This is a genomic window from Synechococcus sp. H55.7 (assembly GCF_047462395.1).
Classification (GTDB): domain Bacteria; phylum Cyanobacteriota; class Cyanobacteriia; order Thermostichales; family Thermostichaceae; genus Thermostichus.
The window spans coordinates 113,924-169,911 of record NZ_JANSJD010000002.1; the positions used below are offsets into that span (position 1 = coordinate 113,924).

Genomic DNA, 55,988 nt, shown 5'->3' on the forward strand with positions numbered 1-55,988 from the left:
GCGACTGGCTGGATCTGCGCGGGCGGGTCTGGCAGGTGGTGGCTTCGGGGCTGGTGGCTCCCCTCATCTACATCGTTGCTTTTGGGGTGGGGCTGGGCGGATCCCTGCGGGCCGAGGCCCTGGCTGACGTAGGCGGATCGACGGCGGCAGGTTCCTATTTACGCTTTATTTTGCCGGGGATGGTGGCTCTTTCGGCCATGACGATTAGCTTTGCCGGCACTACTTTCTCCATTTGTGGATCGCGGCTGTTTACCAAGAGCTTTGAGGAGCTGCTGCTCTTGCCGGTGCATCCGCTGGCGCTGCATTTGGGCAAGGTGTTGGCGGGCATTGCCCGCGGCCTGCTCACGGCCTTGGGAGTGTTGGCGGTGGGGGTGCTGGGGACAGGAGCCTGGGGCCTCCTCCATCCCCTGGCGCTGTTGGTGCTGCTTTTGGATTGCGCCGTTTTTGCCGGCATCGGGGTAATCGCCGGCTTAAAGGTGCCCAGCTTGGAGAGTGTGGGCGTGCTCACCAACTTTTTGATTACGCCCATGTCCTTTCTGGGGGCCACTTTTTTTGATCCCAGCCAGTTGCCAGGCTACCTACAGGTGCTGGTCTATTGCCTGCCCCTTTCCTACGCCAGCATCGGCATGCGGGCAGCCGCCTACCAGCCCCCTGCCCAGTTCCCCTGGTACACAGTGGCGGTGCTGGCGGGGTTGGCAACCCTTCTGGCCCTGGTGGGTGCCTACCTGTTTTCCCACCAGCAGGATTAGTTGCCCTTGCCAAACACCTCTGGGTAGCGGGCCAGTTGCTCCTGCAGGTCTTGGTCGTAGCGCAGGGCAATTACCCGGTAGCCCTGTCCCAAAAGCTGGGAGCGCACTTGGCGATCCTGGGCAGCCTGGTCGGGCTCGTCATGCACTGCGCCATCGCAAAAAACACAGACGTTGGGCTCGTAGAAGAAGTCGACCACGCAGCGGGGATCAGGGATGGCCTTCTGGGCGTCGTCGGGAAGGCGGTAGCCTTCTTCGGCCAGCAACTCCAGAAAGCGGCGCTCCAGGTGCGAGCGAGGGTCGATGAGCTGGCGCAGCCACTCCAGTTGCTCTTGGCGGGAGCGGCCCAGGGGACGCAGCTCGGTGCGGCTGTGGGCCAGCTCTCCCAGAAGATCCCGGATCTGGTGGCGGTCCAGCTGCAGCGCCTCCCGTTGGTTGGCGTAGCTGAGCAGGCACTCGTAGCAGGCGGCGCGGCACTCAGGCCGCAGGTCTTGGATCCCGGCTTCTGAGAGCTGGAAGTGGCAGATCTCCAGGGCTGCTCGCGCCACCTCCGCCATGGCCTCCGGCTCCTCCACCAACCGCTGCAGGACGCCGGCTCCCCCTTCTGCCGTCTCGTAAAACAGCAGGGCCCGATGGGATCCCTGGCCAATGGACTCGGCGGCCAGCTCCGTCTCTTCTAGCTCAAAGGCCTCTTCGATCCCCCGCTTGAGGGCGTAGCGCAGGCTGGTTTCTAAAGGTTGGGGATCCCCTAAACCGGGCTGCGCCAGGCGCACCAGTAGCAGGTTGTGGGTACTGCGCACCGCCAGGCGGATGGACTGCAAGGAGGCTCGGTTGGACAAGCCCGCCCTGCTCCGCTCAAGCTGAGCTCGCGAGGGGACTTCCCCATTTTCAAAGTTGACCGAGAACCCCCGCCCTCCACTTCCCCGCCAGCCGTGGTTGATGCGCAGCAGGGTGGCCGCCGGGGCATAGCGCAACTGCAGCAGGGGGGTTTGTCCGCTCAGCACATCAGCTTCTTGGACGCGGTAGCCAGAGCTTTCGGAAGCAAACTGGAAGAAGGTCTGCAGCTCGTAGCCTTGTCGCCGCCGCTCCTCTTCGTCAGCCGTGATGCGATCCCGTCGCCGCATGCGCACATTGGGCATTTCCAGAAGCTGGGTCAAGAGGCTATTTTGCCCATCGAACGGGGTGCCGCAGACCGGACAGCGATCTAGGTAGGGATCCGCAAAGGCCCCACAGCTAAAACAGAGCTTGTGGCTACTTTTGCGCTCCTCCAGACCGCCGGGCGGCGCCTGGAACGCCACCGCTTCCCACTGGCAGCCTTCGTGGTAGAGGAAGTTGTGGGGAGCAAACTCGCGGATGGCCAAAAAGCGGGGCCGGGCGATGAACTCCCCCTCGCCGCCGCGGGGCACCCAGGCCCGCACGGGCAAGGCCGGAAAGTTGTAGCCGGGCAGGAAGCCTTCGCTGGCCAAGTAGCGGTAGGGGTAGAAGTCGCTTTCCTCCCGCTGGGTGTCGATTTGGAGCAGCAGATTCCGCTGGCGCAGGGCTTCCTGCTGGCGGCGCTCGGCTTCCTGCTGGTCTTTCTTTTCGCGAGTCGTCTGGAGCTGGCGGTTAGCGGCTTCCAACTGCTGGGTGGCAGCCCGATAGAGTTCTCGCCAGCGGTCGAAAGCTCGGTCAAAAGCCTGGGGCGCCTCTTCGATGACCTGCTGGAGCCAGCGGCGGCTAAACCAGCCGCTCTGATCCAGAACCTCTCGATCGGCGGCCAAGAGCGCCTCCACTCGCTCCATCACCTCTTGCCGGGCCGCTTCCCCTAGCTGGATTTGGGCAGCCACCTCTTCCCGCAGGGGCAGCCCCTCGCGATCCAAATCGAGAACTCTTTCCATGGAGTTACCCAGGGGCAGGCGTACCTGGGCCAGCCAAACGGCGTGGATGTGAGCCCGCAGTAGCGCCTCGTTGGTTAAGTCCAGGCGGGGAGGGCGGACACGACCGGCCACCATCTCGGCGCGGCGGCGGAAGTAGTACTGGTCGTGGCTGTTGAAGGCGCCGCAGTAGCTGAGGATTAGCCCCGCCTGCCCCTGGCGACCTGCCCGACCGCTGCGCTGGGCGTAGTTGGCCGGAGTGGGCGGCACGTTGCGCAGATGCACCAGATCCAAATCGGCAATATCGACCCCCAGCTCCAGGGTTGGCGAGCAGACCAAGTAGGGAAGGCGGCGAGCTTGGTCTTCCCCGCGAAAGCGCTTTTCTCGCCACTCCCGCTCTCCCGCTCGAACCACCTGGGCCGTGTGCTCTCTGGCCTCCAGGGATCCCAGCCCTGCTGCCCCGCTCCGATACAGGCGCTGGAAGAAGAGATTGACGGGGCGAGGGGCGGAAGCGTAGCCCTCCTGCTGAGCGCGGCGGGAGTACAAGGGATCCGCAGGCGGCGGCGAGCCATCGCCCAGGCACCAGCGCAGACAGCCAGCGTTGAGCTGGTAGGCTTCCTGGCCATTCTCCCGCCGCAGCAGGTCGTAGCTGACTAGAAGAGAAAGCAGGGATCCCAAAAGCTGGTCGTAGGTTTCCCGGGTTAGCTCAAGGCGCTTGGCAAGAAAGCGTCCGATGGCGCTGCGGGGGCCTAGGCTGAAAGTTGTCCCGTCTTGTCCGTTGCGGCTTTGGCGGACAAAGCAGGTAGCCGTCCGCAGCTCGTCGTACTCTTCTAGGCCCCAAAACTCGTTGAGGTGTTGCTCGGCGCGTCGGCGCAAGTTTCTCTGGAACTCGGTTCTGAGCACAGGCACATCGATGGCCAGTTTGCGCCGAAACTGATCCAGCAGAGCCCGCAGCAGGCGTTCCCGCTCCTCGACGCTGGCCTGGACAAACCAGGGATTGAGGGGGGCCAGGGCCGAGCTCTGGCAAAGCTCCTTGAGGCCGCGGTATTCAATTTTCAACAAGCCCACCTGTTCTAGGTTGGGGTGGGTAACCCGCCAGCCGCGCCGCAGATCCTCGTAGAGGCGGTATTCGGTTAGCTCCGTAAAAGTCCGCCAGACCTCTTGGGCAGCCGGCGACTGGGGATCCAGCAAGGGGTTTTGGGCAATGGCGGCAAGGGTGAGGCCGGCAGCCTGCACCACCTCTGGGGCCACTTCTGCAAAGCCCAGCTCTTGCTTTTTAAGAAGGGCAGCGTAGAGCGAGGCCCGCAAGAGGGCCACGTGGACAAAGTCGTTGAAGTGGCCGGCCTGCAGGGAGGCATCCTGACGGTTGTCGGTAAAGGTAAGCAGCTTGTCCTGGGCTGCCCCCGTTTGAGCAGCATGGCGCAGCAGAGAAGTGGCCAGAATGGTGGTGGCGCTGGAGCGGCCTTCGCTAGAAAGGGAAGCCAGCTTGGCAAACTCCCGCTCCCGTCCACTGTAGTACTCGCCGCAAGCTAGGCAGAGAGAAAAGGGCTGGGGCTGCCACCACAGCTTCTGGGCTCCTGCCTGGGGCACCTCGGAAAAGGAGCCGTCCGGGCGGACCCAGACCGCTTGGGGGACGCGCCTTCTCCAATGGGGCTTGAGCCGGCCTTCAGGGGTGTACCAATCTTCCGGGATCTGTTCCTGCGACCACTCCCCCTCCAGGGGATCCAGACTCAGGTAGCCAGCTTGCTGCTCTTCGCTTTCCTCCACCTCTTCCCCGAGGGGATAGGGCACAAAGCGATCCCCGGACTTGAGGACATGGTAGTAGTCCTGCCCGCACTGGCGGCAGAACTTGACAGGGAAAAAGAGCTTGCCCTCACCGGCCTGCATCTGCCCCTCCAGGGAAAATTGCCGCTTTTCCCGGCTCTCCAGAGTGGCGTAGAGGGTGCGGCCCTGGGAGATAAATTGGTGCAACTTGAAGGCCACCCCCCTGTTGCCGTCTTTGAGGTTGCTGGCGTGGGCGAGGAACTGGCGCAGAGACTCAGCGCAGAACTGGGGATCCCTGTCAACCTGCTTGGCCAGTTGGGCGGCGACCTCAGAAAGCTCCCTGGGCAGGCGGCGCCTGAAGCCGCCATCGGGCGTGGGCTCCAGGCCCAGTTCGTACTCCAGCCAGCGCGTCAGGGGGTGGCGGCGCAGGGTGGCCAGGTCGGCGGGAGGGGGAGAGTCGAGGGCGCTTTTTAGCTCCGCTGCACTAGGAGAGTCACCCTCACTAAAGGGATCCAGGGTTTCCTCGATAACGTGCTCCGCTCTGAAGGGATAGCCAAAGAAGCGGCTGGCAAAGTCGGCCACAATCTGGCGGCGCTCCTGGGCGGTGGCTTCTGGCCGGGAGATCATGGTGGCGCTGGTGCCGATGTGGACAAGGTTTTGGGCGGCGCAGCGCTCCTTGAGGCGTCGCACCAGCATGGCCACATCCGCCCCCTGTCGACCGCGGTAGGTGTGTAGCTCGTCAAAGACCAAAAAGCGCAGTCCACCAGGACTTAAGAAGCGCTGATCCTCAGGGCGAACCAACAGCAGCTCCGCCATCATGTAGTTGGTAAGCAGAATCTGGGGCGGCTTCCGCCGCAGCTCTTCCCGATCGCTTTCGGCAGTTTCCCCGGTGTATTTGGCAAAGCGCAGGGGGAAAGGGCGACCATAGCGGCGCTCGTAGCGTTCGCGCAGGTCTTGCAAGGACTGGTATTGGGAGTTCACCAGGGCATTCATGGGATAGACCACCAGGGCCGTCACCTGGTGCTCGGATCCCTTCTGGCGGATCCAGTTGTCGAGGATGGGCAGGAAGTAGCAGAGGCTCTTGCCGGAGCCGGTGCCACTGGTTACCACGAAACTTTCTCCGGCTAGGGCCTTGGTGATGGCCTCCTCCTGGTGGCGGTAGAGGCGAAAGGGCCTGCCATCCTCAAAGCGGAAGATGTGGGCTGTTTCTTGGGCAATCCGTCCGGCTGCAGCCAACTCGTTAACGGTTGAGCCGTCCTTGTAAGAGGGGCTGAGCTGGACAAGCGGCTCTGGCCAGAGGTGGATCCCTTCTTCTAGCGCTTGGTCTACAAAGGCTTGCGCCCGTGGGTCGGCAACCAGAAAAAACGAGCGGACAAAATCGCGATAGTCGGCCAGGACAGCGGCGTGGAGATCAAAGATCGTGGACATCAAAGCTACTCCACAGGGCCCTCCTAGCCAACCTAAACCCAGTCTGGAAGTGCAGCAAGTATTTTCCTCACCTCCACTCCCTCTGGGGGAGAGACTTCTGCTGGAGTCAAGTCGCCATCAAGATGAGAGCTTGATCCAGAGCGCAATCTAGAGATAGTCATTGGCACACAAGTGTTGCTCGTGCAAATCTCCCTCCCATTTCAACTTGCTTGCCGCGTAAGTTGCGGATCCCAGCCTGCTTGTGGAGTTGAGCTAGGGTGCGCAGCGCTTTGTGAATCACCTCGCGCTTGGTCTTGAGGCCGGTTACCTGGCGGGCCCACTCGATGAGTTCATCGTCCAGAGCGACTTGGTGCGTATGGGGATCCGCTTGTGTATAAGAACGCAGTCTTATGCGGATCCTATGCCTAGATTTAGCGGTGCGCCAGCCGCTTCCATGCCTCCAGCACCAAGCGGCGGGTGCGGTATTCGCCAAATTGCCGCATTTCTTTTTCCTTGAGCACGCGGAAGGTCTCGCCGGGGAAGGTGCTGGCAGCCACACGTCTGGCATACCCCGCCGGATCGAGAGGATCTTCCACCTCTTCCCAGGGATCGAGGATGTTTTCTAGCTCACGCTCGGTCAGGTCGGCAGGGTCGAGAATGTAGCGCAGTTGCTTGCGGGTGAGGCCGTAGAGCCGGGCGTAGTAGGCGTCCAGCTCAGCGCGGAGCACAGCGCGGCGGTCTTCATCCCAGCGGAAAGGTGGGCAGGGGATACCCTCTCCCCCTTGATCCCCCTCTCCCAAAGCTTTGGGAGAGGGGGTTGGGGGGTGAGGGCCAACCACCGCTCGCAGCGCCTCAAAGCACTCCGTCTCGCCAAGGCAAACGGCTTCGTTCCAGACATCGTCCGCGAAGGGCTTCATGTCCCAGGCGGTGTAAGTCAATTCCAACACCCGCGGCACGATGAAGGCGAGGTCGGCAGGGGTGTAGGCACTCGGCGGGAGGACGGGGAATTGCTCAACATAAAAGAAGTTCATGTTGACGCCTGCCAGTTTTTGGCGAACGACCCAGTCTAATGGCAATGTTGAGAAATTTGCAATTAAACCGGCAACAAAAGGTGTAGATATCTCTGTCGGGAGAAGCACGGGCAGGCTATTGCCTACCCCCGCTTTTGGCAACAAACCAAAGATCGCAGTGCGCTCGTCAGTTGAACGCGCCACATTGCGAAACCCCAGCAACCACCCCCGCCGCCAATTGCCCAGCCGAGCTTCAACTTCTTCTGCCGGCACCCAGTACCAGGGCTGGACGACGAAGTGCGGGTCGGCGTGCTGTGCTGCGTCAGGGGTAGGTAGTTGGGTGTTAGAACGCGAATCCACTCCCTCATACGTGCCGTAGCGGTGGTCGTAGTGCCAGAGCATTTTGGCTTCGTAGAGGGGGAGGTAGAGTCCCTCTCCCCCTTGATCCCCCTCTCCCGAAGCTTCGGGAGAGGGGGTTGGGGGGTGAGGGCTACTTCTCCCAAGACTCTGGGAGAAAGGGGTTGGGGGGTGAGGGGATGGGTGCTCGTAGGAATGAGTAGCGACATAGTCGGCAATTTCTCGGAGGACTTGTTCCGTCTGGTCCAATACCTGGTCATTGGTAAAGCGCAGAACGGCAAAGCCATGTTTGCGCAGGATTTCCTCCCGCAAACGGTCGCGTTCCTGCTGAGTGGGTTCGCGGTGCACGCCCCCATCTATCTCGATGATTAGACGGGCGTCGTCACAGAAAAAGTCGGCGATGAATTGTCCAATCGGGTGTTGACGACGGAACTTCCGGCCTAACAGCCGACGGTCACGCAAAAATTCCCATAGCAAGCCTTCGGCGGTAGTCGCCTCGCGGCGTAACTGCCGTGCTCTGGCAATCAGTTCCCGGCTGGCTTCAGGCAATTTGTACTCCCCTTCTCCTGCTGGGTGGGAGAAGGAATCCGGGGATGAGGGCCATCCCCCCTCGCCCGCCACGTGGGAGAGAGGGTTAGGGGGTGAGGGCACAAACACATTCCCCACCAGCCGATACCCCTTCGCCTCCAGCTCCGTGCGGGTGCGGAAGAGGTGGGAGTCGGAAGACATGTTGAAAAGTCCTTGCTTAAACTGAACGCCCCAGGGGTTGCCCTCACCCCTGGCCCCTCTCCCCTTGTGGGAGAGGGGGGAGAGTTTTCATTCACTAGCACCGGCACGCGCTGGTAGATAGCCTTTGTCAGCTCGGCATCCTGACGGGTGCGGAAGACGGGCAGAGTGCGGGTGTTGGGATTGATACGGGCAATGTCGTCGGCGGTTAGGGTGAATACACGGCGTGGGTCGCGCAGGTGTTCGGTGCGAGTTGTAAAGAAGCTGAAGGTAGGGGTGCTCTCTGACGTGCTTCTCCTGCGGATGGTGAGCAGGCAGAACTTGTAACTGCGATGCACGCCAGAGAAGATAGCTTCGCGGTTTTCAAAATCAAACAGGCTGACCAGTTGCCCCTTTTCCACCAGGTCGGCGAAGAAGAATTGGTTGGTGGCGTCGGTGGCGATGCCAGTTGGCACGATGATGCCGGCCCGCCCGCGAGGGTTGAGCAGGGCGCGGACGCGCTCGGCAAACACAGAGTAGGTGTTGATGCGCCCACGACCGGTATGGGGATATAGCCCACTGCCACGCAGGAAGCGGCTGGTGCTTTCGGCGGCGTGCAAGGCGCGCTGATAGTCTTGCCAGAGGGTGGGGTTGGTGTCGGCGAGTGCTGCGATGAGCCGCCTGCGAGCGTCAGCGTTGGGTGCCTCAGCTATCACAGTGTCGCGGCTAGCGAAGAATTCCTGCTCCTCTAGCTGGATCATTTCCCAGGGTGGGTTGCCGAGGATAACATCGAAGCCGCCCTCACCTCCCCAGCCCCCTTCTCCGGGCGAGGGGGGAAGGTGAAACACCTCCGGGAACTCCAGTGGCCAGTGGAAGAAGCGCTGTTCGCAAGCCAGAGCTACGGCGGTGGCCAGAGCGCGGGAGTTGGCTCGATTTTCCAGCCGCTCGCTGACCGCTTTCGTGGTAATGGCCGCCGAGAAGTCCGAGGTCAAGCGCTGGAAAAAGGCCGCCGTCCAAAGGTTGCAGGCTTCTGTCAGTTTCTGGTGTTCTGGGTTTTGACAGTAGCGGGTGTAGAGCTCCTGCTTGCGGCGTACATTGGCTGGCGAGTCGTCCTGGATAGCTTCGAGCTGCTGCCGCTCCTGGCTGAGCTGGGCCACCACCTGGTCGGCCTCAAGCGGCAGAGAAAGCTGGCCTGTTTCCAAATCCCTGCGCTCGGCGCGATTTCGCCCCTTCAGAGAGCGGGCAGCCTCCCTGGAGTCGGCACTTACCGGCTCGAAAGCAGCATCAGGAAGGCCCTTTTCCAGAACCTTTAGATCCAGCACCCCCACCAGCGAGTCGCCACACTTGATGCGGTGATCGAGGAAGGTAAGCGGTTTGCCGGCGCAATGGGCCTCCAGCCAGAGGGCCACGCGGCAGAGTTCCACCGCCAAGGGGTTTTTGTCCACGCCGTAGAGGCAGTGGGCCACCACGTCGCGGATGGCCTCGCGCACAGTCTCGGGGGCGGGCTCCTCTTCGCCGGTGCGAACCTTGGCCAGCTCCTTGCCCAGATGTCGGGCAGCCGCCAAGAGAAAATGCCCAGAGCCACAGGCGGGATCCAGAACCCGCAGCGATAGGATGGCCCGTTCCTTTTCCTCACGGCCGGCTGCAGACTTCAGCCGCTCCTGCAGCACTGGCTCCAGGGCCGAGCGGACAAGTTCTGCCACCAGCTCCGGCGGGGTGTAGTAGGAGCCGGTACTTTTGCGCTCGGAGCCGTAGCCTAAGTCAAAGCAGGGCACACTGCCTGAGGTGTCAATCTGGGGCCGGTAGTCGAGCAGGCTTTCGTAGACGGATCCCAGCTCCTCTACGTCCAAAGCGGCGTAGTTGACCCGGCGCGGCGGCGAGGTCGCGTTCTCTTGGTAGTAGGCCAGGTGCCAGAAGGCCTGCAGCAGATCCCGGTTGCTCAGGCTGCACCCATCCAGCTCCAAAGGGGCAAACAACTCGCCGTTGAGAGGTGCAGCCCCTAGATGCTCTGCCAGCTCCTCCTGGGAAAGCACTCGCCAGAGCACCCGCAGGCTGCACCAGAGATCCTCATGCTCCGTAAAAGCGCTGCGCCGCTCCAAAAGTCGCCGCAGCCGACTCACGCCGTAGTGATCCCGGTAGAGGGGGCTGGCGCTAATTAGCCCCCGCTCCTCCGAGACTAAGAGAAACAAAAAGCGGTAGACCAGCCGCAGCAGTTGCCGGTAGAACTCCTCCGGGGTAAGGCAGTTCGATCCTGGAGAACGCAGGTGGGAGTTTTTGGGATGGGCAAGAAAACCCTTGGCCAGGCCCTTGAGGCACTCTTCCACCCCATCCCGCAGCCGCTCGCGGACTCGCCCCCCCTGTTCCAGAGCCTGCTGGTAGTACTTCTCCAGCCAACACTCCCGCGCCTGCTCTGCCTTTTGGGGCAAACGGCTGCGGTGCAGCAGGCGAAACAGGATGGCAAAGTCGTTAAAGCGCTGCTCCTCTAGGATCTGCTGCAGGTCAAACTCCACATAGGCCTGCCGGCGCACAAAGGTGCTGTCCCGCAATAGACGGAGGGTCAGCCCGTTGGTGACGATGCCCCAGAGGTGCTCGCTGCGGTTGAGATACTCCTGCAGCAGTGAGTGAGGGGCTAGACGCGGCCTGCCGGTGGAAGTCAGCCGCCCCAGCTCCTGGCGTACCCCCACAATGTGTACCGGCGGAGCATCCTCTGCTTCGCCGGCGCGGTGCGAAATGGCAAAGGTAGCACCGTCCAGCTCATAGGCCCGTGGGTTGTAGCGCAGCTCGTAGCCCAGAAAGCTAAGAAAGGGAATAACCCAGGCATCGCGGGTAACCGACGTGGCCGGATCCCCTTCCGGCAGACGGGCCAGCCGGCGGCGGAAAACTTCCCACTGGGTGCGGGCCTCGGCAAAGACGCTGGCAATTTCTTCCGTCAGGCTGCGCTTGTCTTCTAGCCCAAAGTCTTTCGGCTTCTGGCCTGACAGCTCGCCAGCCAAAAGCTGCTCCAGAATGTCCGGCCCCAAGAGGCCCCCTTCAAGGCGTACAGCAGGAAATTGGCTCATCTGGACAGCAGAGGTTGTAGGACAAGAATTCCCAGCAGATCGGGGGGAAACTGCGGCTTAACCTCCAGCCCGCGCACGCGCTGGGAGATGGCCTGTCGGATGCGCTTGTGGGCCTCAGCCAGCTCGCCAGCTCGCTGGAAAATGGCCTCCCGGATCCCTTGCTGAAGGGGGTGTCCTAGACCCCAGTTTTCTGCAGTCGGCGGCCAGGGGCTGAGGCTGTCTAGCACCTGCTGCACCAACTCCTGCTTTTCTACAAGCGGCAGGTTGGCATCTGGCTTGGCTGCGGCCAAAAGCTGGAGCGCTGCCCTACTTTCCAGCCAGCGGGCTTCGCCTCTTTCTAGGCCAACCCCTCCCAGCACCAGCACCTCCTCCGCTAGCAGAGGCTGAGCCAGCGGCTGCTCCACTAGGTAGCGCACCCGCAGCAACAAGAGGGTGGTGAGCGCAGCCACAGCCCGTGTCCGAATGACCCCGCAGCGGGAGACGACGGCCTCTTCAGGCTTATCTAAGGCCTTCTCTAACAAAAAGTGGGCCAGGGCAGCGATGAGGCGGTGGTTGCGGCCAACGTATTCCGCTCCTTCCGGCGTGGGGGAGATGAAGCTAATCCGCCACTGTCCACCCTTGGGCTGGGGCAGGACTGAACGAATGGCCTCCGGCAGGGTTGCCGTGCCCTCCTGGCTGAGGTTGACCCGGAAGACTCCAGACTGCCGGTCAGGGATCACAGCCAGGCCTAGGCGCTGGGCAGCAGTTAGAAAAAATTGCTGCACGGCCTGCGGATCCCCCAGCACAGCGTCTGTGGCCTCCAGTTCCCGCTGCACTTCTTCCGGCTTGAGGGATCGCTGGGCAAAACGGGTGCGGTTGCGCCGCTCCTGCTCAGCAGAGCGATCCCACTGGGCGTGAAACTGGCTCACCTCTGCCATCCCCAGATCCAGCGCCAACTGGCGCTCCCCTGAGCCGGATCCCTGGCGCAGAAAAAGGGCCTCCAGCACCGCCTGGGTAACGCTTTCACTCGCTTCGGGCACAGGCACGTGGGTGCCAAGGGTGCGGCGGATTTCCCGCGCCTTGTCCAGCAGCACCTGCAGCACCGCACCGTCCACAGGGTTATCCCGCCCGAAAAAGCGGACGACCTTGACCCGTTCGGCCCGTTGGCCATAGCGATCCACCCGCCCCTCCCGCTGTTCCAGCCGGTTGGGGTTCCAGGGCAGGTCGTAGTGGATGACGGCTGTAAACTTTTCCTGCAGGTTGATCCCTTCCGAGAGGCAGTCGGTGGCCACCAGCACCCGTGGCTGGTCAACGGCAATTTCCGCAATCTTGGCCTCCCGTTCCTCGTCGCCCATGCGGCCGGTTACGCAGGCTACCTGAGTTGCGGATCCCAGGTGCTGCCGAAGGTGGTCGGCAAGATACCCTGCTGTGGCCACATAGCGGCACCAGAGAATGGGGTGAAAGCCCTCGGCGAGGAGCCGCTTCACCAGCTCGATGGCCCGCGCCAGCTTGGTGTCTTGGTCTACGCCGTGAAGTTGGTGGGCCAGACGGGCAAGCTCCCGCAACCGGCGGCGGTCGCTGTCGGGCAGAGTTTGCTCTGCAGCTTCAAGAGCTGGCAGCGGTAATTCGTCGTCAGTACGCTCTTGTCCCGACTCGAACACCCAGCGGCTAAAGCTCTCCTCAGCCTCTTCTTCCCGAGAGCCTGCGCTGCGATTGGCCAGCGCCGCCAGAGCCGCTGCCGGACTGGACATGACACAGCGCAAAAGAGCCAGCGCCCCCCAGTAGCGTACGCGCCGCCGCCGCTGCTCCATCTGCTGGCCGGTGCGCACCAGCTCCGAGCAGAAGGCATAGGTGCGCTCAAACAGCTCGCGGTAGCAGCGTGAAAGGTCATAGGTCTCATCTTCAGCTTCCCGGGTTGGGAAGCAGGCGGTTTCTTGCCAGGTCTCCTTGATGTCCCGCCGTGTGCGCTGGACAAAGTGACGGGCCAGCTCGATGCGCTGGTTCTCCTTGAGATCCTGAAGATCCCACTCCTCGAACTCCGGCCGCAGCAGCCCCAGCAACGACCGGAAGGCCTCTGGGATGCCGCTGTGGGGAGTAGCCGTCAGCAGGATTAGGTGGCGGTTGGGCGCTTGGGCAATAGCTCTCAAAAGAGCATGCCGCTCCTGCTGAGCTCTGCCGGAACTGGCCGCTGCCGCCCCGTGCACTTCGTCGGCAATGATCAGCTCAGGACAAAACTGCAGAAATTGAGGGCGGTTGCGTTCCGTTTTAACAAAATCAATGCTGGCCACCTGCACCGGGAAGTATTCGTAGAGATTTTGTCCCGGCGGGGTTTGCCGCTCCAGTTGCCCTACCGTCCCCGACCGGATAACTACCGGCTCGAGGTTAAACTTTTCCGCCAGCTCCCTGGCCCACTGCTCGCACAAGTAAGGCGGGCAGAGGACACAAAAGCGGCGGATCTCGCCGCGATCCAGAAGTTCTCTGGCTATCAGCAGCGCTTCAATGGTCTTGCCCACTCCCACATCATCGGCAATAAATAGCCGCACCGGATCAAGGCGCAGCGCCATGAGCAACGGCACAAACTGGTAGGTTCGTGGCCGGATGGAGATGCGGCCCAGCGAGCGGAAGGGAGTGGCGCCCTCGCGCAAGATAAGGCGCGCTGCCTGCCAGAGGAGATGGGCGGCTGCAGCATCGGCAACTTGGTCGGCGCGGGGCAGCGGGAAGAAGGCCGGCTCGATGCGCTCAAAGGGCAAGGTGCCGCCTATGAGGTTCATCAGTTGTCGGTGAAGGCAAATCGCGTCCTCTGGCGTGCCAGTAAGGGGCCGCAGCACCACCCCTTCTTCGGAATCAGCGGGGAGCACCACCCACTCGCGCTCGCGGCAGCGGACAATCGAACCAGGCTGCATCGATTGGGATCCCTATGAGCGACTCACCTTCCTTTACCGCATCTTTGCCGCTCTTTGGGGTAACTGCCGAACTTCTTCGCCTTTTTCGGGGGCGCTGACCTTAGATTTGCCTCTTACAGGCCAGGGATCCCATCCCCTTTCCCTGGCCCTCATCAATAAGTTAAGAATGGGCAAGTTTGACACTCCCACCGCCTAAAGGCAGGGGATTCTTACGCAGTTCAAAAATGAACTCGTAAAGGCGCTGTCAAGACACCTCTAGACAGAACCTTGAGGCAAAGCCCCAAGGTTCTGCTTACTTTTCTGATCGCATTCTGATCGCATAAGCAGGACGGAGTCCTTGCAGGTTGGCTGAGACGTTAGTATCTCCCGGACGCTTGCCACCGGTCGGGTTTTTCACCGTTTTAGGGGCTCGCCTGGGAACGGCACGTCTCGGTGACAACCATACCATTGATGAGCAACTAAAGTTGCTTACGGGCTTTTCCGCCCCGCACTAAAGTACGGGGCTACCAAGCTATCCCTCTGTGTGTTACGCTTAACTCGCTAGGGAGTATGTTGCGACCTTTCCGGTGCCGGTTCCAAATTCCAGGGTGGGCAGATGAGCGACGAACAGTTGGATGATTTGCAGGAGGCTATGAGCACTGCTGGTCGATCGATCAAAAAAGCGGCCCGACGTGGAGCCTATGAAACTGCCCAGACAGTAGGAGAGGAGCGACGGCGCATCCGTATTCGCACCCTGGATGGCACCGATATTCGCGGCGAGGTATTCCTAGAAGGGACGAAGTTCGAGCGACGGGTTTCCAGCCTGCTCAACGACGAGCGCACGTTTGTCCCCTTAACCGACTCGGAAATGTTCATCAACGGACACCGCGTCGCCCATGCCGACTTTATCTGCGTCAACAAAAACGCCATTTCCTACGTTCTGGAAGAATAGCCTGGCTTGAACCGTCAATCGAGTCGTTTGGGTTGTCCCCCAACCTCTGGGGTGGCTCTCTCCCGATACGATGTCAGCGGCGGTAGGATGAAACAGAGCTGGCCCCAAGCACTTCCAGCCGCTGACCCGATGAGCAGCACCCGTTATCCGTTTGAGCGTGTTCGCGACCACTTGCTCTTTCAGTCCTTGGCAGATGCTGAGTGGAAGGCATTGACGGCTGCCCTACTGCCCAGTCGCTTTTCTCCCGGCCAGGTAATCTTCCAAGAAGGGGATCCCAGCAGCGACCTGTACGTAGTTCTCAGCGGGATCGTGGAGCTGCGGCGCCAGTACATGCGCTATCCCGGCGATTACTGGCTGGCAACACTGCATGCTGGGCGCGTGTTTGGAGAACTTTCCTTGCTGACGGGGCGGCGGCGCTCCTTTACCGCAGTGAGCCTAACCGAGGTGCAAACCCTGCGCCTCTCCAGCGAAGGGCTGCTCCTATTGCCCCTGGAAGTCCAGGTGAAGCTTTACCGCGCCTGGACCCAGATCATCGGCGAGCGCCTCTTTTGGCTCGACAGCATGTTCGCAGATCTCCTGGAACAACGGGGGGCGGAAAATGTCGCCTCGGCTATGGCCCTGCTGCAGCAGCGCTATCCTGCTTGAGGAAAAAGAACCCCTGCCGGCAGGCTGGGATCCCTAGAATCAAGGTTCTGGCGCTCCTACAAAGAAGCCAAAAATCAAGCGGTGGGATCCCAAATTTTATCTTCAGAATAGCCAGGGCTTGCGGTATTATGTGCTAAGCAGCAGCTCCCGAAGCATTTCAAGCAGCGAGGTTAAGAGCAGTGGTCAGGGTAGCCATCAACGGATTCGGTCGCATCGGTCGCAACTTTTTGCGTTGTTGGCTGGGGCGCTCCCAGTCCAACTTGGATATTGTTGCCATCAACGACACCTCAGACGCTCGCACGGCTGCCCATCTGCTCAAGTACGACTCCATCCTCGGGCCGCTGCAAGGGGCGGAAGTAGAGGCCGCCGAGGGTGGCCTGCTGGTTAACGGCAAGCATATCCACGCCGTTTCCGATCGCAACCCCAGCAACCTGCCCTGGAAAGAGTGGAAAGTGGATCTTGTTATTGAGGCCACAGGTGTTTTTGTAGACTACCAGGGTGCCTCTAAACACATAGAGGCGGGAGCCAAGAAGGTGGTGATCACGGCTCCGGCCAAGGGAGGCGACATCCCTACCTTTGTGTATGGCGTTAACCAACACACCTATGACCCGGTGCGGCACAACATTGTCAGCAACGCCAGTTGCACCACCAACTGCCTTACCCCCCTCCTCAAAGTGCTGCTGGACAAGTTCGGCGTCCTGCGGGCTACGATGACCACCACCCACAGCTACACCGGCGACCAGCGGATTTTGGATGGTGGCCACCGCGATCTGCGACGGGCGCGGGCGGCGGCGCTGAGCATGGTGCCCACTACCACCGGGGCGGCCAAGGCAGTAGCGCTGGTGATCCCCGAACTGAAGGGCAAGCTGAACGGGGTGGCAGTACGGGTTCCCACGCCCAATGTGTCGCTGGTGGACTTGGTGGTGCAAACAGAGCGGCGTGTGATTGCCGAAGAGGTGAACGCGGCTCTCAAGGAAGCTTCAGAGACCACGATGAAAGGGATCATTGCCTACTCCGATATCCCCTTGGTCTCCATCGACTATCGCGGCCACGACTGCTCGGCGATTGTGGATGCGGAGATGACCAGTGTGCTGGACGGGGATCTGGTGAAGGTGATGGCCTGGTACGACAACGAGTGGGGCTACTCGCAGCGGGTGCTGGATCTGGCTGAATACATGGCTGCTCACTGGGTTGAGTAGGCTGTTGTTTCCTGTCTCAATCCCTCAGAGGCGGAGAGAGAGAATTCGGCAAAAACTTGCCAGCGCTTGCCGTCATGGCTGAGGAGGGTGAGAGCGGAGGCGAGAAAGGATCCCTGGAAAGGGCGAGTTTTGAACTGTGGCCAGGCGGTGCGAAACTGGGCCGGGCTGAGATCCCGAAAGACCACAGTCATGTGGGGGACAAAGGGACGAGCTGGGGTAGGGGCCGGCTCTGGCTTAAGCAGCAGATTCATGTGGCGCTGTGTCTTGGCCTGGAGCTGTTGCAGCTCAGGGGAGGGCTCGACGTGGATATAGATAACCCGTGGCGCGAAGGCACCGAAGCCGCGGAGCTCAACAGCAACCGGAGCCTGCTCCTTGGCAAATTCTCCCAGGGATCCCGTCAGGGCTGGCAGCTCAGCAGTGGGCCACTCGAAAGGAGGCACCAGGGTAATGTGAGGGGGCGAGCGCAGGGCTGCGCGGCTGGCAAATTGCTCGGCAAACTGTTGTTTGATGGCGGTCACTTGCTCCTGCAAGTCTGCCGGGGGTAGGAGGGCGAGAAACAGCCGCTGTTGGGGAGCGTCGTTCACCATTGCTGGACAGGTGAGGGACCTGTATTATCCAGGCTAGGACAGCCCAGCCCCAGACCTCTACCCCATTCCCTAAGGGTCAGAGGGTTTGTCGGGATGCCCGGAATCTTCTTTAGCCACTCATATTCTCATATAATTATCTAGCGATTATCTAGTGGCAGTAGGCTAGAGGGCTCCTCTATGACCCAGCTTTCCGCTCCCGTTCCCACGCCGGCAACCGCATCTTCAGAACCTCAGCCGGCTCCGCTTCCGTCTTACCATTGGCATCTTTTTCTCTGCGCCGACCAGACCAAGCCCAAGTGCTGTGAAAAAGCCGTCGGATTGGAAGCCTGGGACTATTTGAGATCGCGGATCAGGGAATTGAACCTGGAAATCCAAGGCGGCAGCTCCCTGAGAGTACACCGCACCAAGGCCAACTGCCTGCGCGGGTGTGACTATGGCGTTCCCGGCCCGGTGTTGCTGGTGTATCCCGGTGGGTTTTGGTACCACTCGGCCACGCCCCCGGTGATAGAGCGGGTGCTGCAAGAGCATATCCTGGGCGGGATCCCGGTGGCCGAGTATCTGGTAGCCCAAGATACCCTCAGCGCCCCTGATCCAAGAGAGCGTGGATAGCCTGCACGTACTCTGCCGTCGCCTGTTGCAAATCAGCCTTATCACTGGAAGCAGGGGGGGGGATCACCTTGCCGATGCGCACCGTGATGGGGCAGAACAGCCGCGGCCAGCGGGATCCCTTGGGCAGCACCTTCTCGGTACCCCAGAGGGCCACGGGGAGCAGAGGTGTCTGGGTGCGCGCTGCCACCAAGGCAGCCCCCAGGTGAGGCTGGGGAATGCGGCCATCGGGGGTGCGGGTGCCGTTGAGAAAGATCCCCACCGCCCATCCCCGCGCCAGGGCTGCTTCCGTGGCTCGCAAGGCAGCGCGGTCAGAGCCGCCTCTCTTGACCGGGTAGGCCCCGTAGAGCCGGATCACCTGCTTCAGCGCTGGCACCCGAAACAGCTCTTCCTTGGCCATGAAGGCTACAGGGCGGCGCACTGCATTGGCCACCAGCGGCGGATCCAAGTGGCTGGCATGGTTGCTGACAATGATCAGGGATCCCTGGCGAGGCACGTTTTCCTGGCCATAGGTGCGGCCAAAATACAGTCCCCGAAACAGCGGATTGACCACCAGCCACTTGAGCAGCCAGTAGGCCAACCAATCCTGGCGGCGATAGCCCATCTGGACGATTTCCCAACTTAGGGGTAGCTCCCTCTTTGAGTGTAGGGGAAAGCGGGGGATCCCCAGCGACTTTGGAGATAGGTTTTCCTGAGACCTTCACTTAGGGTGGGATGCGGTGAGGGCCAGGAGTATGTCACCTCTCCAGATCAGGATCCTCGCCCAAAGCCCGCAACCTTTCCGCCAGACGCTCAGCCCGTTGGCGCTCCTGTTCGGCTCGTTGGCGCTCCCGCTCAGCCCGCTGGCGCTCCCGCTCGGCCCGCTCATCTCCCGTCAACAGCAACTGCCCTTGGGCGTCGCACCAGCGCAGCCAGCGGGCTTGTTTCCCCTCGAAAACTCCGTCCCACAGCCTCAGGCCCAGCTCCACCTGTTCCAGCCAGGTCTCGGTCATTTCCGCATAGTGGCGGCCTCGCAGCTCGAAAATGCGCAGCTCCTCTGGCCCCAGCTCGTGGTTGGGATCAAAAACCGCGTAGTAGCTGACCCGCATCTGCTCGTAGCGACTGAGTTTGCCCCCTAGCTCGTCGCCTTCGCGGTTGGAGACAATCTCAATCACCACATCCGGCGGCTTGTCAAATTGCCAGAGCAGATAGCACCGGTTCTGCTTCTCCCACCATTGTTCCGGCACCGTGACATCCAGGCTGAGAAAAACATCCGGCACGATGGGAGGTCGGTTAGGGGTGGTGTAGATGCCCACATTGGCTGCTGCCAGGAAGGTTTTGTGGGGCAGAGAGCTGTAGAGTGCCCCCGTCAGGAGACGCTGCTGCTTTTCAGAGGCAAAGTTATCCACCGGGGTATCGTCCTCAGTGACCAGATCAGCGAGGTCGGGCAGCAGCAGTTCAGTATCCATGGGCGAAGGCAGTCGGGGATGTCGACATCTTAGCCGTTTCCCCTACTTTTTGCCGCAGAGGACAAGGGCGGCAAAGCTGGCCGCTCTCCAGAAGGGATCCCGCCCGGAGAATGGGGTATCACGGCAAAAGGGATCTCTTTGAGGAGGAACCTTGAACTGTGACGTTTTGGTGATTGGCTGTGGCGTGGTGGGCTGTGCCATCGCCTACGAGCTGTCTTCCGCAGGGCTATCAGTGGTTGGGATCGACGCCAAGGATCCGGCCTCAGGCGCCACGGGCGCGTCACTGGGGGTGTTGATGGGGATCTGCAGCCGCCAGCCGGATGGGGAGGTGGTGCAGTTGCGCCTGAAAAGCCTGGAGCAGTTTGATCCCTTGATTGCCCGGCTGGAAGCGGACTTGGGTCGGAATTTGCCCGTCAATCGGCACGGCATCCTCAAGCTCCTTCGGGAGGAGGAAGTGGACGCTTGGCAAGCAACCCTGGCGGCTCGGCGGCAAGCAGGTTACCGCCTGGAGCTGCTTAGCCCCGGCGAAGTGGGATCCCTGCAGCCGGGTTTGCGCAGCGACCTGGCGGGGGCCCTCTACTCGCCCCAGGATCGCCAAGTCCAACCCAAGCTCCTCACTCAGGCCCTCTTGGAAGCAGCCCAGCGCAAGGGATCCCGCTTTTTCTTCCATCAGCCGGTTCAGAAGATCCAGCGCAGCCCGGATCCCCCCTTTCGCCTGCAGGCAATTGATACGCCCGCCCTCACCTTCTCGGCAGGCTATGTCGTTCTCGCTGCCGGCCTGGGCAGCTCCCCTTTGGCTGAGAAGCTGAGGTTGCAGATGCCGTTGCAGGCCGTCAAGGGCCAGGCCCTGCGGATCAAAGCTGCTGGGATCCCCCTGGGGCCGGTGGTCAGCGACGAGGATCTGCATCTGGTCCCCCTGGGCGATGGATCCCTGTGGGTGGGGGCAACCGTGGAGTTTCAGGCCCCCCATCCCCAGCCGACGCTGCTGGCGCTGCAAGATCTGCTGGCCCGCGCCATCCGGCTCTGCCCGGCTTTGGCCGAAGCGACTTTGTTGGAGCACTGGGCCGGCCACCGCCCTCGACCGGTGGGGCAGCGCGCCCCCATCCTGGGGCCGGCTCCCGGCTATGTCAATCTTTTTGTTGCCACTGGCCACTACCGCAATGGAGTGTTGCTGGCCCCGATTAGCGCCGCCGTCCTGAGAGATTTGGTGCTGAAAGGGAAAACAGCCCTCTGCGATCTAAGCGCTTTTGCCCCAAGACCTAAACAGGGCTGAGCGGGCCTATCCCCTGAGGGAGGCGGACTTATGTCAGAATAGAAGGCTGCCCGGCTCAGGCCGGGCCAGCGTGTGACCTGTCGAGTCCTGCAAAGGAGAAGAGAGCCTTGCCGAAGTTCGCCCTAAAAGCCCTGTGGCTAGAAAACGACTTGGCTATTGCTGTGGATCAGGTGGTGGCCAAAAACCGCAGCCCCCTCACCCACTACTTCTTCTGGCCGCGAGATGACGCCTGGGAACAGCTCAAAGCTGAGCTGGAGAGCAAAACTTGGATCAGCGAGGAAGATCGCATCACTCTGCTCAACCAAGCCACCGAACTCATCAACTACTGGCAAAACGGCGGACGCAACCGCCCCATCAGCGAAGCCCAGGCCCAGTTTCCCGACATCCTGATCGGCGGCAACTCCTAAGCCTCTCGGCCACAACCTGACCCCGGATCTGTCCCACCTTGCTGAGTCTCCCAGTTTTGGGCTAGATTGGCACTCAGGAGTTTAGAGTGCTAACTTTCTGTTGGCTGAGCCGATGGATTCTTCCACTCCGCCCGGCAGCACTCGGCACAGGTAGCCCAGTCGAAATTACGAGGATCGCGGATTTTATGGCAAAACGGATTCTGTTTAGAGAAGAGGCCCGCAAGGCGCTGGAGCAGGGCATCAATCAACTGGCGGATGCGATCAAGGTTACGGTTGGCCCCAAAGGGCGCAACGTGGTCTTGGAGAAGAAGTTTGGTGCCCCCCAGATCGTCAACGATGGGGTCACGATTGCCAAAGAAATCGAGTTGGCGGATCCCTTGGAGAACACCGGTGCCCAGTTGATGCGGGAAGTGGCCTCCAAGACCAACGATGTGGCCGGGGATGGTACCACCACTGCCACCATCTTGGCCCAGAGCATGGTGCGGGAAGGGCTGAAAAACATTTCAGCGGGTGCCAACCCTGTGGCCTTGCGGCGCGGCATTGAAAAGACCACCGCCTACTTAGTGGAGCAAATTGCCGCCCATGCCAAGCCTGTGGAAGGCCGCAAAACCATTGCGGAAGTAGCCACCATCTCTGCCGGCAATGACAGCGAGGTGGGGGAGATGATTGCCAAGGCCATGGATGCCGTGGGGCGAGAGGGGGTGATCACCGTCGAGGAATCCAAGTCCTTGGAGACGGAATTGGAAGTTGTAGAAGGGATGCAGTTCGACCGCGGCTACATTTCCCCCTATTTTGTTACCGACACCGAGCGGATGGTGGCCGAATACGAAAATGCCTATCTGCTCATCACCAGCAACAAGATCTCCAGCCTGCAAGATTTGCTGCCCATCCTGGAGCGGGTGGCCCGTGAAGGTCGGCCTCTTTTGGTCATCGCAGAAGATGTGGAGGGAGAAGCGCTGGCCACTCTGGTGGTCAACAAGCTGCGGGGGGTGCTCAACGCGGTGGCGGTCAAGGCTCCGGCTTTTGGGGATCGGCGCAAGGCCATGCTGGAAGACATTGCCATTCTCACCGGCGGGCAGCTCATCTCCGAGGATCTGGGCATCAAGTTGGAGAACGTCACCCTGAACATGATGGGGCTGGCCCGCAAGATCACCGTCACCAAAGATAAAACGACAATCGTCACCGATGGCAGCACCAAAGCGGCGGTGGAGAAGCGGGTGGCCCAAATTCGCAAGCAACTGGAAACCACCGATTCCGAGTACGACCGCGAGAAGCTGCAGGAGCGGATTGCCAAGTTGGCCGGTGGGGTGGCGGTGATCAAAGTGGGGGCTGCCACCGAAACAGAGCTCAAAGACCGCAAGCTGCGCATTGAGGATGCCCTGAATGCCACTCGAGCGGCGGTGGAAGAAGGGATCGTTCCCGGCGGTGGGGCGACGCTTTTGCATCTGGCCAAAGGGATCCCGGCTTTCAAGGCAACCTTGAAGTCGGAAGAGCAGGTGGGGGCAGAGATTGTCTACCGGGCTTTGCAGGCTCCGCTCTATCAGATTGCCCACAATGCCGGTCTGGAAGGGTCGGTGGTGGTGGAAAAAGTTCTGGAGAAGGAGATGCCTTTTGGCTTCGATGCCCTGACCGGAACCTATGTGGACATGTTTGCTCAGGGGATCGTGGATCCGGCCAAGGTGGTGCGCTCGGCGTTGCAAAACGCGGCTTCCATAGCCGGAATGTATCTCACGACCGAAGCGATTGTGGTGGAAAAACCTGAGCCCAAACCGGCAGCCCCGACGGCTGGCTCCGGGGGCATGGGTATGATGTAGCCCCTCAAACGTAAGCTCCGGCGCTGCTGGGACGGGCTTAGTCTTGGATGTACTCCGCGCCGGAGAGCAGGGCAGCTTCGGCCTTCTGAAACTCCCGTCCCAGGTAGGCCGCATGGCTGAGCTGAGAGACAACCCTCTCCTGCTCTTTTTCGAAGATCTGCACACACAGTTCTTTGGCCGTGCGTCCAACATACACCCGTTCAGGGGAGCGATTGACGGAGCCCCTGGCCGGGAGCACGGCTCCTGTTTCCGGATCGGTGGCCAGCCCCCGCTCGTTAATTACAGTGCGGTAGTACTTGGCGCAAATCAGGTTCTGCTCCCGATCCAGGTAGATGACAAAGTAACCCGCCGGATCCAGCTCCAAGGGCCGGCGGGAGAGATGGTCGTCAAGGCTGCGCATCTGCTCGCTCAGGGGCGTGGAGGAAGGAAGCATAGAACGGCTGACCCAAGACCGCAAGAGAGAAACGTAGCCGAGGCTACGTTTGCCTGCCTTCATTGTGACAGATGAAGCTGCTTTTTGGACAACCTCGGTCCTGGCGGATGGATCCTGTCTTGGGCTAGCGGGGGGCCACTCGATAAAATCGTGTGGTCGTCACCCACTGGTCGGAAGGGATCCCTTCGACGACAATGGCGCGGGCGATGGCACTGCCCAATTGGGATCCCCGCACCCGCACATCGGCAAAGGAGCCACTCTGCTCAAAAGAGGCGATCTCCTGGAAGTTCAGCGGACGGGGAGAGGCTACGGCCAACACCTGGGCTTGGCCGAAAGGTGGAGCGATGGTCAACCGGTAGCTGGCCCCCGGCGGTGGAAAGGTACGCACTTCTCCGGCCCGCAGAAACTCGTTCCCGCCGGAAAAGCGGTTGGGCAAAATCAGATGGGTGCGGCCATCGGCTTGGATGCTGAACAGATAGACGTAGGCATCGCGGTTGGTGCTCAGGGTAATGGCAATCGGTTCTCCAGGCCGGTAGATGGGGTTCGACCCGCGCCGATCCAGCTCCAAATTGACCTGCAAGTCAGAAGGAACGGGGTTGACGATGATGGAGCGGGTGCCAATCTCCAACTGAGCAGTGTCGGCCAGTTGCAGCCTTTGCAAGGGGGGGTAAATGCCCAAGGTTTGCGGAAAAACAGCGGTGGCCGGAGCTACAGACAACCCCAGAGCCAAGGGTAGGAAAAGCAGTTTGGCGTTCATTGTTCAACACCGGATCAAGGGTTATGTTCATCCTAGGAACGGGCCCAGGTGGAGCGGCTCAGGCTTTGCGCAATCTCCAATCTCCTGCCGCGGCAGTTTCTCCTACTGCAGATGGCATCACCGAGGGGAAAAAAACGCTGCAGCGGCGAGGGCACGGCTCCCTTCTCGGCATCTGGAGGAACGTAGCTGAGAGGGGCTAAGCTGCAAATAAGGGATCCCTTCCTCGCGCCAGATTCCAAGTCAACCCCCAACCGGCTTATGGCTCACGACAGCTACCAAGAGGGCATCGCGGCGGTACAAGCGGGAGATTTCCAGTCGGCCATGCGGGCGTTTCGGCAAGCAGTTGCTGCCGACCCAACCCACACCGAAGCTCGGTACAAGCTGGCCTGGGTGCTGGGTATGAGCGGCTACCTGGATCCGGCCTTGGCAGAGCTGGAAGCCGTTTTGGCGGCAGATCCCAACCATGTGGCAGCCCATTACAATCGAGGGGCCCTCCTGTTGCAAAAGGCCCAACTGGAAGCAGATGAGGATGGCCAAATCGAGCTATCCGTTCTGCAGCAGGCGGAAGCAGCCTTTCAAGCGGTGATGAGCTTGGATCCCACCGATCAACGAGCCTTTGCTTTTCTCAATTTGGTCAGGCGGGCCATTCGCAACCACCAGCCGCCCACCCAGGTCTCTAGCGGCAGTGGCGGGTAAACCCCTGCACCAGGGCTTCAATTGGCGCAATGCTGGGATCCCCGAGTTCGGCCTCTGCTTCTTGAGAGACCTGTCGTACCACTTCTGGGGGCAACTGCAGCCTATCCACCAACTGCCGAAAGGCGTCCAGCTCTTCCAGATTCACCACGGGTTCTTCCGGGCTGCGGGCGCTGGCCGCAATCACCAGGTAGCCCAACTTGAGGATGAGACGCTTCTCGGCCTCATCGTTGACTTTGGACAGCACCTCTGCCAACGGGACTTGCTGCACCAAATACTGGCGGATCTCCTGCGCTAAGCTGGCCTGCTGGCCGGGATGCGAAGCAAAATGCCGCGAGAGTTGCTGGGCGATGAGCTCCACTTCCGCAACCTCCAGCGCGCCATCAGACCAGGCCATCGCGGTGACAGCTCGCAGCAGATTCATTTGCTTGGGGGTAATGCCGGGCGGGGATGGAGTGGGCATATATCCTCCTGGGGTGGCTCATCTGCCAGTTTAGAAGCGGATCCCAGACCATTTCGGTTAAGTTTGGTGTCTGCTCGATGGCTCTTTCCAACCCGATTCAGACACTCACTTCCTGCTTCACCCCGGCCCCTCTCCCCAAGAGAGAGGGAAGCGCTTGGGCGTCCTACCAGTCGCATGCTCTGTGTAGCCCAAGGCGCAGGGGCAACGCATCGGAGAATGAGTCTCTTGGCTCAATCAGCCGGTGAACCCGAATCTAGCCCGCGGAACTGCTCCCACTGAGCGGGGGTAAAGGTGCGCAGAGCCAAAGCATGGAGGCGGCCATCCTGTAAATAGGTTTTCAAGGCCTCATTCACCAGCCGATGCTGCTTGATCAGGGGCAGGCCCTGAAATTGCTCGGCCACTACAATGGCCTGAAAGTGGCTGCCATCGCCGACAGTGTCTTCCACCTGCACCCTTGCGCCGGGCAGGGCAGCCTGTAGCAACGCCTCGATTTCTCGTGGATCCATGCGCTGTTGTCCCCATGGTCTGTTCAAATGTGTGCCGGAGCTCAAGATCCCGTTTCGGATCTCAACCTGCTCATCCATCACCCTAGACGCTTCTGGGGCAAAACGGGATCCCTTCCTCTGCTCTGCAGGTGGGATGGCTCAGAACCAGAACCTCGGTGATGGGACCGCGTTTGTGGCCCTGGCAGTTGATGGCACGGCTGGCAACGATGGTTTGGATGGGGTAATCCCGGTACAGCTCCCGCACAAAGGGGCAATCGGAATTGGAGAGCAGCACCTGCACCCCTCGGTCGGCCAACGTCCCAAATACCTCTCGCAGGCGGATTTGTTCGGTTTCGCCAAACGCAAACCGGCTGTAGGCGGTGAAGCTGCTGCTGGCAGACAGCGGATGGTAAGGAGGATCCAGATAGACAAAATCTCCGGGTTCGGCCCGTTCCAGCACCTGCCAAAACGGCTGCACCGCGATCTCTACGCCCTGTAAAACTCGTGCCACGGCCCGCAGGTTCTCCGCGTCGCAAATGCGGGGATGACGGTAACGGCCCAGAGGGACATTAAACTCTCCCCGCGAGTTTTCCCGGTAGAGGCCGTTGAAACAGGTTTTGTTTAGGTAAATCAGCCGTGCCGCCCGTTGCACCGGATCCGCAAAACGAGTTGCGCGGATCGTGTAGTAGTGCTCCCGGCTGTGGTGGGCTTGGTGGTGGCTGAGCAGAGCAATGATCTCCTCCACCCGATCCCGCAGGCAGCAATATACATTCACCAGCTCAGGGTTAATATCCGACAACACAAAGCGCCGAGAACCCGGGATCCCTTGGGCCAGATGAAAAAAGACCGCTCCACCCCCCAAAAAGGGCTCGTGATAGGTGTTCCAGTTGCGCGGGAAAAAGGGTTCGTATTGGCTGAGCAGTTGCCCTTTCCCCCCTGCCCATTTTAGGAAGGGACGCGCTCGAACGGCTGGTGCTGCCGGGGCGGGGTTTGGACTCCCGCGTTCTTCCCAACGCAAAGCCCCGCCTTTGCTCGGGCTGAGGCCGTGAACGGGCGGACAAGGGTAGGAAGGTATCTGGCCGTTCATTGGTGTTTACTTTTTTACCTTCTAAGTGCTCCGCGCTGCTAGCGCCCTCACCCCCGGCCCCTCTCCCGGAGGGAGTCAGCCCTCACCCCCGGCCCCTCTCCCGGAGGGAGTCAGCCCTCACCCCCGGCCCCTCTCCCGGAGGGAGAGGGGAGTTAGGGGTAGCGCTCCGCCTCGCCAGTGCGTTCGCGGCGGCGTTGCGTAGCAATAACGACGTAGAGAAACGTTTCATTGACTACAAAACCTGAGGTGTTGGGCAAATGATGCTGGGCGGGGGGTAACGGTTCTGGGAGCAGTATTCCCTCTCTGCAGTGAATGGGCTAGGACTGCATTTGGCTCATCGCCTCTAGGTCCAACACTTTGGCCACCTGTTCCGGGCTCATCAAGTTGCGCTCCAACAGGATTTGGCGGATGGGTTTGCCGGTTTCCAGGGAGAGCTTGGCTATCTCTGCCGCCTGCAAATAGCCAATGTAGGGGTTGAGGGCGGTCACCAGAGCGAGAGTTCCTTCCGCATAGCTGCGGCACCGCTCCGGGTAGGGGATGATGCCTTGAATGCAGCGCTCGGCGAAGACCTGCAGGCTGTTGTTCAAGATCTGCAGGCTGTGCAGAAGGTCGTAGGCGATGAGGGGCATCATCACGTTCAGCTCAAATTGCCCCGCCTGAGCACAGAGGGTGATGGCGGTGTCCAGCCCGATCACCTGGAAGCAGACCATGTTCAGCATCTCGGCCAGCACCGGGTTGTACTTGCCGGGCATGATGGAGGAGCCGGGCTGCACCGGCGGCAGTTGAATCTCCTTGAGGCCGGTCTTGGGGCCGGAATCCATCAGCCGCAGGTCATTGGCCAGTTTGATGCCGTCCTGGGCCAGGTTGCGCAGGGATCCCGACAGGTGCACAAAGGGGGCCATGCTCTGCATCGCTGCCATGGGATGGGGAGCCGGGGTGAGGGGCAACTGGGTGTAATCCGCCAGCCGCTGCACCACCTGTTGTCGGTACTGGGGGGGGGTGTTGAGGCCGGTGCCGACCGCGCTACCCCCCAACCCTAAGCTGCACAGAGCCTGGCTGGCCTCCTCGATCCAGCGGCGGTGCTGGGCAAAGATGGCCGCATAGGCCCCAAAGCTGTCCCCCAGCCTTACAGGGACAGCATCCTGTAAATGGGTGCGACCGGCTTTGAGGATGCCGCGAAACTCTTGGGCCTTCTGCTCCAGTGCCGCCACCAGGTTGTCCAGTGTGACCAACAGATCCCGCCGCACCCGCGACAGGGCGGCCAGGCGGATGGCGGTGGGGATCACGTCGTTGGTGGACTGGCCGTAGTTGACGTGGTCGTTGGGGCTGACCCGCTCGTAGCGTCCCTTGGGCTCCCCCAGGATCTCCAAAGCCCGGTTGGCCAGCACCTCGTTCACATTCATGTGGTGAGAGGTGCCCGCCCCCGCCTGGTACACATCCACCACAAATTGATCCCGCAGAGATCCCTGGAGGATCTCGTCTGCTGCTTGGACAATCGCCTTGGCCACCTCTGCCGGAATGCAGCCCAGCTCGCCGTTGACTTCAGCCGCCGCCTTTTTGATCAGCACACAGGCTTCCACGTACTCTGGCAGAGGCCTGAGGCCGCTGATGGGAAAGTTCTCCAGGGCGCGGGCGGTTTGGATGCCGTAGTAAACCGATTGGGGCAGTTGTCGCTCCCCCATCGAGTCTCGTTCGCTGCGCACTTGCGGCGGAGTAGTCTCTGGAACCATGGCCGGATGATGTTTGGGGGCCGCCGCTTCAGCCGGCAGGCAGGGATCCCTTTTCCTGGAGGGCGGCCAACTGTTGGCCGATGCGCTCGTTGTTTTCCGCCAAAACCAGTACCATGGCCGCGCAGGCCAGATGGACTCCGGCCCGAAATTCCGCCGAAGACTTGTACTGGATCAGCGCCTCGCTATCCCCCTCCCGCGGGCTCAAGATGAGCTGAACCGACTTCTGGGCCAGGTCTTTTAGTTCCCGTTCCGTTAAACCCAGTTGCACCGCTTTTGCCCTCCCTGCTGGCCGACAAACAACCCTCGATCCCGTCCGGATCGCTGCTTTGGTTATCCTACCGCGGAACCTGACCGGATCCCAGGTGAGCGAGCCTTGACAACTCTTGACAGCTCTAGAAGGAGATAGAAAATGCCAGCTAGTATAGGTGCAGCATGCCTTGGCCGGCGGGCCGACAGCCGCTTGGAGAGTTCAAGTCTGTGGGTCGGCGCCGCCCAAAAGGCGTCTGCTTCTTTTGGCATTTGTCTTTGTCCTGCGTTCCGTTCAGAGAGGAAAACTTGTCCGTAGAGCGTCCACTTGACCGCTTTCCCCGCAAGCAGCGTGCAGAGCTGCCGGCCATCAACGAGCGCATCCGCTTCCCCAAAATCCGCCTCATCGATACCGACGGCACCCAGTTGGGGATCATGAGCCCGCGCGAAGCCCTGCGCCTGGCCGAAGAAAAAGACCTAGACCTGGTCTTGGTGAGCGACAAAGCGGATCCCCCCGTCTGCCGCATCATGGACTACGGCAAGTTCAAGTTTGAGAAGGAGAAAAAAGAGCGGGAGGCCCGCAAAAAACAACACACTGCCGAGATCAAGGAAGTGAAGTTTCGCTACAACATCGGCGAGCACGACTACCACGTGCGCCTGCGCAGCGCCCAACAGTTCTTGGGGGATGGAGACAAGGTGAAAGCCACGGTGATGTTTCGCGGTCGCGAGGCCCAGCACGCCGAGTTGGGGGAAGAACTGCTGCAGCGCTTGTTCAAAGACCTAGAAGGCGTAGCGGAAATGCAGCAGCCTCCCCAAAAGGAAGGGCGCAACATCACGATGATCCTCTCCCCGAAAAAATCCACCTGAGGAGGGATCCCGCCATGCCTCTTGCTGTTGGGGATCCCGCGCCGGAGTTCACCTTGCCCGATGCCGAGGGCAACTTGATCAGCTTGAGCCAGTTGCGGGGCCGGCGGGTGGTGCTCTATTTTTACCCGCGGGACAACACCCCCGGCTGCACCCAAGAAGCCTGTGGCTTTCGGGATGCCTACGCCGAGTATCAGGCCCAGGGGATCCACATCTTGGGGGTGAGCGCCGACGATGCCCGTTCCCACCAAAAATTTGCCCAGAAGCTGCAACTGCCTTTTCCGCTGTTGGTGGACGAGGGGGCCAAGGTGGCCACCGCCTACGGCGTCTATGGCCCGAAAAAGTTCATGGGCAAAGTCTATAACGGCATCCACCGCACCACCTTTGTCATCGATCCGGAGGGGAAGATCGAGGCTATCATCACCAAGGTCAAAGTGGAGACCCACGCGGCGGAGCTGCTCCAGCAGTTGACCGGCTCCTAGTCTCTCCATTGGTGGGTGCAGGGGGAGCAGCCCTGTCGGCAAAGGTGCCGAGATTAGGACAAGAAGAGAGCGGGCAGGGGATATAACGATACAAAGTGCCGGTATGGATTCCCCTGGGGCCGTGTCCCGACGCACCCGTACCACCAAGTCCATTCACGAGAGCTACCAAATTTTGGGTCTGGCTGGCCAAGGTCAGTATGGGCGCGTGTTTTGCGCCCGGCCCCGCCAAGGGGGGGAGCTGGTGGCCCTCAAGGAGCTGCCGGCGGAGCGTTTCCCCACCCCCAACCTGCTGCGGGAGCTGCGCTACTTGCTGACGTTGAACCACCCCAATATCACCCGCTGCTACGCCCTCGAACATGCCCGCGAGGGGCGGTATTTGGTGTTGGAGTACTGCGAGGGGGGCACCCTGCGGGAGCTGATCGACCAGGTGGAGCGGGGGCTGTGGCTGCCGGTCAAGCAGGTTTTGGGCTTTGTGGATCAGATCTTGGCCGGGCTGGATCATGCCCATCGCCAGGGGGTGATCCACTGCGATGTGAAGCCGGAGAACATTTTGCTCAAGCCCACACCCCAGGGCTGGCAACTGAAGCTGACGGACTTTGGCATCGCCCGCCACCCCCAACCTGCCCCCGGCGAGATCGCCGCCACCGGCTCGCCGGCCTACATGGCGCCAGAGCGGTTCTACGGCCAGTTTGGCCCCGCTTCTGACCTCTACGCGGTGGGGATCATCCTCCTGGAGCTGTTGACGGGTCAGCGGCCCTTTTCCGGCTCCCCCAGCCAGTTGATGCACGCCCACCTCAACCAGCCGTTTGTCTGCCCAGAAGGGATCCCGGCCCCGCTGCAGGAACTGCTGGAGATCACGTTGCGCAAATTGCCCTTGCGGCGGTTTCGCACGGCGGCGCAGATGCGCTCAGCTCTGGCGGTGTTTGCTCAGGAGTGGCAGGAGCCAGCCAGTTGTTGGGTTGGCCCGCACCTGTCCAGGCGATCCCCCCCCGGCCTGCAGGTCTGGGATCTGCCGGATCCGGGTTTTGTGGGCGGTGGCGGGATGGAGTCCCCGCCTGAGCAAAAGTTCTACATCTGCGAGGATCCCAGTGGCTGCCGTTCCCCGCTGCTGTTGCGAGTGACCTCCCAGAAGCTGGAGTGGCTGGAGCTGCAGACCCTTGCCTCAGGAGCGCCGCCTCTGGCCTGTTTCTCCTTGGCCGAACCGTTGCGGCAAGTGCTGCCTTTGCCGAGCTTCCCGGAGGCTTTGGCTTTTTCCAAAAGCAGCCTTTTGCACCTGAGTCCCGCGCGCATCCGTACCCTGCTGAGTTTTGCGGAGGATTGGCAGGCCACCTGGCTGGCAAAGCGGCAGGAGTTGGTCTGGGCCACCGCCCAAGAGCTGGGGGCTGTGCAGTGGCAGCCGACCGGGCCCCAGCCTTTCCCCGATTCCCATCGCTACTTTCGTTGGCCTGGCCCGCAGCCGGCTGGGACGGGATCCCTGCCCCGCTTGCTGGCCCTCTCGGATTATCTGGTTTTGCTGACCGGTGCGGGGCGGCAGTGGGTGCAGATGAGCCTTGTGCCTTATCCCACCGGCTTGCCTTTGCAGCCGGGATCCCAGCCGCTGCGCTATCGCCTACCCCTGGATCCCCAAGGGATGGCGGTCAGCCTGGGGGAACGGCTGCTCTTTGCGGCCCAGCAGGGTTGCTGCCCCTACCTCGACTCGGTACAGGTGAATCCGCTGCGGGTGCGCCGCTGGTTTTTGAGAGGGTGGCCTGTCCAGATGGTCCAAGCCCCTTGGGGTCTGCTGCTGCTGTGTCGGGAGGGAGAAGAGTTCTCGTCCCTCTGGCTGTACGGCGAAGGGGGGGATCCCTTGGCCCAGGTGGCCGTGCCCGTCGGATCTGAAGTGTTGCAGGTGGGGCAAAAGGGGCTGGTCTGGCTGCAGGTGCTGACAGCCGGGCAGTCACAGCGCTTCCAGCTTTGGCAATTGGATCTCAACCAGTTGCCTGTGGATGGCCATACTGCCGAGGTGATCCCCTTGGAGTGAACGACTCCCGACACTCATCTTCGTTGAGTAAACACAATTCACCAATACAGTGCCGGGCTTCCCGCCGATTAAGCTAAAGACAGGACAGCCAACCCGGCACAAGGAAAATTCTTAAAAAAATTCTTGAGGTCGTCTTTTAGATCGTATTTTGGCCTCGGCCTGCCCAACTCCCGACGGTAGTGAGTTTTGTATTGCGCTGATCGTGTTGATGTTGTTGTGGAGGACGTCTTGCCATGGGTCAACATCTGCCAGAACCCTCTGCCCTGGGGGAGGATCCCAGCTTGTTGGTGGAGCGGCTGCGACGCAAAGAGGGCCGTTGGCTGGATTGGGCCAAGGCCTGCCAAAGCTTGCAGCAACAGAAAATGACTCCCCAGGCCATCTTTGAGGCGACTGGGCTTGAGCCCGCCCAGCAAAATCAGATCATCGTCGCCGCCCAGGTTTACGAGGGGATGGCCAAAGCCGGCGCCAGCCCGGCGGTTCTGGAGCATTTTGCCCACCGAGGCAGTGATATCCTCTACGAGCTGCGCATCCTCTCGCCACAGGATCGGGCTCGGGTGGCGGAATTCGTCCTCAACCGCCATTTGAATGTCGATGAAGCTCATGAGATCGCCCGTGCCGTGAAAAATTACGCCCAACTGCAACGGCTTCCGGACGGGTTTACGGATCACCCCGGCGATGCGGTGGCCTATCAAGCCTGGAGAACGGCCCAGCAAACCCGCGATCTGCAGGAGCGCACTCGGGCTATCGGTCGAGCGTTTCGGTATGTCCATAGCGATACAGCCCGCCAGCAGGTGGAGCAGCTCCTATCCACGGTTGCTGCCAGCTCCCGACCCCAACGCAGCGTTTTGCCCAAGCTGTCTGTGTTTCGCCTGGAAGAAGATCTGCCGCGCCTGCTGCCGGTGGCCGGATCCCTGCCCCTGGCGACCGACATCTGGGAACAGATCCCTGCCGGCGAGCCCCAAGGGCCTTTTGGCTGGGTCACCAGCCCGGCGGAGCAGACTTGGATGGCCTTGCCCGCTTGGCCGGTGATGCAAAAGGCCGGGGATCCGGTCGTCCTACCAGTAGAAAACGGGCTGCTGGGATCCCTGTTGGGCTTGCCGGTGGCCCCTGAGGAAGAACGGGATCCGGTCTTGCTGGTGGTGGATCGCGCTGTTCGGGTTTGGGAAGGAACGGCGGGATTTTTCCTGCTGGATCGGGCTGGACTGGTGGCAGTGGAGTGGATTGAGGATTCACCCTCCTCTCCCCTGTTGGGCCAGGTGCTGCTGGCCGTGCGCCCACCGCGGGTTTTCGATGAGGAGCTGGCTCAGGATCCCTGGCAGTTGGAAGAATAGGCCATCGCAGTGGCCTAGTTGAGCAGAGCCAAGTTATCCCGATGCACAGCGGTATCGACCCCCTCGTAGCCCAGAATGTGAGGGATCTCGGCAGTTTTTTTGCCCTTGATCTGCCGCAGTTCTGCGGCGCTGTAGTTCACCAGACCCCGTGCCACCTCCTGACCGCTGGGATCGCACAGGCGCACGGCGGCCCCCGCCTCAAATTCCCCAGAAACGGCCGTGATCCCTGCCGGCAGCAGCGAACGTCCTTGCTGGCACACCGCCCGTACCGCCCCCTCATCCAAAGTCAAAGATCCCTCGGGGATGAGGCCATAGGCAATCCATCGCTTGCGGGCGCTGGCGGGCTGGGGAGCCGGATCAAAGCGGGTGCCGATGGCCTCGCCGGCCAGAATGGCCGGGATCTGCTCAGGCCGTTTGCCGTTGGTGATCACCACCGTGACGCCTGCGGCTGTAGCAATTTGAGCAGCGGTTAGCTTGGTGGCCATGCCGCCGGTGCCCCAGCCGCTTTTTCCCTGGGCTTCGGCCTTCACCTGGAGAGGGATCCCGGGCAACACCCGCTCGATGGGCTCAGCAGACGGATCCCGGTTGGGGTCAGCCGAATAGAGCTTGTCCACATCGGTGAGCAAGATGAGCCACTTGGCCTGCACCATGCTGGCCACCAACGCCGAAAGCGAGTCGTTGTCGCCGAATTTCAGCTCCTCCACTGCCACGGTGTCGTTTTCGTTGACGATGGGGATAACCCCCATCTGCAGCAGTTGGGCAAACGTGCGATTGGCGTTCACGTAGCGGCTGCGCTCCACCAGATCGCCGCGGGTGAGCAAAACTTGGGCAATCGGCTGGTTGAGAGCCGAGAAGAGGTCATCGTAAAGGCGGATCAGCCGTCCCTGCCCCACCGCAGCCACCGCCTGCTTTTCGGCAATGGCCGTCGGTCGTTGCCGCCAGCCCAGGCGAGCACAACCTACCCCCACCGCTCCGGAGGAGACCAAGATCACCGCGTACCCCTGCCTGCGCAAGTGGGTTAGTACCTCCACCAGCGGCCCCAGCACCGAAAGGCGCAACAGGCCGGTTTGCGTGTCCGTCAGGCTGGAGGTGCCGATCTTCACCACCACCGTCACGTCTGTTGTTGCCATCCCCCTCCTCAACCCATCCCTATCTCACCATAGCGGAGGGCCATCGCTTGCCCTCAGAGTCACCACAGGCGAGAATAAAAACAGTCGAGAAAGCCATCCTCAAGCTCATCTTTCTGTCTGCCTGTGAATCCTGTTCGCACCCTCGCCGCCACCAAAGCGACCTTTTTCAGCGCCTACCCTCGCCCGATCAACGCCGTCTATCGGCGGGTGGTGGAAGAGTTGCTGGTGGAGCTGCACCTGACCACCGTCAACAGTGCCTTCACCTACGACCCGTTTTTTGCTTTGGGGCTGGTCACCCTCTACGACGGGCTGATGGAAGCTTACCACCCCCCTGAACAGCGAGAGGCCATTTTCAACGCCCTCTGTAAGGCTCTCCACCTCAAGCCGGAGGTGTTGCGCAAGAATGCCTGCGATCTGCTCGAGTTGATGCGCAGCGGGGATCCACGCCAAAGACTGGATCTCCTTTGTCTCAAACCGGGGGCGGAAGATGTGGGCGGGTTGAAAGCCATTTTGGAGCGCATGACCCAGCCTCCCTATGCCTACAGCCGGGTTTTGGCGGTTGGCCTTTACACAGCCTATGAAGTTGTAGCCAAGTCCCTTTTCAAAGAACCGGAAGAGCGCACCCGTCGCTTTTTGGAGGATGTGGTGGGCAAGCTGCCCTTCTCGGCAGAGCGGGTGAAAAAAGATCTGGAGCTCTACCGCAGCAGCTTGGATCGCATGAAGCAGGCGCGGGCCATTGTCGAAGAAATGGTGAAAGCCGCCCGACGCCAGCAGGAACGTCGCCAATCGACCGCCTCTTTGCCCGAGACTTCCGTTGCCGATCCCAAAGAACCCAGCAGCTAAGCCAAGTAGCCAGCCCAGGCTTCCACCACCTCGGGGGAACCGTACCAGCGCCGCCCACCTCGACCCGAATGGTAACAGTTGGGCAGGGTTAGGTTGACAGCCCCCTGTAAGTGGGCAGCCTGGATGGGGGTAATGCCGTCGCCCCACAGCTCTCCTTGGCCGGCGGTGAGCCAATAGCTGTTGTAGGCCAGCCAAGCCAGATAATGCTCTTGCCGCCACAGGGATCCCAGCTTCAACCTCTGCCCTTGGATGGCCTTGCCCGCCACACACACGTATTTGATCTGCGGCCAAAAGGCCCCCGGATAGTGGGTGTTGACAAAGTCCAAATTGCGCCTTGTCCAGCGCTCGCGGCTGGTGTGAGGGGATCCGAGGCTGATCAAGGTCGAGACGTGCTCCCGCCCCTGCCACACCTGTCCCCCATAGGGCACGGATCCCAGGTAGATGCGGGCAATCCAGCCGCCGGCGGAGTGGGCCACCAGGTTAACCCGCTCAACCCCAAACTCGGCCTGGGTGCGCCGAATGGTGGCCTGCAGAGCCTGTAAGATGGGCGTGACGGGCCTTCCCCCCAGTGTGGGAAACCAACTGCGCACCTGCAACGGCACCACCCGCGCCGCATAGCCGCGGGCCTCCAGCGCTTGGCGCAAAGGCTCGTATTCCGCCGCGCCCGCCAGATAACCGGGCAGGATCACCAGGGGAGCCATGAGCTAACGGGGATACCAAAACATGCCTTTGATCCCCTCGGGGTCGGGGGTAAAGCCCAGCCGTTCGTAAAAGCTGACCACCCCCTGATCGGCAAAAAGGGTGATGTTGCTGATGTCTTGGGCGCGCAGCTCGTGGATTACCTTTTCCATCAGCCGCCTGCCCAGACCCCTGCCCTGGAAATCGGGATGCACCACCACATCCCAGATGGTGGCATTGAAGGCATGGTCAGATGTCGCGCGGGCAAAGCCGATGAGGCGACGATAGCTGCCCCGCTGCAGCCACATCGACACCACCAAGAAGCTGTGCTGCAGGGCTTTTTTCACTTTGTGCATGGGGCGACGCGACCAACCCACTGCATCGCAGAGTTCCTCCAGCTCGTACAGATCCAAGTTGGGATCCAAGCTGAAGAGGATAGTCTCCCCTCGGACCACTACTGTTTCCTGGCGACGGTCGGCCTTGGCTGTTTGCGCCGGCTCTTTGGTTGTAGCAGCCCCTGTTGACCCGAACAGGCCCTTCCAAAAGCTCATGTGAATCGCTGCGGAGTGAAAGCCCACCGCTGGGTTTGGGTGAGCGTGTCCCCAGTATAGCCAGGATCGGCAGCGAAAATGGCCGATCTGCCTAGGTGCTTCCGCGCAGGTTTGGGACGAGCCTTTGTTGGAGACTGAGAATGGAAAGTCTGGGCAAACCTATGGCTCCTCCCGGCACTGGCACCCTCGTCAATGCCCTGGCCATCCTGGTGGGCAGCGGCCTCGGCTGGGGCATGGGCAGCCGCCTGCCCGAACGCATGAGCCAAACCCTCTTGCAAGCGATGGGAGCCCTGGTGTTGGTCTTGGGGATCCAAATGGCTCTGACCCTCAGCAGTGCCGCCCAAACGCTAACGGTTTTGGTGGCCCTGGTGTCAGGAGCGGTGCTGGGGGAGTGGATCGACATCGAGGCCGCCTTCGAGCGGGTTGGCCAGGCCCTGGAGAAGCAGGTAAGCCGCTGGCTGGGTCCCAGCCCCATTACCCGCGCCTTTGTTGCCACCAGCATTCTGTTTGTGGTCGGCCCCATGACGTTGCTGGGATCCATCCGGGATGGCTTAGGGGATCCCTCGCTGTTGTTGGTGAAAGCGGCGTTGGATGGGATCGCCACCCTCGCCTTCGCCGCCAGCCTGGGCTGGGGCACCCTATTTTCGGCGCTGCCGGTGCTCTTGGTGCAGGGGGGAGTGGCCTTGTTGGCGCGGCAGTTGCAGCCGCTGTTGCGCCCAGACCTGATGGCGGCCCTAGAGGCCACCGGTGGGATCCTGATCTTGAGCATTGGCCTGAACCTGCTCGGCCTGGCCCGCCTGCGGGTGGCCAACCTGCTACCGGCTCTGTTGATCGTGGAGCTGCTGGTGGGGTTTTTCCCCGTTTGGGATCTCCGTTTCTAGTTTTCCCGGTCGGCGCTATTCCTACGCAACGCTGTCGCGAACGCGCCGCTCTAACTCCCCTCTCCCTGAGGGAGAGGGGCTGGGGGTGAGGGTGACCTCAGGGAGAGGGGCTGGGGGTGAGGGCAGCGGCGCGGAGCGCTTGGGCTGGCGGCAAAGTGTCTTCATCCGTATTTGGCCGAGCTGAGCAGTGTGACCTGCTGGATCGGCACAGCCGTGCAAGCATTCCTGGACAGTTGCGGGCACCTACGCCGATTGCAGGCGCAGGTGCTGCACCAGAGCTTGTAATCCCAACAGATAGCTTTGCGCCCCAAAACCGCTGATTTGCCCAACCGCTACGGCGGCAATGTAGGAGTGCTGCCGGAAGGACTCGCGGCGGTGGATGTTGCTCAGGTGAACTTCCACGGTGGGCAGTCCCACGGCGGCAATGGCATCTCGGAGGGCAATGCTGGTGTGGGTGTAGGCGCCGGGGTTGATCAAAATACCGGCATGGCGCTGGCGCGCGTGGTGAATGGCATCGATGAGCACCCCTTCATGGTTGGACTGCAGAATTTCCAATCTTGCCCCCAGCCTTTCTGCCTGCTGATGCAGAGCCTGATCGAGCTGCTCCAAGGATACCGAGCCGTAAATGCCCACCTCGCGCACTCCCAGCAGGTTGAGGTTGGGGCCGTGCAACACCAGCAGGCTCAGGGTCTCGCCGCCGGTGGCAATGGCAGTCGGATTAACGACGACGATGGGATCCATTTTCTACCGGAATGGGTGCCGGTTGGGGCTGAGGATGGCCTAGCAGGGTATCGATCACCCGTTCTACCCATTCGCGGAGCTTTTCCAGGACTTTTTCTACCCAATCCATCCGACCTGCCTCTTGCGGTTTTACCAAGGTAGCCTACTCATTGGACTTCTATGATAGCGTTTCTTGCCGAGGGGTGCAGGGTTAGCCTTTTTCCCAACAGGGATCCCTCGCCTCAGCCAGACCAGTTCTTCAGCATCTGGCTGAGGGTTCTGCAGATGATCCGCAGAGTCATGGATCGCAGCAGGATCCCCATCTGCAGGTCTGTTCCTGGCAGCTCAAACCGCTCCACCTGGCCGGCCACCGTCAACGTTAGGGTGGACTCCCGTTGCAAGAACAGGGCACCGTCGGGGTTGAGCTGCCGCTTCAGGGTTTGCAGCTCTTTATCGGAGGGATCCCGCAGCACCACCAAGTCGCTGCCTTCGTAGGCCAAGCCCTCCCGCTCCAGGGTCTCTTCGTCGGCTTCTGCCAACAGCAGATCCAGGTGGGGATGGCGCAGCAGGGTTTTCACCTGGCGAAAGAGGCTGCCGTTCAGGGGCCTAAAGCTGTGGTTCAGCAGCACGCCCTCCCGACAGACGCATCCTACCCATCTGCCGGGACGGTGGGACAGAATGTGCTCCACCAGGGTGTGCGCCTCGGCCAAGGTAAGGCGGTTGAAGGTCAAAATTGGGATGCGGGCCGTCTTGGGGAACAGGTGGTCGAGGATCGCCCCTGGCACATCCACGCCCGTGCCCATCGCCGGCTTTTGGTGCATGAGCACACCCGGTGCGGCATTGATCTCGATAATGCCCAGGGATCCCTCTTTCCAGGAGCGCTCTAGGCTGGTGGCGATGACATCGATGCCCAAGCACACCAGCGAGAACTGCTGGGCAATGGTTTGGGCCAAAACCACGTTGTCGGGATGGACGGTGGCCGTGACATCGCGGCTCACCCCCCCCGCCGAAAGATTGGACACCTTGCGCAGGTAGACCGTCCGCCCTGGTTCCAGCACGCTGTCCGCCGTCAGGCCCTGCTCCGCCAGAAAGCGCTCCATCGCCTCGTCCCACTGGATCGGCCCCAGCGGAGAAGTGGGGGTATCCCAGCGGGCGGGATCCCGGTTGGCCTGCTCGATCAGTTGCCCAATGCTGCTGTGGCCATCGCCGGTTACCGAGGCCGGGCGTCGTTCTGTGGCCGCCACAAAGCGCCCGCCCACACACAACAGGCGAAAATCGCTGCCCTGCAGATGCTTTTCCAGGATCAGCCGGATCGGCTGCTCAGGGGGAATGGCTGCCACCGCTGCACTGTAGGCAAAGGCCAATTCTTCTGGGGTTTGAATGCCTGCTGTCACCCCGATCCCCTTGTGGCCGGCCACCGGCTTGAGCACCACCGGATAGCCGATTTCCTGCGCCAATGGCAAAGCCTCTGCCAAAGAAGTAACCACCTCCCCCTGGGGCACGGGGAACCCTTGCGCCGCCAGAAAGGCCTTGCAATCGTCTTTGCGGGTGGTGAAGTCAGAGTCGAGATGGCTGTCGCAGTGAAAGGTGGTGGCCACCCCTCGCACTTGGTTGCGCCCATAGCCATACTGCATGACCCCTTCATCCCACAGGTAGCAGGCAGGGATCCCGCGTTCGTGCGCAGCCCGCAAGAGGGCATAGACCGTCGGCCCGCCGTACACCGAGTCGCGAAACAGTTGCTGCAGGCGACGCATCTCCCCCTCAACGTCGAAGGGCTCCCCCTGGGCGATGGCCTCCAGCCAATCCCAGGCAAAATAGACCGCAGCACGAGTGGTACGCCCGTGCAAGGTCTGCACCGCAATGCGCACGTACTCTGGAAACGGGTGACAGCTCCACCGCTGCAAGTGCAGATCCATCTGCAGCCGGTTCACCTCCGCCACCAGCCGAGCAAACAAATGGGCATAGGAAGGATAGGATCCCTCCTGCAAGGAGGGAAAATAGGAGCAGACCTTGGACAGGTAGGCCTCAATAGGCAGCGGCTGGGGGCACTGGGTGAGGGCAAAGTCGAAGGTGAAAGCGGCTGTATCCAGGTAGGGGTTGGGGCCGAGATAATGCTTCAGGTTGAAAATGTCGAAAGCATCCGACTCGCGCGCGTTGATGCGGGGCACGCCCGCCGCCTCCTGCAAAACCATAGCCGGCCTCAAGGGAAAAAGAACACCAGCCTCAGCTCCGGGAAAACCTGACCCTCCCGGCTTAGGCCGCTTCCATTATTCCCGATCCAACCCCCCTCCCCGCAGCACAAGGGATCCCGTGCAGCCTTTCGTCATGCCGCTCCCCAACCCCCCTCTCCCAGAGGGAGAGGGGCTGGGGGTGAGGGAAGCGGCTTGGATTGACACTCCCTCCGACTGAAGTCGGGGGATTCTTACGCAGTCCACAAACGGACTCGCAAAGGCGTTGTCAAGACGCCCCTAGACAGTCACTTGAGGCAAAACCTCAAGATTCTGCTTACTTTTCGTTCCTTCTCGTTCCCCAATGCACGGATCGGGTTTTTCACCGTAGTAGGTGCTTGGGAACGATAAGTTGATGAGCATTGGTTAGTAGTAGAGCAACTAAACTTGCCTACGGGCTTCTCGTCCCCGCGCTAAAGTGCGGGGCTACCAAGCTGTCCTGATGTGTCTTCATTGGGTTTGAGATATAGCTTTTTCCGAACTTTATGGGAGCTCTGTAGCCAAGCGGGAGCCTTACCTACGCAAGAGATCGATCCACATGACTGCAGCAGATAACGCCGGAAAAAGCTGCAGGTAACCGCCCGCCAGCCCTTAAATCCCCTCCCCTTTGCTTGTGGCAGCGCAGAGGGGTAGGGAGGTGTCTCAGACTTATTCGGAATTAGCAACGACCAACCTGCCCATCCGACTAATGAAGGGCGCTCAGGAGCACAACATCCGCAACCAACAGCGCCCCGGCAAAGGCCAGCAGGCTGCGCACGATCTGGCGCTCTTGCTTAGAACGATGGGATCCACCGATGCGGAGCCATTTCAGAGAGGGGGAAAGGCGATACAGCATAGGAAAGCCAGCAGAAGCCTAAAGCTATCATGCCCTATTCTGTGAGCCAGGCGGTTCCCCACGCTGGGGGGGAGAAACGGCTGGCCCTGGGGTGCAATTCCCTCTAGAGTGAGGGTTAGTCCTTTGCCCCTGTCTATGACCCCTCCTCTCGCCCAAGCCGAAACGGTTTTGCACAGTTGCTGGGATCACTGGCAATCTCTGGCCAGGCGTCAGGATGTGCAGCCGGAGTTGAGAGCTTTATCAGCTTTGCGCAAGCGCCTCACCGCCCGCCTGTTTGCCATTGCGGTGTTCGGGCTGGTCAACCGCGGCAAGTCAGCCGTTCTGAATGCCCTGATCGGCGAGGCGCGGCTGGAGGTAGGGCCCCTGAATGGGGTCACCCAACGGCCCCAATCTCTGCTGTGGCAACCGGATCCGGAGATCCCTTGGCGGGTGAGGCTGGTGGATACTCCGGGTTTGAACGAAGTAGAAGGCGCAGCCCGCGAACAGTTGGCCTGGGACGTGGCCCGCTCGGCAGATTTGATCTTGTTTGTCATCGCCACCGACCTAACCCAGTTGGAATACCAAGCCCTGTTGGAGCTGCGCACCCTGCACAAGCCCATCCTGCTGGTGTTGAACAAGTGCGATCTCTATTCAGAAGCCGAATTGCAGGCGATTCGCGCCCAGATCAGCCGCCACCTGGGCTGGGTGTCGCCGCAGGAGATCCTGACCGTCGCCGCTTGCCCAAAACCTCTGAAAGTGCGCACCCACTGGCCGGATGGCCGCATCACCCTGGAGTGGGAACGGCCCGCACCCCAAATTGAGACTCTGCGGGGGCGCATTGTGGAGATTTTGCAAACGGAGGCGGGCTCCCTCCTGGCCTTGAACGTCTTGAGGCGGCTGGATTGGGTTCAGGCCCAGATTCTGGAAAAACAATGGCAGCATCACGCCCGCTTTGTAGAGCAATGGGGCAGGGTTGTTGCCCTCGGCAAGGGGATCGCGGTGGGCCTGGCGCCGCTGGGGTGGGATTTGCTGCTGGCCCCGCTGCTGGATGGCCTGTGGCTGTTGGGCTTGGGGGTACGCTTGCATCTGCCCTGGGAAGCCCTATGGAAGGCGCTGGTCTCTTTTCGCGAAGGGCTGGGGCGACCGCTGCTGCTCAATGGGGCGCTGCTGCTGTGCGCCGAAGGGATGAGCTCCTGGCTGTGGGGAGACTGGGGCAACGGCCTTTTGCCGGGTTTGGTGGCGGGGGCAAGTCTATACCGCCTGGGATCCCTGGCGCCGCAGGCGCTCAGCCGGTTTGCGGCCCAAGCCTTCGGTCTAGGGGCAGGTCTTCATGCCCTGCTCGGACGGGAAAAGCCGGCTACGACAGACGGCGCACCGCCTTTGCCCAGTTCTCTCGCCTAGTTCTGCACCATTTCAGCAGCGTGGTAGGAGCTGCGCACCAATGGCCCGGAGCGCACCTGGCGAAACCCCATCTCACGGGCGATCTGGCCCAGCTCGGCAAACTCCTCCGGCGTCCAGTAGCGCTCCACAGGTCGGTGGGCCAAGGAAGGCTGCAAGTATTGCCCCAGGGTGAGCCGGTCGCACCCCACCGCCAGCAGATCCCGGAAGGTTTCCAGCACTTCTGCGCGGGTTTCCCCATGCCCCAGCATCAGGCCGGACTTGGTGGGCAGGCCGGGATCCAGCTCCTTCACCGTTCGCAAAACCCGCAAGGATAGGTCGTAGCCGGAGCTGCGCCGCACCGCCTGCGACAGCCGCCGCACGGTTTCGATGTTGTGGTTGTAGCAGACGGGCTGAGCGGCCACCACACGAGCAATGCAGTCGCGATCGCCGCGAAAGTCGGGGGTGAGCACCTCGATCTGGGTGCCGGGGCAGCGCCGCCGGATCGCCTGCATCACCTCCACGAAGCGACCGGATCCCTGGTCGGGCAGGTCGTCGCGGGCTACCGAGGTGAGCACCACATAGCGGAGACCCAGCAGCTCAACCGCCTCGGCCACCTTTTCCGGCTCTGCGGGATCCAACGGTGCAGGCCGCCCACCGGCCACCTGACAAAACGAACAGGCGCGGGTGCAGATCCCGCCCATGAGCAGAAAGGTGGCGGTCTTTTGGCTGTAGCACTCCGCCCGATTGGGACAGCGCCCCTCTTCGCAGATGGTGTGCAGGCCCCGCTGCTTGACCACCTGCTGCACCGCCGAGATATCGCTGGCCTTGCCGATGGAACGCTTGACCCAACTGGGAAGAGGGCTGACAGACATGAGAAAACCGTTGGCTGGGGCTAAGTACCTGGAGAAAGCGTCCCTCTCCAACCCAAGGAGAGGGAGACAGCGTCTATTTTGACATGGACGCCTTCTCTGGCAACTGCCTCTGCCCAAAGCGGGTCAGGCTACCTGAGGGGCGGTCAGCATCTGGTTGACGATGCGCTGCACAATCTGAAAGCCGGTCACCGCCTGCCAACCCAAGATCGCCAAAATCACCGCGTTAAGCATCAGGTGAACATTGCGGGCCCAAACCTTCTGGCCATCCTTCATCAGCGGCGCCAAAGCCGCCGAGCTGGCCACCAAGGCGACAATGCCCAAGCCGGCCAGCAGGTGAGGCCCGACAAACAGCTTGCCGTTGTTGAGGTAGGTGACCCCCATGCCGCCCAGGGCTCCGAACACCATGAACACCAGAAACAGGGATCCGGCCAGGAAGTGCCGCTGAGCAAACTTCCCTTTGATCAGCTCCTTGCGTTCTTCTGCCGAGGCGGTGCGCACCCGCCGCGCCTGTAGCCCCAGGTAGAGGGCATACAGAGCCAGGGCAAAGGCCAAAATCATCAGCACAGGGTGAAAAAAAGGCAGTGCCAATTCCAACCAGCGGGGAAGTTGAAGGCTGCTCATAGGGATCGCGCAACGAAGAGGAAGCTGCTTCTAAATTAACATAAATTTAAATTAACCGAAAGCCAATTCCCTTGCTGCTGCAACGAGGGCGCGCATGGGCTCCAGCAGTTGGGGCGCCATCTGGGTGAGGTCTTGATACAGGCAAATTTGCTGTTGGCAGCGGGCTAGGTTATGGGCTTTGCGACTTGGGTACCGCTGCGGATCCCAATTCCAGTAGCAGTCCTCGAACCAATCCTGCAGAAAGCGGATCCCCAATTCCAGGGTAATCAGTTGGATCCCTTGGATGATGAGTTCTGGTTGTAGGGTGTGCAGGTTGCCGGTTTGGGCATAGCCCCGCAACCCCGCCAGGATCGCCTTGGGCTGAAAGGTATTGCCTCGTTTACCCCAGGAGCGCAAAGCATCTCCCAGTTCAACGTAGAGGTTGTGATACATAAAGGTGTCCAGATCCACCAGACCCACAAATCGCCCCTGCTCGTCGAACAAAAAGTTGTTGAACTTGAGATCGCCATGGATGATCTGCGTTGGGATCCCTGAGGGCAGCAAAAGGTGCGGCACAGTTTCGATTAAAAATTGCCATTCTGCTCGCACTTCTGGCGCCGGGTCGCGCTGGCGGAGCTGTTGCCAAAGGTGGGCCGTGTCGTGAAAATGCGGGATCTGGAAGCGAAAGCGATATTGCCACTGGGCCAAGAGCCGGTGCAAGCGTCCAACAGCTGCCCCTGCCTCTTCCAGGTAACTCCCATCGGGCGGGGTTGAATGCGAGGATCCCGGCAGACACTCCATAACCCGCCACAGCCCTTCTGCCCAGCTCAAATGCAGGGATCCATCCCGAGCGCGGCGAAATTGGGGCACGGGGAAGCCTTGTTGCCTTAGCCATTGGCCGACGGCTTGACCGTCTTCGGTGGCAGCAGGATCCAAACGGGGATGAAGACGCTGGGCAATGAAGGATCCCTCAGAGGTATTGAGTTTCCAGGTCTGGTGAATGAGGCCCACTCGGATGGCTTCGGGTGGATCCGGATCCCCCAGTTGAAAGTGCTGGACAAGGGGATCCAGCCAAGTCAAGTCAAGCATAGGCCAGGAAAAATTAAAGTTCTATGGAAGTTGGTCGGCGTTGGGGCATTTGCCCTCCTCAATAAGTAGGGTAAGCCGTTCGGGTTGTGCAGCTTTTTTTCGACTAAACCTGCTACAGTCGCAGCCTTTTTGCCGGTCAGAACCCTCTGCCCAATTGACCGCGAACTCAGGTGTCGTTCTAGCAAACCTGTGAAAGAGACCTATTTGCTACCTTAATGAAGGTTGCTGGCCGGACAATCGTCAGCTAGAAACCGCAGGAGCCCCGCCCTGTACCCGTAGGGTCAGGCTCGGGAGGAATGCGGATGACGTATGATTGCAACATGACCCAAGTTTTAACTATCTCCTGCAAGCTCAAGGTATCTGCTTCGCAAGCCGTGAAGCTAGAGGCAACCTTGTCGGCTTTTGCACAAGCACTCAACTGGGTCAACCAAAACACACCAGAGAAGGTGGTCAACGCAGTCAAGCTTCAATCGCTCTGCTACCGCGCAATTCGTACCCGCTTTGGGCTATCCAGCAACCTGGCACAACAGGTATGCAGAAGGTTGGCCGCTGCCCGCAAGGCTGCCCAGCAGAAGAATCGTCCGGTCAAAGCGTTCAAGGGCGGCTTTGTTACCTACGATGCCCGCATCTTTTCTTTCCGCGAGAAGGACTGGACGGTGTCGCTGACCACCGTTGAGGGACGCGAGCGCTTTGAGCTGGATGTTGGCTCCTACCAGCGCGGCATGCTGGCCGGTTCTCATCCCAAAGCGGCCACGCTCATCAAGCGCAAAGACGGTTCCTACTACATCCAGATTTGCGTGGAGCACGACCCACCGGAGCCACAAGACACCACCGAGGCGATTGGGGTGGACTTGGGTAGGAGAGATATTGCCCATACCTCTGAGGGAGAGAACTGGAATGGACAGCAGTTGAACCAGGTCAGAGACCACTACTCCCGGTTGAGAGCGGTTCTCCAACGCAAAGCCAGTAGGGGCACACGCAGCACTCGGCGCAGGTGTCGGCAACTGCTGCAACGGCTGTCTGGTCGGGAGAGACGCTTTCAAACTTGGGTGAACCATCGCATCTCCAAGTCCATTGTTGCTAGGGCACAGGCGACCCACAGCTTTATTGCCTTGGAAGACCTGACCGGGATCCGGGAGCGAGTCAACCAACAGCCGCGCAGCAAGACGGAGCGGCGACGGTCAAACAGTTGGGCGTTCTACCAGTTGCGGCAGTTTGTGCACTACAAGGCAGCCAGAGCAGGGATCCAGGTGGTGGTGGTGCCGCCTGCCTACAGCTCGCAGACCTGCCACCGGTGTTTGTGGCTTGGGCAGCGGGAAGGGAAGCATTTTCGTTGTGTGAACCCGGTCTGTGGTTGGGAAGGGGATGCAGATTTTAACGGTGCCAACGTGATTGCGCTTTTGGGGGTCGCTGTAAACCGGCCTAGAGGTCCGTGGTTGGCTTGCCAACTGCAGGGCTACGGAAAGCCCGCTCCGTACCGCTTAGCGGTCGGAGCCGGGTAGTTTACGTTTGCTCATCACCCTATGGATACCCGCCTAATCAACATTGGCTTTGGCAACATCGTCGCCGCCGGACGTGTGATCGCCATTGTGAGTCCCGAGTCAGCGCCCATCAAACGCATCATCAGTGATGCCCGCGAGCGGGGCCAGTTGGTGGATGCTACCTACGGTCGCCGCACCCGCGCTGTCATCATCACCGATTCCGGGCACGTGATTCTCTCTGCTATCCAGCCCGAAACCGTTGCCAACCGCTTCCTAACGGCCAAGCCCGGTTTGTCAGAGGAAACCGAGTGAAAGCCCATCGCCGCAAGCCATCTGCAAGAACCAAGAGTGAGATATTCTAAAACAAACCCAAACCAGCTCGTCGCTCTCTGCCTATGCCAGCCTCTCCTGCCCCAGTTTCCTCTGAGTGTACGCAGCCGCAGGGATCCCTTCCACCTCCTGCCACTTGCGGTCGCCTGCTGGTGTTGACAGGGCCCAGCGGGGTAGGCAAAGGTACGCTGGTCAGCCAATTGCGCCAGCGCCACCCCGAACTGTATTTTTCGGTCTCGGTCACCACCCGCCCGCCCCGCCCCGGCGAACAGGAAGGCGTCAACTACTACTTTCGCAGTCGCGAGGAATTTCTCAGTTTGATCGAAGCCAATGAGCTGTTGGAATGGGCACAGTATGCCGGCAACTTTTACGGCACTCCCCGCGAGATCGTCTGCCAAAAACTCAGACAGGGTCAGGATGTGCTGCTGGAAATTGAGCTGGCCGGGGCCCGCCAGGTGAGGCAGCAGTATCCAGACGCCATTCGCATCTTTCTCTGTCCCCCTTCTCTGGAAGAGCTAGAACGTCGCATTCGTGAGCGCGGACAAGACTCAGAGGCAAGCATCGAGCGGCGCCTAGAACAGGCCCGCAAGGAATTGGATGCCCAAGACGAATTTGACTACGTGATTGTCAACGACAACCTGGAGCGAGCTCTGCAAGAGCTGGAAGCCCTGCTCTATCCTCCCGCCCCCCCTTCGAGAGAGCAGCAGTCTTAGCTTCTCCAACCCTTCCCTCAAAAGCCGGTGTCTGGGTTGCAGCGCCTCGAAACCGCCTCTAGAGTTAACTGGCGGTTAAGAAAAAAGCCGCTGGGGGGTGTGATTTGGCTTTGCTTGTGAGATGATAGTAAAGCTGTGCTTTTTGCGCAGCCTCTGGTTCTAATCAGTTCTATCTGGCCAATTAGGGGATAGTATGCTGCACACACTATCTGGCCAATTAGGGGATAGGTCTCCAGCTCTGATCGGGATCCACTGTATCCTGGAGCTTTACGACTGCCCGGCCAATCTTCTGGATGATGCCTCTCTCGTGCAACAGGCTTTGCGGGAGGCAGCCAGACGTTCCAACTCCACCTTTTTGGGACAACTGTGCCATCCATTTGAGCCGCAGGGGATTACGGCCCTGGCTCTTCTGGGAGAGTCCCACATCTCCATTCACACCTGGCCCGAGGCGGGCTACGCGGCGGTGGATGTATTCACCTGTGGTCGTCACACCCGGCCAGAAGCGGCCTGCGAATATTTGATCGACGTGTTTCAAGCGCAGCGATATTCCCTGCGCAAGGTGCCCCGCCGTACCACGCAGCCGACACTCCTGGAAGAAGACCCCGACTCGGCTGAGGTGCTTACCTGCGAAGCGACCGGACGAAGGCGCTGAGATGGCCGGTGGCAGCTTTTTCCGACTTCACGGGATCTCGAGATTCAACCACTGAAAATCCCGGCATGGGATCTGGGTATCCCAGAGGTCGGTTCCTATCAACGGTACGGCGAGGTGTGCCGATGGACAGCCCGAGGAGTTTCTTTTGGGTTCAGGAGTACTTGACCCCTTGGGACTACACCGCCCGTGCAGTCACGCGCATCCTGGCCTACCGCAAAACCCCTTTCCAGGAGATGCTCATCGCCGAGACGGGGGCCTACGGCAAGGGTCTAATGCTGGATGGGCATTGGCAATCCACCACGGTGGATGAGTTTCTGTACCACGAGGCTCTGGTTCACCCGGCCCTGGTGCAGGTCGTCCAAGCAGGCGGGATCCCCCGGCGGGTATTGGTGTTGGGAGGGGCCGAAGGGGCGACGCTGCGGGAGGTGCTGCGTTGGCGCTCGGTGGAGCAGGTGGTGATGGTGGACATCGATGGGGAGGTAGTGGCCGCCTGTCGAGAGCACCTGCCGGAAATGCACCAGGGATCCTTTGAAGATCCGCGTGTGCAGGTCGTGATTGCCGATGCTTTCGACTTTCTCCACCGGACAGAGCCGGTTTGGGATGTCATCCTCTCCGACCTATCGGATCCTGTTGAAGCTGGCCCTGCCTACCGCCTCTTTACCCAGGAGTTTTTCCGCCAGATCCGCTCCAAGTTGCAGCCCGCTGGGGCTTTTGTCATCCAAGCTGGGCCGACGGGGCCGGTAGAGTTGTGGCAGCACACTCGCATCGTTCACACCCTGAAAACGGTGTTTGCTGCTGTGCAGCCCTACGCTATCTACGCCCCCACCTACGGCGGGCCGCTGGGGTTTGCCCTGGCAGCCCAGGATCCCATCTCTTCCAGGCCGGAGCCGGAACAGATCGACCAGATTCTGAGCCAGCAGTTGGATCCCGCTCGAGGGACGCTGCGCTTTCTCGATGGCATCACCCTGCTGGGGCTTTACCAAGTCCCGGCTCACCTGCGCCGCGCCATTGCCGCCGAGACCACGGTTTACACCCTGGATAACCCTCCTCAGGTCGAGTAACCTGTCGGCCCCAATCCGCGATTAAAAATGGGATCCCAGGGTATTTGTCTTCGATGCCATAACTTGGTAGATTCGTGAGCAGCCGAATTTTGCTTCCCTGATGAAAGTCCTGGTTATTGGTGGTGACGGATACTGCGGCTGGGCGACAGCCCTGCACCTGTCTAACAGGGGCTATGAGGTGGCCATTCTCGATTCTTATGTCCGCCGCCTCTGGGATCTGCAACTGGGGGTTTCTACCCTGACGCCCATTGCCCAGCTCGAGCAGCGGGTGGATCGTTGGAAGGGCTTGACCGGCAAAGATATTCCCATTTTCGTTTGCGACGTCACCAACTACGAAGCCTTGATCTCCTGCATGCGCCGCTTCCCGCCGGATGCCATCGTCCACTTTGGCGAGCAGCGCTCTGCCCCCTACTCGATGATCAGCCGCGAACATGCGGTGATGACCCAGGTGAACAACGTGGTGGGCACCCTGAACATCCTCTACGCCATCAAGGAGGAATTTCCCGATTGCCACCTGGTGAAGTTGGGCACCATGGGCGAGTATGGCACCCCCAACATCGACATCGAGGAGGGGTACATCACCATCGAGCACAACGGCCGCAAGGATACCCTGCCCTATCCCAAGCAGCCGGGATCCATGTATCACCTCTCCAAAGTGCATGACAGCCACAACATCCACTTCGCCTGCCGCGTCTGGGGCCTGCGGGCCACCGACCTCAATCAAGGAGTGGTGTACGGCGTGTTAACAGAAGAAACCGGCATGGACGAAGTGCTGATCAACCGCCTCGACTACGACGGCGTGTTCGGCACGGCTCTAAACCGCTTTTGCATTCAGGCGGCGGTGGGGCACCCACTGACGGTGTACGGCAAGGGGGGCCAAACCCGTGGCTTCCTGGATATCCGCGACACGGTGCGCTGTGTGGAGCTGGCCATCGCCCATCCCGCCGAGCCGGGTCAGTTCCGGGTGATGAACCAGTTCACGGAGCAATTTAGCGTGGAGCAACTGGCGCTGTTGGTGCAAAAGGCGGGGGCCACCCTGGGTCTGAAGGTGGAGATCAACTACCTGGAGAACCCCCGCGTCGAGCTAGAGGAGCACTACTACAACGCCAAAAATACCAAGCTCCTAGATCTGGGCCTGCAGCCTCACTATCTGTCTGACTCACTTTTGGATTCGCTGCTCAACTTCGCCCTCAAGTACAAAGATCGCGTGGATGTGCGGCAGATCCTGCCCAAGGTGAAGTGGAAGGGCTAGCTCTCTAGGCAAGCTTGGGCCAGGCTCAGCCAGCCGCGGGCCAGATTCTCCAGGTCATAGCCCCCTTCTAGGCCGAAGACGGTCTTGCAGGTCACCTCCTCCAGGCAAAGGCGGGCCATACGGCCAAAATCTTCCGGCTCCAGCAGCATGCTGGCCAAGGGATCCCCTTTGGCACAGTCAAAGCCGGCGCTCACCAGCAGCAAATCCGGCTGGAAGGCCCGCAAGAAGGGCAAAATCTTCTCATCGAGAGCCTTTTTATAGGCCGACCAGTCTGACCCAGCAGGCAGAGGCACATTGCAGAGGTTGCCGTGGATCCCGGTTTCCTGGGCCAAGCCCGTGCCGGGGTAGAGGGGAAACTGATGGATAGAGGCATAGGCCAGTTGGGGGTGGCGCTCCACCACTGCCTGCGTGCCGTTGCCGTGATGGACATCCCAATCGAAAATCGCCACCCGCCTTACCCCTGGCTGCTCCAGGGCCCAGAGGGCAGCAATGGCGGCGTTGCTGAAGAGGCAAAACCCCATCGCCCGTTCTGGCTCCGCGTGATGCCCCGGCGGGCGACACAGCACCAAAGCCGGCTGAGCTGCGGCCAAAGCCGAAGCGGAAGCGGCAAGCCAGGCTCCCACCGCCAAGCGCGCCGCCTCGAAGCTTGCTGCGGAAACGGAAGTATCTGCGTCGATGCGTCCCCCGCCCCTCGCGGCCAACTCGGCCACCCGTTGAATGTGCCAGCGCGGGTGAACCCGCTCCAACTCGGCCAGATCGGCCAAGGGGGGATCCCGCCACTCCAGGCAGTCGGCAAAAGAAGCGCTGCGCAGCGCCTTGACAATGGCCTGCAGGCGAGCTGGGCGCTCGGGATGAAAGGGGCCGGTATCGTGGCGAAGAAAGGTCTCTGAATAGTAGACGGGCAACATACCAGGGCGAGGCAATGTTCTCGCAGTCTAGCCTAAGCCCGTGCTCCTCTACCCGTAAAAAGCTTCCGACATGGATCCCGCATAGGGGTCAACGCCAAAAGAAGCTTGTTGCAGCTTCTGCTTGACCACATCCCGCACCACTGAGCGGAGCAATTCCAGCTCAGAGGGGTTGAGCTGATCGTGGCTGGGACACTCATCGGGAGCCAGCCACATGTAGACAGCAGGAACGCGGTTTAGGATCTGCTGCATCATCGCTTCCCGCTCCTTGGCGTCATGAAACACCTGCTGATGGGGATGCTCGGTACAGAGGTAATTTTCCAGCTCTCCTAGGGCCAGATACTCAACGATATTAACCAACATCTTTTCCATCATGATCAACGTCCCTCCTAAAAATCCCTGTCACTCTTAAAACAGGTATTAAACAAAGCGTGTGTAAGATCTCTTCTGCGGCTAAGCCTTTCCATCTCTATTTACCTCGTTTGTCTTCCCACTTGCCGCTAAAAGCAGCCAACAGGAACCATCAGAAACCGTGAAGATCGCTTCGCTGGCATCCGGCACCAACGAAAAATTATCGAGCTTCCGAGGAGAGCAGGGTACAGTATTTAACAAAGACTATAGAAGCTTAGCCGCAGTGAGAAAGAAGATCTCACTCAACCACTCCTCGCCCACCACGCTAGCATACGACTATGTGAAAAATTATGGGAATATCAAGGAACTTACATATTTTTTGACAATTGGCTAACTTAGCGCGCCAAAGCCGGCTTGGAATACTGCTGAGACAAGTTCTGAGACGCCAGACAGGTGACTGCTGGCCCCAGCTACGGGCTCCGCAAAGCCGTTGCAGCTTAGGGATCTGAACTCAGAAACAATGAGGCTAGCCCGCCAATGGTAAATCAACTCGCTGGGCCTGGATCCAGAAAGATTCTAGGTCATAGTAGTTTCTTTCCTCTTGCAAGAGCACATGGACGATGAGATCCGCATAGTCGATCAGAATCCAGGAGCCTGAGTCTTGGCCTTCGATGCGGCGCGGAGCTTGTTGCCACTTCTCCCAAAGATTTTCCTCAATTGCCCGGGCAATGGCGCGAACCTGTGTAAGCGAATAGCCGCTGATCAAAAGGAAGTAGTCTGCCAGTGTGGAAATCTGGGACACATCCAGCAGAACAATGTCGCCACCTTTTTTTTCTTCCGCCGCGCGAGCTGCGCTCAACGCCATGCGATAGATGGGATCCCCGGCAGGGGCAGGCATAAGCTGTAGCAACTAAAACCCTCCCGAAACGACTGAGTTGCCTTGGAACATAACCTTCTCTAAATCCTTTCTATCTAAAGGATGCAACAGAAAATGATTCCGAGTCATGAGGGTGCGCGGATGAATCACCTGATTCCGATCTAGCAAAAATTTTAGGCTCAAGTCACAGACTCCCACCACGGTTTTAGACAAATCTACAAAAGCCATCTGCCGCAACCGCTCCAATTCTGGGCTGCTGCCCCGATTCGGCTCCAGAGCATCGGCTACAAAAACCACACAACTCAGCGGATCCATGCCGGGCCGCCCCAGGGTGTGGTTGGCAATGGCCGCCAAAATCTCTGCATCCTGTACCTGAAACTGCTCCCGTGCCAGCAGGGATCCCACCTCGGCGTGGAGAATGTGGGGTTCGGCCCGCTCGATCTCGTCCAGCTCCCGTTCCTGAGCCACCCTTTGCAACAGTTGCTCCGGCGGGAAGGACTTGGCCAGGTCGTGCATCAACCCTGCCCAAGCAGCTTTTTGCTCATCCAGCCCATAGTGGGCCGCCAGTTGCCGGGCCATTGCCTCTACCCCCAAGATATGGCGAAGGCGAGGGGGCGGCACCTGACGCTGTAGCCAGGCCAACACCTCCTCCCGCTGCAGTTGAGCGCCGCTCACCCTAGTCATTTTGCAACTTCAGCACCGCCATAAATGCTTCTTGGGGCACATCCACCGTTCCCACTGCCTTCATGCGTTTTTTCCCCTCTTTTTGCTTTTCCAAAAGCTTGCGTTTGCGGGTCACATCTCCTCCGTAGCACTTGGCCAAGACATTTTTGCGCAGGGCCGGTATGGTTTCACGAGCAATCACTTTGGAGCCGATCGCCGCCTGAATGGGCACTTCAAATTGATGGCGGGGGATCAGCTCCCGCAACTTGGCAACCAGGGAACGGCCTACATAAAAAGCTTTGTCCCGATGCACAATAGTGGATAAAGAATCCACCACCTCGCCGTTAATCAAAATGTCCAAGCGCACCAGATCATCCGCACGATAACCCACCATTTGGTAGTCCATGCTGGCGTAGCCACGGGTGCGCGATTTCAATTGATCGAAAAAGTCGGTGACCACTTCTGCCAGCGGTAGCTCATATACAAGCGTAGCTCGACCCTGCGCCAGATATTTCATGTCCTTAAAGGTGCCGCGTTTGGTCTCGCACAGCTCCATCACGGTACCGACAAATTCCTCAGGAAGAATCACCTCTACCCTCACAATCGGCTCCTCAATGCTGGTGCGCTCGTTGGGGGAAGGCAGCTTGCTGGGATTGTCTACCCGAATCACAGAGCCGTTGTTGAGGGTAACTTGGTACACCACCGTCGGAGCTGTAATCACCAAATCGAGGTTGTACTCCCGTTCTAGGCGCTCCTGAACCACCTCCATGTGCAGCAGGCCCAGAAAACCACAGCGGAAGCCAAAGCCCATGGCAGGGGAAACTTCCGGCTCAAAGTAGAGAGCAGCATCGTTGAGCTTGAGTTTTTCCAGAGCTTCTTTGAGTTCGGCGTATTGATCGGAGCTGCTGGGGAAGAGGCCACAAAACACCATCGGCTTGGCTTCTTTGTAGCCGGGCAGAGGTTCAGAGGCCTTGCGATGGACAAGCGTAATGGTATCCCCAACACGGGCGTGTTCCACGCTCTTGATGGCAGCGGCCACGTAGCCCACCTCGCCCGCATGCAGGGCCTCGACCGGCTCTTGATGGGGGCGCATCACCCCCAGCTCGGTAATCTCGTATTCTCGGCCAGAGGCCATGAAGCAAATCTTGTCTCCCGTCTTCACCTCCCCATCCATGATGCGCACATAGACGATCACACCGCGGTAGGAGTCGTAGTAGCTATCGAAAATCAAAGCCCGCAAGGGATCCGCCACCGTATCCCGTGGCGGGGGCACCCGCTGCACAATAGCCTCTAGGATCTCTTGGATGCCGATGCCCATTTTGGCAGAAGCCAAGATCGCTCCGCTGCAATCGAGGCCGATTACCTGCTCGATCTCAGCGATCACCCGCTCCGGCTCCGCCCCCGGCAGGTCAATTTTGTTGATCACCGGGATGATCTCTAGGTTGTTCTCTAGGGCCAGATAGACGTTGGCCAGGGTCTGCGCTTCCACACCTTGAGAGGCATCCACCACCAGCAGCGCCCCTTCGCAGGCTGCCAGGGAGCGGGAGACTTCGTAGGTAAAGTCCACATGCCCCGGCGTGTCGATGAGGTTGAGCACATAGTTCTGGCCGTCTTGGGCGCGGTAGTTCATGCGGGCCGCCTGCAGCTTGATGGTGATGCCCCGTTCCCGCTCCAGTTCCATGTTGTCCAACAGTTGCGGCTTCATCTCGCGAGCTGAAACGGTGCCGGTTTCTTGCAAGAGCCGGTCGGCCAGGGTGGATTTGCCGTGGTCGATGTGGGCGATGATGGAAAAGTTGCGAATGCGGGAGACGGGAACGTCGGTCATAAGAACCTGTCAGGGCAAAGATTTTTTACAATGCTAGCCTCTTTGGCCCTCTGCCCAGGCCAAGGTTGTCCAGAAGTTAACCGGCAAGGAGGAAGATAGAGTCGTTTCAAACAAGACGAAGACACTTTGCCGCCGACCCGCCCTCACCCCCGGCCCCTCTCCCGGCCCTCACCCGCGGCCCCTCTCCCAGAGGGAGAGGGGAGTTAGAGCGACAGCATTGCGTAGTAATAACGAGGTGGAGAAGTGTTTCATTGCTATTTGATAATGACTATAACAACCCTTCTGACGGTTGCCAGAGCAACTTAAAGTGGCTGGGACAGCTTTTCCCGGCAACGCCGACTATGGTCGGCGTAACGGATGGGTCGCTCGCGTGGCAGCAATCTTACTCAGCAGACTTCCCCTCAAGGCGGAGAAACCAGAAGGAACTCAGATGAGTTGTGGCAACTCCGCCAGGGAGCTGTGGGGCCGGCTCAACAGCAGAGGGATCGGCCCAAAATCTCGGCCTTACTTGTCTAGCTTCTCGATGTAGGGGCGAATGTCGTTGAGGTCGATGTAGCGGTCGGTGGCGTTGCGCAGCTCGCGAGCGATCATCCCTTCGGTGGAGACGACCGTAATCAGAGTGTTTTTGGAGCGCAACAGCTCGACGGCCCGCTCAAAATCGCCATCGCCGCTAAACAAAACGATCCTGTCGTATTGCCCAACGGTGTTGAACATATCGATAACGATCTCGATATCCAGGTTGGCCTTCTGGGAGTAGCGGCCGGAGTCTTCGTCTCGATATTCTTTGAGGATCTTGGTGCGTACGGTG

The 55,988-nt window shown here is 60.4% G+C and carries 53 protein-coding genes (2 of these 53 running past the window's edge); 22 read left to right on the plus strand and 31 right to left on the minus strand.

All coding sequences use genetic code 11. The annotated features are described in order from the left end of the window. Window positions 1-749: the 3' portion of an ABC transporter permease gene (locus NW851_RS01435; protein WP_414334894.1), read on the plus strand. The gene continues 52 nt to the left of window position 1, outside the view; only the last 749 of its 801 coding nucleotides appear in the window; its start codon lies off the left edge, out of view; it ends in the stop codon at window positions 747-749. Here the strand turns inward: NW851_RS01435 and NW851_RS01440 are convergent. The 5 genes from NW851_RS01440 to NW851_RS01460 form a co-directional block, all read right to left on the minus strand. Further along, window positions 746-5,791, minus strand: a complete 5,046-nt coding sequence (locus NW851_RS01440; protein WP_414336702.1) for a DEAD/DEAH box helicase — start codon at window positions 5,789-5,791, stop codon at window positions 746-748. The two genes, NW851_RS01435 and NW851_RS01440, sit on opposite strands and share 4 nt — an antisense overlap. Window positions 5,792-5,948: 157 nt before the next feature. Beyond that, a complete protein-coding gene (locus NW851_RS01445) occupies window positions 5,949-6,263 on the minus strand; it encodes a type II toxin-antitoxin system VapB family antitoxin (RefSeq protein WP_414336703.1) in 315 nt (104 codons plus the stop codon). Further along, window positions 6,202-7,686 (minus strand): endonuclease domain-containing protein, encoded by a 1,485-nt coding sequence (locus tag NW851_RS01450; RefSeq protein WP_414336704.1) that lies wholly within the window; start codon window positions 7,684-7,686, stop codon window positions 6,202-6,204. The genes NW851_RS01445 and NW851_RS01450 overlap by 62 nt, the downstream gene beginning before the upstream one ends. Further along, window positions 7,662-10,901 carry an Eco57I restriction-modification methylase domain-containing protein gene (locus NW851_RS01455; protein ID WP_414336706.1) on the minus strand — a complete coding sequence of 1,080 codons (3,240 nt, stop codon included), beginning with the start codon at window positions 10,899-10,901 and terminating at the stop codon, window positions 7,662-7,664. Before NW851_RS01455 ends, NW851_RS01450 begins: the two co-directional genes overlap by 25 nt. Further along, entirely contained in the window at window positions 10,898-13,783 is a 2,886-nt protein-coding gene (locus tag NW851_RS01460) for a helicase-related protein (protein WP_414336708.1), read from the minus strand. The genes NW851_RS01455 and NW851_RS01460 overlap by 4 nt, the downstream gene beginning before the upstream one ends. Before the next feature lie 595 nt (window positions 13,784-14,378). On the opposite strand from NW851_RS01460, the gene NW851_RS01465 reads away from it, so the two are divergent. The 3 genes from NW851_RS01465 to gap all read left to right on the plus strand — a co-directional run bounded on the left by NW851_RS01465 (window position 14,379) and on the right by gap (window position 16,558). Further along, the gene (locus NW851_RS01465) at window positions 14,379-14,714 is read left to right on the plus strand and encodes a hypothetical protein (protein ID WP_414336710.1); all 336 of its coding nucleotides are present in this window, start codon (window positions 14,379-14,381) and stop codon (window positions 14,712-14,714) included. A 129-nt stretch (window positions 14,715-14,843) separates the two neighbouring features. Beyond that, window positions 14,844-15,359, plus strand: coding sequence for a Crp/Fnr family transcriptional regulator (locus tag NW851_RS01470; RefSeq protein ID WP_414334241.1), 516 nt, complete (start codon window positions 14,844-14,846; stop codon window positions 15,357-15,359). 179 nt (window positions 15,360-15,538) lie between these two features. After that, a complete protein-coding gene (gene gap, locus NW851_RS01475; RefSeq protein WP_414336712.1) occupies window positions 15,539-16,558 on the plus strand; it encodes a type I glyceraldehyde-3-phosphate dehydrogenase in 1,020 nt (339 codons plus the stop codon). Here the strand turns inward: gap and NW851_RS01480 are convergent. Then, entirely contained in the window at window positions 16,543-17,145 is a 603-nt protein-coding gene (locus NW851_RS01480; RefSeq protein ID WP_414334244.1) for a 2'-5' RNA ligase family protein, read from the minus strand. The two genes, gap and NW851_RS01480, sit on opposite strands and share 16 nt — an antisense overlap. Before the next feature lie 177 nt (window positions 17,146-17,322). Between NW851_RS01480 and NW851_RS01485 the strand changes: the two genes are divergently transcribed. Further along, a complete protein-coding gene (locus tag NW851_RS01485; RefSeq protein WP_414334246.1) occupies window positions 17,323-17,754 on the plus strand; it encodes a (2Fe-2S) ferredoxin domain-containing protein in 432 nt (143 codons plus the stop codon). Here NW851_RS01485 and NW851_RS01490 read toward each other — a convergent pair. Continuing rightward, complete coding sequence (locus NW851_RS01490; protein ID WP_414334248.1) at window positions 17,723-18,355, minus strand: lysophospholipid acyltransferase family protein; 633 nt, start codon at window positions 18,353-18,355, stop codon at window positions 17,723-17,725. The two genes, NW851_RS01485 and NW851_RS01490, sit on opposite strands and share 32 nt — an antisense overlap. 133 nt (window positions 18,356-18,488) lie before the next feature. After that, window positions 18,489-19,199 (minus strand): Uma2 family endonuclease, encoded by a 711-nt coding sequence (locus NW851_RS01495; protein WP_414336714.1) that lies wholly within the window; start codon window positions 19,197-19,199, stop codon window positions 18,489-18,491. A 151-nt stretch (window positions 19,200-19,350) separates the two neighbouring features. Between NW851_RS01495 and NW851_RS01500 the strand changes: the two genes are divergently transcribed. The 3 genes from NW851_RS01500 to groL all read left to right on the plus strand — a co-directional run bounded on the left by NW851_RS01500 (window position 19,351) and on the right by groL (window position 22,693). Next, window positions 19,351-20,472, plus strand: coding sequence for an NAD(P)/FAD-dependent oxidoreductase (locus NW851_RS01500; RefSeq protein WP_414336716.1), 1,122 nt, complete (start codon window positions 19,351-19,353; stop codon window positions 20,470-20,472). Window positions 20,473-20,549: 77 nt separating this feature from the next. Then, on the plus strand, window positions 20,550-20,879 hold the full coding sequence (locus NW851_RS01505) for a 30S ribosomal protein PSRP-3 (protein WP_414334283.1): 330 nt from the start codon (window positions 20,550-20,552) through the stop codon (window positions 20,877-20,879). A gap of 185 nt (window positions 20,880-21,064) precedes the next feature. After that, complete coding sequence (gene groL / locus NW851_RS01510; protein WP_414336717.1) at window positions 21,065-22,693, plus strand: chaperonin GroEL; 1,629 nt, start codon at window positions 21,065-21,067, stop codon at window positions 22,691-22,693. A gap of 37 nt (window positions 22,694-22,730) precedes the next feature. Here groL and NW851_RS01515 read toward each other — a convergent pair whose 3' ends face one another. Together NW851_RS01515 and NW851_RS01520 are read right to left on the minus strand one after the other, a co-directional pair. Further along, window positions 22,731-23,126 carry a DUF4346 domain-containing protein gene (locus NW851_RS01515; RefSeq protein ID WP_414336719.1) on the minus strand — a complete coding sequence of 132 codons (396 nt, stop codon included), beginning with the start codon at window positions 23,124-23,126 and terminating at the stop codon, window positions 22,731-22,733. A gap of 124 nt (window positions 23,127-23,250) precedes the next feature. Further along, window positions 23,251-23,883, minus strand: a complete 633-nt coding sequence (locus tag NW851_RS01520) for a DUF4384 domain-containing protein (protein ID WP_414334257.1) — start codon at window positions 23,881-23,883, stop codon at window positions 23,251-23,253. A gap of 258 nt (window positions 23,884-24,141) precedes the next feature. On the opposite strand from NW851_RS01520, the gene NW851_RS01525 reads away from it, so the two are divergent. Continuing rightward, complete coding sequence (locus tag NW851_RS01525; protein WP_414336721.1) at window positions 24,142-24,579, plus strand: tetratricopeptide repeat protein; 438 nt, start codon at window positions 24,142-24,144, stop codon at window positions 24,577-24,579. Here NW851_RS01525 and NW851_RS01530 read toward each other — a convergent pair. The 5 genes from NW851_RS01530 to NW851_RS01550 all read right to left on the minus strand — a co-directional run bounded on the left by NW851_RS01530 (window position 24,560) and on the right by NW851_RS01550 (window position 28,609). Further along, window positions 24,560-25,039, minus strand: a complete 480-nt coding sequence (locus tag NW851_RS01530; protein ID WP_414336722.1) for a TerB family tellurite resistance protein — start codon at window positions 25,037-25,039, stop codon at window positions 24,560-24,562. The genes NW851_RS01525 and NW851_RS01530 overlap by 20 nt on opposite strands. 230 nt (window positions 25,040-25,269) lie before the next feature. Next, window positions 25,270-25,623 (minus strand): BolA family protein, encoded by a 354-nt coding sequence (locus NW851_RS01535; RefSeq protein ID WP_414334262.1) that lies wholly within the window; start codon window positions 25,621-25,623, stop codon window positions 25,270-25,272. Between the two features lie 4 nt (window positions 25,624-25,627). After that, on the minus strand, window positions 25,628-26,611 hold the full coding sequence (locus tag NW851_RS01540) for a DNA adenine methylase (RefSeq protein WP_414334264.1): 984 nt from the start codon (window positions 26,609-26,611) through the stop codon (window positions 25,628-25,630). A gap of 317 nt (window positions 26,612-26,928) precedes the next feature. Beyond that, window positions 26,929-28,341, minus strand: coding sequence for an aspartate ammonia-lyase (locus NW851_RS01545; RefSeq protein ID WP_414334285.1), 1,413 nt, complete (start codon window positions 28,339-28,341; stop codon window positions 26,929-26,931). A 28-nt stretch (window positions 28,342-28,369) separates the two neighbouring features. Then, a complete protein-coding gene (locus NW851_RS01550) occupies window positions 28,370-28,609 on the minus strand; it encodes a hypothetical protein (RefSeq protein ID WP_414336724.1) in 240 nt (79 codons plus the stop codon). Window positions 28,610-28,896: 287 nt separating this feature from the next. Here NW851_RS01550 and infC point away from each other — a divergent pair, with 287 nt between their 5' ends. The 4 genes from infC to raf1 all read left to right on the plus strand — a co-directional run bounded on the left by infC (window position 28,897) and on the right by raf1 (window position 33,284). After that, complete coding sequence (infC, locus tag NW851_RS01555) at window positions 28,897-29,454, plus strand: translation initiation factor IF-3 (RefSeq protein ID WP_414334268.1); 558 nt, start codon at window positions 28,897-28,899, stop codon at window positions 29,452-29,454. A 14-nt stretch (window positions 29,455-29,468) separates the two neighbouring features. Continuing rightward, on the plus strand, window positions 29,469-29,933 hold the full coding sequence (gene bcp, locus NW851_RS01560) for a thioredoxin-dependent thiol peroxidase (protein ID WP_414336727.1): 465 nt from the start codon (window positions 29,469-29,471) through the stop codon (window positions 29,931-29,933). A gap of 121 nt (window positions 29,934-30,054) precedes the next feature. Further along, window positions 30,055-31,953: a serine/threonine-protein kinase gene (locus tag NW851_RS01565; RefSeq protein WP_414336729.1), complete on the plus strand. Its 1,899-nt coding sequence runs from the start codon at window positions 30,055-30,057 to the stop codon at window positions 31,951-31,953. 233 nt (window positions 31,954-32,186) lie between these two features. Continuing rightward, on the plus strand, window positions 32,187-33,284 hold the full coding sequence (gene raf1 / locus NW851_RS01570; RefSeq protein ID WP_414336731.1) for a RuBisCO accumulation factor 1: 1,098 nt from the start codon (window positions 32,187-32,189) through the stop codon (window positions 33,282-33,284). Window positions 33,285-33,298: 14 nt separating this feature from the next. Here raf1 and proB read toward each other — a convergent pair whose 3' ends face one another. Next, entirely contained in the window at window positions 33,299-34,414 is a 1,116-nt protein-coding gene (gene proB, locus NW851_RS01575; protein WP_414334274.1) for a glutamate 5-kinase, read from the minus strand. Window positions 34,415-34,537: 123 nt separating this feature from the next. Between proB and psb29 the strand changes: the two genes are divergently transcribed. Further along, a complete protein-coding gene (gene psb29 / locus NW851_RS01580) occupies window positions 34,538-35,257 on the plus strand; it encodes a photosystem II biogenesis protein Psp29 (protein WP_414334276.1) in 720 nt (239 codons plus the stop codon). On the opposite strand, the gene NW851_RS01585 is transcribed toward psb29, so the two are convergent. Both NW851_RS01585 and NW851_RS01590 read right to left on the minus strand, forming a co-directional pair. Beyond that, complete coding sequence (locus tag NW851_RS01585; RefSeq protein ID WP_414336734.1) at window positions 35,254-35,958, minus strand: esterase/lipase family protein; 705 nt, start codon at window positions 35,956-35,958, stop codon at window positions 35,254-35,256. The two genes, psb29 and NW851_RS01585, sit on opposite strands and share 4 nt — an antisense overlap. A gap of 3 nt (window positions 35,959-35,961) precedes the next feature. Beyond that, on the minus strand, window positions 35,962-36,486 hold the full coding sequence (locus NW851_RS01590) for a GNAT family N-acetyltransferase (protein ID WP_414334279.1): 525 nt from the start codon (window positions 36,484-36,486) through the stop codon (window positions 35,962-35,964). Window positions 36,487-36,647: 161 nt separating this feature from the next. Here NW851_RS01590 and NW851_RS01595 point away from each other — a divergent pair, with 161 nt between their 5' ends. Then, complete coding sequence (locus tag NW851_RS01595; RefSeq protein ID WP_414336737.1) at window positions 36,648-37,367, plus strand: DUF554 domain-containing protein; 720 nt, start codon at window positions 36,648-36,650, stop codon at window positions 37,365-37,367. Between the two features lie 243 nt (window positions 37,368-37,610). Here NW851_RS01595 and aroQ read toward each other — a convergent pair whose 3' ends face one another. The 4 genes from aroQ to NW851_RS01615 form a co-directional block, all read right to left on the minus strand. Continuing rightward, on the minus strand, window positions 37,611-38,108 hold the full coding sequence (aroQ, locus tag NW851_RS01600) for a type II 3-dehydroquinate dehydratase (protein WP_414335700.1): 498 nt from the start codon (window positions 38,106-38,108) through the stop codon (window positions 37,611-37,613). Continuing rightward, complete coding sequence (locus NW851_RS01605) at window positions 38,086-38,217, minus strand: hypothetical protein (RefSeq protein ID WP_414335702.1); 132 nt, start codon at window positions 38,215-38,217, stop codon at window positions 38,086-38,088. Before NW851_RS01605 ends, aroQ begins: the two co-directional genes overlap by 23 nt. A 112-nt stretch (window positions 38,218-38,329) precedes the next feature. Further along, entirely contained in the window at window positions 38,330-40,279 is a 1,950-nt protein-coding gene (locus tag NW851_RS01610) for an acetate--CoA ligase family protein (protein ID WP_414335703.1), read from the minus strand. Window positions 40,280-41,000: 721 nt separating this feature from the next. Next, window positions 41,001-41,150 carry a hypothetical protein gene (locus tag NW851_RS01615; protein WP_414335704.1) on the minus strand — a complete coding sequence of 50 codons (150 nt, stop codon included), beginning with the start codon at window positions 41,148-41,150 and terminating at the stop codon, window positions 41,001-41,003. A gap of 135 nt (window positions 41,151-41,285) precedes the next feature. Here NW851_RS01615 and NW851_RS01620 point away from each other — a divergent pair, with 135 nt between their 5' ends. Then, on the plus strand, window positions 41,286-42,530 hold the full coding sequence (locus NW851_RS01620) for an Era-like GTP-binding protein (RefSeq protein ID WP_414336740.1): 1,245 nt from the start codon (window positions 41,286-41,288) through the stop codon (window positions 42,528-42,530). On the opposite strand, the gene lipA is transcribed toward NW851_RS01620, so the two are convergent. From lipA to NW851_RS01635, 3 genes are all read right to left on the minus strand, one after another. Further along, a complete protein-coding gene (gene lipA, locus NW851_RS01625) occupies window positions 42,527-43,381 on the minus strand; it encodes a lipoyl synthase (RefSeq protein WP_414336742.1) in 855 nt (284 codons plus the stop codon). The two genes, NW851_RS01620 and lipA, sit on opposite strands and share 4 nt — an antisense overlap. A 123-nt stretch (window positions 43,382-43,504) precedes the next feature. Beyond that, window positions 43,505-44,002 carry a DUF4079 domain-containing protein gene (locus tag NW851_RS01630; RefSeq protein ID WP_414335709.1) on the minus strand — a complete coding sequence of 166 codons (498 nt, stop codon included), beginning with the start codon at window positions 44,000-44,002 and terminating at the stop codon, window positions 43,505-43,507. A 51-nt stretch (window positions 44,003-44,053) separates the two neighbouring features. Next, complete coding sequence (locus NW851_RS01635) at window positions 44,054-45,070, minus strand: phosphotransferase enzyme family protein (RefSeq protein WP_414335710.1); 1,017 nt, start codon at window positions 45,068-45,070, stop codon at window positions 44,054-44,056. 320 nt (window positions 45,071-45,390) lie between these two features. On the opposite strand from NW851_RS01635, the gene NW851_RS01640 reads away from it, so the two are divergent. From NW851_RS01640 to NW851_RS01665, 6 genes are all read left to right on the plus strand, one after another. Next, window positions 45,391-46,572 (plus strand): RNA-guided endonuclease InsQ/TnpB family protein, encoded by a 1,182-nt coding sequence (locus NW851_RS01640; RefSeq protein ID WP_414336744.1) that lies wholly within the window; start codon window positions 45,391-45,393, stop codon window positions 46,570-46,572. Between the two features lie 21 nt (window positions 46,573-46,593). After that, a complete protein-coding gene (remA, locus tag NW851_RS01645; RefSeq protein ID WP_414335047.1) occupies window positions 46,594-46,863 on the plus strand; it encodes an extracellular matrix/biofilm regulator RemA in 270 nt (89 codons plus the stop codon). A gap of 83 nt (window positions 46,864-46,946) precedes the next feature. Further along, window positions 46,947-47,594 carry a guanylate kinase gene (gene gmk / locus NW851_RS01650; protein ID WP_414335046.1) on the plus strand — a complete coding sequence of 216 codons (648 nt, stop codon included), beginning with the start codon at window positions 46,947-46,949 and terminating at the stop codon, window positions 47,592-47,594. Between the two features lie 193 nt (window positions 47,595-47,787). After that, a complete protein-coding gene (speD, locus tag NW851_RS01655) occupies window positions 47,788-48,246 on the plus strand; it encodes an adenosylmethionine decarboxylase (RefSeq protein WP_414336746.1) in 459 nt (152 codons plus the stop codon). A 122-nt stretch (window positions 48,247-48,368) separates the two neighbouring features. Beyond that, window positions 48,369-49,307, plus strand: coding sequence for a spermidine synthase (locus tag NW851_RS01660; RefSeq protein WP_414336748.1), 939 nt, complete (start codon window positions 48,369-48,371; stop codon window positions 49,305-49,307). A 100-nt stretch (window positions 49,308-49,407) separates the two neighbouring features. Beyond that, entirely contained in the window at window positions 49,408-50,559 is a 1,152-nt protein-coding gene (locus tag NW851_RS01665) for an NAD-dependent epimerase/dehydratase family protein (RefSeq protein ID WP_414335043.1), read from the plus strand. Here NW851_RS01665 and NW851_RS01670 read toward each other — a convergent pair. The 6 genes from NW851_RS01670 to NW851_RS01695 form a co-directional block, all read right to left on the minus strand. Beyond that, window positions 50,556-51,467, minus strand: coding sequence for a histone deacetylase (locus NW851_RS01670; RefSeq protein ID WP_414336750.1), 912 nt, complete (start codon window positions 51,465-51,467; stop codon window positions 50,556-50,558). The two genes, NW851_RS01665 and NW851_RS01670, sit on opposite strands and share 4 nt — an antisense overlap. Before the next feature lie 48 nt (window positions 51,468-51,515). Further along, window positions 51,516-51,839 (minus strand): hypothetical protein, encoded by a 324-nt coding sequence (locus NW851_RS01675; protein ID WP_414335041.1) that lies wholly within the window; start codon window positions 51,837-51,839, stop codon window positions 51,516-51,518. Window positions 51,840-52,341: 502 nt separating this feature from the next. After that, complete coding sequence (gene rsfS, locus NW851_RS01680; RefSeq protein WP_414335040.1) at window positions 52,342-52,713, minus strand: ribosome silencing factor; 372 nt, start codon at window positions 52,711-52,713, stop codon at window positions 52,342-52,344. 12 nt (window positions 52,714-52,725) lie between these two features. After that, the gene (gene yqeK / locus NW851_RS01685; RefSeq protein ID WP_414335039.1) at window positions 52,726-53,376 is read right to left on the minus strand and encodes a bis(5'-nucleosyl)-tetraphosphatase (symmetrical) YqeK; all 651 of its coding nucleotides are present in this window, start codon (window positions 53,374-53,376) and stop codon (window positions 52,726-52,728) included. Next, entirely contained in the window at window positions 53,369-55,180 is a 1,812-nt protein-coding gene (gene lepA / locus NW851_RS01690) for a translation elongation factor 4 (RefSeq protein ID WP_414336753.1), read from the minus strand. The genes yqeK and lepA overlap by 8 nt, the downstream gene beginning before the upstream one ends. A 504-nt stretch (window positions 55,181-55,684) precedes the next feature. Further along, window positions 55,685-55,988: the 3' portion of an NYN domain-containing protein gene (locus NW851_RS01695; RefSeq protein WP_414335037.1), read on the minus strand. Its footprint extends 221 nt past the window's final position; only the last 304 of its 525 coding nucleotides appear in the window; its start codon lies beyond the right edge, outside the window; its stop codon occupies window positions 55,685-55,687.

Bases quoted from the DNA above. Each gene is read 5' to 3' on its own strand.
- NW851_RS01465 (WP_414336710.1), top strand. From the start codon at position 14,379: ATGAGCGACGAACAGTTGGATGATTTGCAGGAGGCTATGAGCACTGCT.
- lepA (WP_414336753.1), bottom strand. From the start codon at position 55,180: ATGACCGACGTTCCCGTCTCCCGCATTCGCAACTTTTCCATCATCGCC.
- NW851_RS01485 (WP_414334246.1), top strand. From the start codon at position 17,323: ATGACCCAGCTTTCCGCTCCCGTTCCCACGCCGGCAACCGCATCTTCA.
- NW851_RS01670 (WP_414336750.1), bottom strand. From the start codon at position 51,467: ATGTTGCCCGTCTACTATTCAGAGACCTTTCTTCGCCACGATACCGGC.
- NW851_RS01480 (WP_414334244.1), bottom strand. From the start codon at position 17,145: ATGGTGAACGACGCTCCCCAACAGCGGCTGTTTCTCGCCCTCCTACCC.
- rsfS (WP_414335040.1), bottom strand. From the start codon at position 52,713: ATGCCTGCCCCTGCCGGGGATCCCATCTATCGCATGGCGTTGAGCGCA.
- NW851_RS01585 (WP_414336734.1), bottom strand. From the start codon at position 35,958: ATGGCTCCCCTGGTGATCCTGCCCGGTTATCTGGCGGGCGCGGCGGAA.
- speD (WP_414336746.1), top strand. From the start codon at position 47,788: ATGCTGCACACACTATCTGGCCAATTAGGGGATAGGTCTCCAGCTCTG.
- NW851_RS01640 (WP_414336744.1), top strand. From the start codon at position 45,391: ATGACCCAAGTTTTAACTATCTCCTGCAAGCTCAAGGTATCTGCTTCG.
- aroQ (WP_414335700.1), bottom strand. From the start codon at position 38,108: ATGGATCCCATCGTCGTCGTTAATCCGACTGCCATTGCCACCGGCGGC.
- lipA (WP_414336742.1), bottom strand. From the start codon at position 43,381: ATGTCTGTCAGCCCTCTTCCCAGTTGGGTCAAGCGTTCCATCGGCAAG.
- NW851_RS01595 (WP_414336737.1), top strand. From the start codon at position 36,648: ATGGCTCCTCCCGGCACTGGCACCCTCGTCAATGCCCTGGCCATCCTG.
- NW851_RS01630 (WP_414335709.1), bottom strand. From the start codon at position 44,002: ATGAGCAGCCTTCAACTTCCCCGCTGGTTGGAATTGGCACTGCCTTTT.
- NW851_RS01615 (WP_414335704.1), bottom strand. From the start codon at position 41,150: ATGCTGTATCGCCTTTCCCCCTCTCTGAAATGGCTCCGCATCGGTGGA.
- NW851_RS01455 (WP_414336706.1), bottom strand. From the start codon at position 10,901: ATGAGCCAATTTCCTGCTGTACGCCTTGAAGGGGGCCTCTTGGGGCCG.
- NW851_RS01620 (WP_414336740.1), top strand. From the start codon at position 41,286: ATGACCCCTCCTCTCGCCCAAGCCGAAACGGTTTTGCACAGTTGCTGG.
- remA (WP_414335047.1), top strand. From the start codon at position 46,594: ATGGATACCCGCCTAATCAACATTGGCTTTGGCAACATCGTCGCCGCC.
- NW851_RS01495 (WP_414336714.1), bottom strand. From the start codon at position 19,199: ATGGATACTGAACTGCTGCTGCCCGACCTCGCTGATCTGGTCACTGAG.
- NW851_RS01525 (WP_414336721.1), top strand. From the start codon at position 24,142: ATGGCTCACGACAGCTACCAAGAGGGCATCGCGGCGGTACAAGCGGGA.
- bcp (WP_414336727.1), top strand. From the start codon at position 29,469: ATGCCTCTTGCTGTTGGGGATCCCGCGCCGGAGTTCACCTTGCCCGAT.
- NW851_RS01675 (WP_414335041.1), bottom strand. From the start codon at position 51,839: ATGATGGAAAAGATGTTGGTTAATATCGTTGAGTATCTGGCCCTAGGA.
- gmk (WP_414335046.1), top strand. From the start codon at position 46,947: ATGCCAGCCTCTCCTGCCCCAGTTTCCTCTGAGTGTACGCAGCCGCAG.
- NW851_RS01470 (WP_414334241.1), top strand. From the start codon at position 14,844: ATGAGCAGCACCCGTTATCCGTTTGAGCGTGTTCGCGACCACTTGCTC.
- NW851_RS01530 (WP_414336722.1), bottom strand. From the start codon at position 25,039: ATGCCCACTCCATCCCCGCCCGGCATTACCCCCAAGCAAATGAATCTG.
- proB (WP_414334274.1), bottom strand. From the start codon at position 34,414: ATGGCAACAACAGACGTGACGGTGGTGGTGAAGATCGGCACCTCCAGC.
- NW851_RS01440 (WP_414336702.1), bottom strand. From the start codon at position 5,791: ATGTCCACGATCTTTGATCTCCACGCCGCTGTCCTGGCCGACTATCGC.
- NW851_RS01545 (WP_414334285.1), bottom strand. From the start codon at position 28,341: ATGGTTCCAGAGACTACTCCGCCGCAAGTGCGCAGCGAACGAGACTCG.
- NW851_RS01635 (WP_414335710.1), bottom strand. From the start codon at position 45,070: ATGCTTGACTTGACTTGGCTGGATCCCCTTGTCCAGCACTTTCAACTG.
- NW851_RS01605 (WP_414335702.1), bottom strand. From the start codon at position 38,217: ATGGATTGGGTAGAAAAAGTCCTGGAAAAGCTCCGCGAATGGGTAGAA.
- NW851_RS01610 (WP_414335703.1), bottom strand. From the start codon at position 40,279: ATGGTTTTGCAGGAGGCGGCGGGCGTGCCCCGCATCAACGCGCGCGAG.
- NW851_RS01460 (WP_414336708.1), bottom strand. From the start codon at position 13,783: ATGCAGCCTGGTTCGATTGTCCGCTGCCGCGAGCGCGAGTGGGTGGTG.
- NW851_RS01660 (WP_414336748.1), top strand. From the start codon at position 48,369: ATGGACAGCCCGAGGAGTTTCTTTTGGGTTCAGGAGTACTTGACCCCT.
- NW851_RS01515 (WP_414336719.1), bottom strand. From the start codon at position 23,126: ATGCTTCCTTCCTCCACGCCCCTGAGCGAGCAGATGCGCAGCCTTGAC.
- NW851_RS01665 (WP_414335043.1), top strand. From the start codon at position 49,408: ATGAAAGTCCTGGTTATTGGTGGTGACGGATACTGCGGCTGGGCGACA.
- NW851_RS01590 (WP_414334279.1), bottom strand. From the start codon at position 36,486: ATGAGCTTTTGGAAGGGCCTGTTCGGGTCAACAGGGGCTGCTACAACC.
- NW851_RS01540 (WP_414334264.1), bottom strand. From the start codon at position 26,611: ATGAACGGCCAGATACCTTCCTACCCTTGTCCGCCCGTTCACGGCCTC.
- NW851_RS01535 (WP_414334262.1), bottom strand. From the start codon at position 25,623: ATGGATGAGCAGGTTGAGATCCGAAACGGGATCTTGAGCTCCGGCACA.
- yqeK (WP_414335039.1), bottom strand. From the start codon at position 53,376: ATGACTAGGGTGAGCGGCGCTCAACTGCAGCGGGAGGAGGTGTTGGCC.
- NW851_RS01490 (WP_414334248.1), bottom strand. From the start codon at position 18,355: ATGGGCTATCGCCGCCAGGATTGGTTGGCCTACTGGCTGCTCAAGTGG.
- raf1 (WP_414336731.1), top strand. From the start codon at position 32,187: ATGGGTCAACATCTGCCAGAACCCTCTGCCCTGGGGGAGGATCCCAGC.
- groL (WP_414336717.1), top strand. From the start codon at position 21,065: ATGGCAAAACGGATTCTGTTTAGAGAAGAGGCCCGCAAGGCGCTGGAG.
- NW851_RS01520 (WP_414334257.1), bottom strand. From the start codon at position 23,883: ATGAACGCCAAACTGCTTTTCCTACCCTTGGCTCTGGGGTTGTCTGTA.